We start from the raw sequence: 55366 nt of genomic DNA on the forward strand, positions 1-55366 counted from the left end.
CGTTCGTCCTGAGCCAGGATCAAACTCTCCATATAAGAGTTGATTAAGCTCATAAATTGTCTTTTCAAAAAAGACTAAAGAATTAACGTTGACGTTTTTGTTCGTTCAGTTTTCAAAGATCAATCCGCCGCTCAGAAGCGACTTTCTTAATATATCACGTGTCAGCATCGACGTCAACAACTTTTTTTAAGTTGTTTTTTATTGGTGCTTTCCGTCATCAGCGACGTTTATTAATATACCAAGATACCAATAACAAGTCAACAGCTTTTTATATTTTTTTAATAAGAAAAGAAATATCTATTATCCCTTATTTTCCCGATGCTGTCTTGAACGCATGTATTTAAGGCAGTCTGCTGGCGTTGCCATACGCTGAAATAAAGAAAATAAGATTTTATATCGTTCTTCCATAGCTCTTTTGACAATATGGTCGATCCTGTCATCTTTTAAATCGAATAATATTTCGTCCATTTCCCGCTTAATGAGGTACTCCATTTCTTTCAGCTCTTTTTGGTTTAAAAGCATTCCAATCATTTTGATTGCCTCCATTGTATTATTCAATTTGTTTTCTGTAGTATTTTTCCATTTAGGATTTATTATGAGTGAATTTTTTATACATGGTAGAGACAAGTTCAGCATAGGTATGGATTAGGAAGGTATCGGACGAGGTGAATTGTTATGAACTTTTTTTATGTATTGAATGGTAAGTCTTTAAAACAAGTTTCGCTGGTTGTCATTGCAGCATTTTTCACAGCTTGGTTCCTCTATATGCAGAGCATTGTCCATTTGCCTGCTTTTTCAGCCAAAGACGGGCCTAAAGCGATATACAAAGGGGAAAAGGATTTAGCCCTCACCTTTAATATTGGATGGGGGGATGTAAAAGCAGAACCCATACTGGATATTCTCAAAGAAGAGAATGTTAAAGCGGCGACCTTTTTTCTGGCTGGTTCCTGGGCCGAACGACATCCGGATTTAGTTTCAAGAATCGTCAAAGAAGGTTACGAAATTGGGATTCTGGGCTATGGCTATGAAGATTATACAGAGCTAGAAGAAGACAAGATCAGAAGAGACCTCGCAAAAGCACAGGAAGCATTTAGAAAGCTGAATATTAAAGACATTAAGCTTGTGCGCGCCCCAACTGGACATTTTGACCAGAAAACGTTAAAGGTCGCTGAAAGAATGGGCTACACTGTTGTCCATTGGAGTGTTGATTCAAAGGATTGGACCAATCCGGGTGCAGAGAGGATTGCAGAAAATGTATCAAAAGCTAAAAAAGGAGACATTGTACTTCTGCATGCGTCCGATTCTGCAAAACAAACAGCCAAAGCCCTTCCGCTCATTTTAAATGATGTAAAAGCCAAGGGACTCAAATTCGTTTCCGTTTCTGAAATGATTGCTAATGCTGAGACGAAGACAAGTGAAATAAAATAGATAAGCGAAGCGCCTTGCCCACCCCCGATAAGCACAAGACGAGAGGGCAGGATGCTTGCGCCAGACAGTTATCGACATTCAAAATTCTATACTTAAAACAAAAGCCATCCATTATTTGGATGGCTTTTGAGCTAGATTGCTTCTTTGTTTTTGAGAATCCTCATTTAATTTATGAAGGATAAGCAGCTGGTAGGTGTTGCAGACTAGTAATGGGAACAGCATTAAATATAGCCAGCTTTCCTCATTTACCCTTAAGACCGGCACCCACTCAATGGCTGTTACAACCACCATAAAAAATACTGCAGGAATAAATGCATGCTGATTGGTCTGCTTTGCTTTAATTGCAGCAACCACAAGTGCGACTATAAGAAGAAAAGCCGCTACGCCAATATACGGAAGCATGCTGTCTCCCCCTCCCGCAAAAGCCTTATAGCGGAAGTAAACCAAGTCAAACAAAGCAAATAAAATCAGGACAATCTGAATAGGATTCCACAATCCTTTAAAAATCCCCAACCCGAAGCGGTGTACCGTCAAATATGCAAAGAAGCCCATTTGGCTAATGATGCTGAAGATTAATCCTACACCTATAAGCCAGAAGAATACCGACAGAATCTCAAGGAAATCGAAGTCAGTAAAAATAGGCGCAAATTCATCCCAGCGCACAATAAATCCGACAACTCCAGTAGTTAATCCTCCAACTAAAAGAGTTGATATAAAAAGCTTTACCCAATTACGGCTAGTCAATTTATTTTTCCCCCATAATAAATAAATTCATTCTTTATGATTGTACCAACCAAAGTTTGAAAAATCTAGGCATTGTATTTCCAGCGCATAATATTTGCTGAATTTCTTCATTCTAAAGGTAAGGACACCTCTGAAAGGAGCTTCATCATGATAAAAAAATTCCGTTTGCTCCTTCCATTAGCGCTAGTGTTTTTCATATCAGGCTGCGGCCAAGGTGAAACGGGCAACGGCCAAATGGATTATGAGCAGACTAAAAAAATGGTTGTAGATATATTAAAGACCGATGAAGGAAAAAAGGCGCTCGAAGAATTGATGGCTGAAGAAAAAATGCAGCAAAAGATGGTCATGGACCAAAAGGTAGTAGCCGATACCATTGAAAAAACCTTAACCTCTGATAAAGGTACAGAGTTTTGGAAGAAGTCCTTTGATGATCCAAAGTTTGCCGAAAGCATGGCAAAAAGTATGCAGAAAGAAAATGAACAGCTATTAAAAGATCTAATGAAAGACCCTGAATATCGGGGAATGATGATAGAAGTACTTAAAGATCCCGAACTCGAAAAAGAAGTTACGGATGTCCTTAAAAGCAAGGAATATCGGGAGCATATACAGAAAGTAATGACCGAGACATTTGAAAGCCCGCTTTTTAAAGCAAAAATTCAGGACATCCTTCTGAAAGCAGCAGAGGAAACGAAAAGCGGTCAGCAAGGCGGTGAAGAAAGCGGCGGTGAAGGCGGCGGCCAGGGTGCAGACCAAGGCGGCGGCGGTGGCGGCCAGGGAGGCGGAGCATAACTCCACCTTTAAAAAGAAAACCTCTTCCAATTCGGAAGAGGTTTCTTTCATTACTTGCTTTCAATTGATTGGATAACTTTGCGGGCGATATCTGTATAAATCTGTCCGAGCTTATGTTCTTCATCATAAATGGACGGTGCGAAGTCTTCTTCATTCCAATCAGGCTGCTGAAGAGGCAGCTGGCCCAGCACTTCTGTCCGCAGTTCCTCAGCAAGCTTTTCACCGCCGCCTTGACCAAATACGTGCTCTCTTTCACCAGTCAATTGGCTCTCGAAATAGGCCATGTTCTCAATAACACCCAGGATTTCATGCTCAGTACGAAGTGCCATAGCACCCGCCCTCGCAGCGACAAACGCAGCTGTAGGATGCGGAGTTGTCACAACGATTTCCTTGCAGGAAGGGAGCATTGTGTGCACATCCAGGGCCACATCTCCTGTTCCCGGCGGCAAATCAAGAAGAAGGTAATCCAATTCGCCCCATTCTACTTCATTGAAGAAGCTGTTCAGCATTTTGCCAAGCATTGGGCCTCTCCAGATAATTGGTGCATTATCTTCTACAAAGAATCCCATTGAAATCACCTTTACTCCAAAGCGCTCAACCGGCAGAATCCTTTCTCCTCTAACTACGGGGCGCTTTGTAATGCCCATCATATCCGGTACGCTGAATCCATAAATATCGGCATCGATCAGACCGACCTTTTTTCCTAAACGGGCCAGGGATACTGCCAGGTTTACAGATACGGTGGATTTGCCGACTCCGCCTTTTCCGCTGGCAATCGCAATAAACTCAGTTTTATTTCCAGAAGAAAGCAGGCCTTTGTCTTCTTCAGCCGCTGCCTCTCTATATTGTGAAAGCACTTCATCCGGAAGCTCGCTGAAGCGTATGCCAACGGTTTCCGCTCCTGCCTCTTTTAGAAGATTGACGATTTGAGTCTGAAGCTGAAGCTGTTCAGCTGTACCTGTCTTGGCAATTTGAATCTTGACGCTGACATGGTTCTTTTCTTCCTTGATTTTAATTTCTTCAATGGCGTTAAGTTCGCCCAATGTTCTATGTATAAATGGTTCCTTTAAGCCGTTTAAAGCTTCTTTGACTTTCTGTTCAGTTAACATACATTGCACCCGCCTTCTGAATTCGTTTCCAATTTAGTATAACATATTGAATATTCTATACTGTTAATTCTATCACACCAGGGATACATTCACTATTTCCCTGCATTCTAAAAAGAAAAGGCACTTTTTAAGCGCCTTTTCATTCCCATGTTTCGGTCAGTTCTTTTTCATTGGTATAGTAGCGCATGATTCCATTGTAAATGGAGGCAGCAATTTTATCCTGATATTCATCAGTTTTCAGATTGGCCCGTTCCCCCGGATTTGATAAGAACCCAACTTCTACTAGGACACCTGGCTTTTTGGCGTATTTTAAAATAAAAACATTGTTTAAAGGCTTCGAATTCCGCTTGGTATTCTCCAGGTTGCGGCGGAGTTCGTCCTGTATGAACTTTGCCGCTTTGGCATTTTCCTTAATCGCCGGTGCATAGAAAGTCTGCGCTCCGCTCCATCTGGGGGAAGGAATTGAATTTAAATGAATGCTGACATAAAAATCAGAATTAGAAGTATTGATCATTTCAAGCCGTTTCTTCAGGTCTTCTACTTTCCTCCGGCTGTAACCCCTGGTTCCCTCTGGTGCAAGGTCTCTGTCTTCCTCCCTCGTCATCAGCACAAGCGCTCCCTGCTCCTGAAGGTAGTCCCTTACTTTTAATGATACATCCAATGCGATATCCTTCTCAAGTGCACCTTCATCGCCTGCCCCGCCATCCGGACCGCCATGGCCGGGATCAAGCAAGATAATCTTTCCTGTTAAAGGAAGATTCCACGATTCCCAGGAATCATCATCCGTAAAGTCATATTGCAAAATTAGAAAAAGGACGATAAGCCCGATCGCAAACCCGCCTATTTTTAATTTTTTCTTCATATGTCCCAATCAGTCCCCCCTGCTTATCCTCATTTCAATATATGGGACAAGATGGAGATCTAGAACTTTGATCAGGACACCCCTTTTTACATTGTACTTTTCAGTGGAGACGCAATTTATGCCTTCTCTCCCCTTTATTGAATCCTTCCGACCACCAGCTGCTTACATATTGCTCACACATATAATAAAGGGATTCGCTCATTACCGCTTCCGAACCATGACCCCAATAAAGGAAAAAGTTATATAGTGTGTCCACTAAATGCTTATACTCTTTTTCACATCTATGGCGGACCTGATCCAGCGATTCGCCATAGAGCCCAAAACGGCTGTAGTTGGCCCCCAGCAAATAGGCTTCAATCGCAACATCATAGCATGCCTCCTCAATTCCGGCATTCATCATCAGACCGGAGACAAATCTGGAAGAACCAAAAAATTGCTGTACTTTCTCTTTTAAAGCTTTTATCGAAATTTCCCGAAGGACGGATTTTTCATATTTGATCTGCTTTTCTCTTTTTTTCTCTTTAAACGTTGTTATGACAGTCACTGCTTTCTCACCCCTTGAGGATAGTCTTTATCTGCAGAGGGAGAGAAATGCAAAAAGCAGCCGCGAATCGGCTGCCAATTTTTTATCAGAAAAGCGAAAGGAGCCCGCTTAAAGGAACCCCGATTAAAATCGCCTCTTCCTATAGTCAGACAAGTATCTAATACAGGAATAAATTCTTATTTTTTACGCAAAGCACCAGCCGGAGCTGATGCTTTTAAATACGCTTTTTATCGGATCTGTCCATTTCCGGACATGAGATATTTTCGGGTTGTTAATGCCGGCAGTCCCATTGGGCCTCTCGCATGGAGCTTCTGTGTGGATATGCCGATTTCAGCACCGAAGCCAAGAGCCCCTCCATCTGTGAATCTGGTCGAGGCATTATGGTACAATGCTGCAGCATCTGTCAGCTGCATGAATCTTTTGGCTGTTTCACCATTTTCCGTAATGATCGCCTCAGAATGCTTTGTTCCATATCGGTCAATATGATCAATGGCCTGTTCAAGGCTATCAACGGTTTTTACCGCCAAATCCAGGCTTAAATATTCATTTGCCCAATCGCTCTCGCTCACTGGCACAACATTAGGCAAAGCTTTTGCCGCAGCCTTATCTCCATGTACTGTTATACCGTGCTTTTTCAGAGCTTCTGCAAGCAAATCTTTATGCTGGTTAAGCCATGCTTCATGTACAATCAGCGTTTCTGCTGCGTTGCAGACAGCCGGACGGTCTGTTTTGGCATTAACCAGGATATTGATCGCTTTTTCAGGATTCGCTTCCTTATCTACATAGATATGGCAGTTTCCCACCCCTGTTTCAAGAACAGGCACTGTTGCATTCTCAACCACTGCCTTAATAAGGGATGCGCCGCCTCTTGGAATTAAGACATCAATATGCTCCTTCATTGTAAACAGCTGCATTGCCGCTTCTCTGTCTGCTGTGGCAATAAATTGAACAGCCTCTTTAGGTATTTTCGTTTTTTCAAGAGCACCATGAATGATCTCCACTATAGCCTGATTCGAGCTCAGGGCTGATGATCCGCCTTTTAGGACAATGGCATTTCCTGACTTTAAAGCCAGACCTGCTGCATCTGCTGTTACATTGGGTCTTGCTTCATAAATCATGCCGATGACACCCAGCGGAACCCGGACCTCTTCAACCTTCAGCCCATTATCCAAAGTCCATCCAGACATGACGTCTCCAACCGGATCGGGAAGTTCAGCTACCTGGCGAAGTCCGGCTGCAAATTCAAAAACCCGCTCTTTAGTCAATGACAGCCGGTCCATATATGCCTCTTCAAATCCATTTTCCTTGCCGTTTTTTAAATCGGCCATATTGGCTGCAAGAATTGATTCATATCCAGTCTCCAAATCATCTGCAACTGTATGGAGTGCTTCGTTCTTTTCTTCCGTTGTTAAAATACTTAATGTTTTGGCAGCCTTCCTGGCTTTTTTCGCCTGTTCTTCTACATTATTTGTCTTTACTGCTGATGCAGTAGTCATTGAATCCCTCCTATTAGTTTAAACAAGTGCCGGCAGCTTAAAGTCGCGGGAACATACAAACGTTTCTTGAGCAATGGCCGGTTCCAGCTCTTCATCTGCTGTATGGTCATTTAACTGTTCGTTTGAATAATTAATGCGGCCGAGGCCGATTTCTTTTCCCTCTTCATCCAGAATGCGGACAACTGCGCCATTTTTAAATCGCCCTTTTACTTCCTGAATATCAGAGAGATAAAGGTTTTCCTGATGATCCACAATCGCCTCTATCCCATGAGAGCTGATGGTCACCTTGCCTTCAGGGCCTGAGTGAAATGCAATCCACTGTTTCTGGTTATCCAGATTGAATGCATCCGGTTCCGGCTTGAAGTAGGTTCCTTTCGCCCTGCCTTCCACAGCTTCCATTAAGATATTTTCCGTACCTGCTTTTCCTAAAAAAGAATCAATTCCCGCAGCCATGGCAATTTTCACTGCCTGGATTTTTGACTTCATGCCGCCTGTTCCTACAGCACTTCCAGATCCTCCTGCAGCAGCTTCAATTTCAGGTGTAATGCTGTGAACCCTCTCCAGAAGACTTGCACCAGGATTGTCATTGGGGTTGCAGTCATAGAGGCCGTCAACGTCTGATAAAATAATCAATAAATCAGCATCGATCAGACCTGCCACTTTTGCCGCCAGGGTATCATTGTCCCCGAATCGCAAACGGTCGACTGTAACCGTGTCATTTTCATTTATAATCGGGATGATTCCGCGCTCCAGCAGCACATTCATGGTGTTATGCATGTTGCCATAACGCTTTTCATCGGAGAAATCGCTTCTGGTAATTAAGATTTGTGAAGCGACATACCCGTGAGATAAAAAGAGTTCTGAGTAAGATTCCATTAATAAGCCCTGGCCAATTGAAGCAGCAGCCTGTTTTTCCGGAAGGGAAGAAGGACGGTTAAGGCAGCCGAGCTTCCGGTAGCCTGCAGCTACAGCACCTGATGACACGACAGCTGTTTCATAGCCAGCATCCTTCAGCTCGACAATTTGCTCTGCAAATTTTTCAAGCTTTCTGCGGCTGATCTCCCCATGCATGCTTGTTAGTGAGCTGCTTCCGATCTTAATAACAACTCTTTTTATCTGCTTTTCTTTACTCAACATCCAATACCTCCTGTGAACTTATAAATCCCATTTCCCTTAGGAAGTGACAAGGGCGCCTTCCAATTCTTCGCTGATCTCCTTTGAACGTTTGGCGGCATGCTCCACTGCCTGTGTGATAGCTTCTCCTCCATTGTATCTCCTTAAAGCTTCGAGCCCTGAAGCAGTTGTGCCATTTGGCGAGGTCACTTTCTCTCTAAGAGAAGTTGGAGCTTCATCCTTTTCAAGCACCATCTTAGCTGCTCCAAAAATCGTCTGGGCGACAATTTTTCGTACAGTCTCTTCATCCATGCCTTTTTGCACCCCTACCCGCTCCATATTTTCCATCAGATAATAGAAGTAAGCAGGACCGCTTCCGGCTAATCCCGTAAAAACATCCATCTGGTCTTCATCAATGATATACACTTCCCCCATGCATTCCAGCAATTCCTTAACCAATTCTACATTGGCCATGCTGGTATTCTTGCCTGCCACGACAGCCGTCGCAGATTCCTGAATCATGCTCGAAGTATTTGGCATCACACGCACAACCTGCTGTCCCGGATTTAAATGGTCTTCCATGAACTCAGTTGTAATGCCTGCCAAAACAGAAAGAATTACCTGGCCGGGATTTAATTTATCTTTAATCGAACGCAGAGCTTCCTCTGCACCTTTTGGTTTCATGGCTAAAATGAATAAATCAATCTCCTCAAATGGAAGCTCGCTTTGGGGCATCGCACTCACACCGTACTTATCATGAATCTCTTCCAGTCTGTCTGCATTGCTCCTATTCGTTACAAATACTCGATCGGGTGATATTTCCCCAGCTGTCATCACTCCCGAGATCATTGATTCAGCCATTGACCCTGCTCCTAAAAAAGCAATTGTTTTATTGGCTAACATGGACATCCTCCTTTAAATGAACAAACTGTTCGTATAACCGTTCGTATTTTATCAACGTTATCTATCGTAACATGCTTAAATACATATTCAAGGGTATTAGGGAAAGACGGGAGGATATGGGCGAGATAGTGAATGAAAACGCTAACATATGCTGCCTAAGATTCGCTGAGGCTCCCTCAGCGTGAATAATCCCCTCTCAGGCCCATATTTGCAAAAATATATTTTCCCATTTCTTAAAAGTGCACAAACACAAAGCCTGGCCAACTGGCTGAGCTGTGCCGAATAAAAAAGCTGCAAATAAATAAAATAAGAAATAAAAAAACTCCCAGCCAAAATGGCTGAGAGCTTTGATAAGCAAATATTAACGCTTTGAGAACTGAGGAGCACGACGAGCACCTTTAAGACCGTATTTCTTACGCTCTTTCATACGTGCGTCACGAGTTAATAGTCCTGCGCGCTTTAATGTTGGACGGAATTCTGGATCTGCTTGAAGCAATGCACGAGCGATGCCGTGGCGGATTGCGCCAGCTTGACCAGTGTATCCACCGCCGTTTACATTTACAAGAATGTCGTAGCTGTTAACAGTTTCAGTAGCTACAAGCGGCTGTTTTACAACTTCACGTAAAGCTGCAAAAGGAATGTAATCTGTGATTTCACGACCATTGATGATGATTTTACCGTCGCCTGGAACTAAACGAACACGTGCAACGGAGCTCTTACGACGACCAGTACCAATATATTGAACCTGTGCCAAGTTAATAACCTCCCTAAAAATTATCCACGAAGTTCGTAAACTTCAGGTTGTTGTGCTTGGTGCTTATGTTCGCTACCAGCATATACGTGTAATTTCTTGAACATTTGACGACCAAGAGAGTTCTTTGGAAGCATGCCTTTGATTGCAAGCTCAAGCATTCTCTCAGGGTAGTTTGTACGCATTTCAAGAGCAGTTCTTGTTTTTAGACCGCCTGGGTGCATGCTGTGACGATAGTAGATCTTGTCAGTAAGCTTTTTCCCAGTAAGTTCGATTTTTGAAGCATTGATAAGAATTACATGATCACCAGTATCAACATGTGGTGTATAAGTTGGTTTATGTTTACCACGTAGAATTGATGCAACTTCACTAGCAAGACGACCAAGAGTTTTGCCTTCAGCATCAATCACGTACCATTTACGTTCGATATTGTTTGAATTCGCCATAAACGTTGTACGCATCAGTTTCCCTCCTAATAATTCCATTCATAATCATTTTTTTGGTTTATCTATTCGACACAATAAGTTCCGGGGCTTATCGTGGTTTTAATAATAATACCATATGCTATAATATAACTTTGACAGTCCAATGTCAAGCGAATGTTACACCTGGTTTAGTTGTTTTAAACTCTTTTTTTATATGAGTTTGGCTTTACAACGCGCCCTCGCGGTTCTTCAATTGTTTTTTCCAAAATTTTAATAAAAAACTTTCCACAAATATAAACCTTGAGGAGGCGCTGTTTTCCCTGCAGCTGATCTGTTTTTTTCTTTAAGAACAGAAGGCATGGAATCGGGGTCTCTTTCCCCTGAGCCAACTTCAAGTAGTGTGCCGGCCAGGATGCGGACCATATTATATAAGAATCCGGTGCCTCTAAAGCGGAAGATGAGCGTATCCTCTTTTTCCTGCACCTCTATCTCCTGTAGTTCCCTGACCTTATCCTCCACTTCCGTCTTAGCGGAGCAGAAGCTTGTAAAATTATGTGTCCCTATTAAATCCGCAGCCGCTTGTTTGATTGCATCCGTATTTAAGGGATAGGGGTAATGATAGGCATAATGTCGTTTAAAAGGGTCTCTCCTGGATGAGCGATGCACGAAGTACCGATATTCCTTCCCTTTCGCATCAAAACGGACATGAAAGTCATCAGGCACTGTCTCAGCCCCTACTATGGCCACCTCATCCGGCAGCAGGGAATTAAGGGCGATTTCCCATTTTTCAATAGGAATATTCAAAGGGGAATCGAAATGGATCACCTGGCCCCGTGCATGGACACCTGCATCGGTTCTGCCTGAGGCTGTGACCTTGATGTCTTCTCCTTTATGAAGCTTCTTTAAGGCCCTCTCCAGCTCTCCTTGAACAGTCCGCTTGCCAGGCTGCACCTGATAGCCTGCAAAATGGGTGCCGTCATACGTTATATTACATTTAAATCTTTGCATAGGGTCACCTCATTACGTCCTCAGCAGGATTAACACCAGAGTCAGGGCTGCAAGCATTGCCAGCATAGCCGTATCCTTCAGACCCCAGTTAAGCTGCCTGTATTTCGTTCTGCCTCCCCCGCCTCTATAGCCGCGTGACTCCATCGCTACAGCAAGCTCCTCAGCCCGTTTGAACGAACTGACAAACAAAGGGATTAAGAGAGGAATAATGGCTTTGATACGTTCTTTAATCGGGCCGCTTGAAAAGTCGACTCCCCTGGCTGTCTGAGCTTTCATGATTTTATCCGTTTCCTGCATAAGTGTCGGGATAAAGCGAAGAGAAATCGACATCATTAATGCCAGTTCATGCACCGGAAACTTGATTTTATTCAATGGAGCCAGCAGGCTTTCCAGACCATCCGTTATTTCAATCGGAGTCGTTGTCAAAGTCAGAATGGAAGTCATCAGAATGAGCAGGAAGAAGCGCAATGATATGAAAATCCCCTGTCTCAAACCTTCTTCATAGATTGTAATCCATCCAAAACGGAAGAGGACTTCACCCTCTTTTGTCAAAAACAAGTGGAGGAATAATGTAAAAATAACAAGCAGAAGGACCGGCTTTAACCCTGTATAGATAAACCGGATCGGAACCTTCGATAAAGCAATCATCAAAAAGGTGTAAACCGTAAGTAAGCCGTATGTCAGCATATTATTTGCCAGGAAGACAATGCACACGAATAAGAAAATAAGGACTAGCTTAGAACGGGGATCCATCCTGTGCAGGACAGACTCTGCCGGAACATAGCGCCCAAAGATCATTTTATCCATCATTTTGGCGTCCCCCTTTTCATCGCAGCAGCAATCTCATCCGTCAGCTCATCCATGGTCAGACATGTCTTAGAGAAACGGATGTTAAGTGATTCTTCCATTTTCAGCTGAAAACGGACAACCTCCGGAACATCGAGGCCAAGCTTAAGCAAGCCTTCCGGAGAAGAAAAGATTTCTTTAGGCGTTCCCTTTCTGTACACTTCACCGTTGTGCATGATGACAATCTGATCAGCATAGCGGGAGGCGTCCTCCATGCTATGTGTCACTAGCACTGTCGATAGCCCTCTTGTACCATGCAGGCTGTAGAACATATCCATGATTTCTTTTCTGCCCCGCGGGTCAAGCCCTGCAGTAGGCTCATCCAGGACAATGACATCAGGCTCCATTGCCAGTACTCCGGCTATCGCCACCCGTCTCATTTGGCCGCCTGACAGGTCAAATGGGGACTTGTGTAAAATTTCCTCCGGCAGGCCAACCTGGCTTATGGCTGCTCTTGCTCTTTTTTTGGCTTCCTCTTCTGACACTCCGAAGTTCATCGGACCAAAGCATATATCTTTCTCGACCGTTTCCTCAAACAGCTGATGCTCAGGAAATTGAAACACGATGCCGACCCTTTGGCGGATTTCCTTCAGGTTTTTTTGTTTCTTATGCGAGGTGATCAGACGCTCTCCAATCACTACCTGGCCTTCTGTCGGTTTAAGCAGGCCATTTAAATGCTGGAGGACAGTCGATTTGCCTGATCCCGTATGACCGATAATTGCCAGAAACGTGCCTGATGGAATATCAATGGAAACATCCTTTATCGCGAGGCGTTCAAATGGCGTATTGACCTGATACCGGTATTCTACATTTTGGAGTGAGATGTCCATAATTCTTCCACCAACTCTTCTTCAGATAAATAATGCCTTGATAACGGCAAGCCTTTTTCTCTTAATATCTTGCTTAGCTTCACAGGAAAAGGAATATCCAGGCCCAGCTTTACAAGCTCTTCATCCATTTGAAAGATTTCCTCAGGTGTGCCTTCCCGATATAACTGTCCTCTGTTCATAACCACGATGCGATCAGCCTTTGCAGCTTCCTCCAAATCATGTGTGATGGAGATGACTGTCATATGATAGTCCTGCTTCAGCTCTCTGACGGTTTCAAGCACCTCTTCACGCCCTCTTGGATCAAGCATGGAGGTTGACTCGTCCAGAATTATAATGTCCGGCCTTAGGGCGATGACGCCGGCAATGGCCACCCTTTGTTTCTGGCCGCCAGAAAGATGGTGCGGCTCTTGATTAAGAAATTGTTCCATTTTGACTTTCTCCAGTGATTGCGCAACACGCTGAACCATGTCATTTCTTTCAATTCCATGGTTTTCTAAACCAAAAGCCACATCATCCTGTACGGTCGTTCCGACAAACTGGTTATCCGGATTCTGAAAAACCATGCCGATCTTCTTTCTGGTTTCCCAGACGGTCTCTTCGGTCAATGGAATTCCTCCTACTGTAATACTGCCTTCCAGAGGATAATGCAGGCCATTCAGCAGTTTGGCTAGTGTTGATTTCCCGGAACCATTATGGCCAACAATAGCAAGCCATTCCCCTTTCCATATATTGAAAGAGACATTGTGCAGCGCATATCCAGCCTCTGCATCGTATTTAAACGAAACATTTTTCAATTCTACCAGCGGCTCGTTCATGTGAAGTCCTCCTCTCAGCTCTGCTTCTCTATTTCAGCTCTGCTCTAATATTCTTATCCTAATGAAAAAACCCGCCATTTTTGGCGAGCTTTAAATAGTTCGATAATAGGTTATGTTACCGGATAGCAAGCGTTGAATGATACCATTCTCCCACACTTGTAATACACAAGAAAATCTGGATTTCTGCTATCTAAGCTTATTGGATGCCTATTATGCCTCCCTATTAAAAGCTCATACTGACGCAGTATGGTGGTTGGTTCTTGCTATAGTATGACTGTTCAGAGACCTCGATTTCCTTATGGTTTATGAACATACTAAATTTAAAAAAGCCTGCACCTCTTTCCGTCAGGCAGTAAACTGCCGGGCGCAAATCTTCTTTCCGGAAGAGGTGCATGAGCTAGACAAGACAGTGTACCAGGTAATGGGGAATCTATTGGTCATCCATCCCTGTATAATAGCTGTACATGCTCATCGTAACGCTCGTTTTTGGCCTGAAATAGGCGTTCCTAACATATTAAGGAAACAGCCGCTTTTATAGAAAAAGGGCAAAGAACAAGTTCAATGAAACTGTCCCGCGCCCTTTCCTTAAAAAATTATACTAACTCGATGATTACCATTGGCGCACCGTCTCCACGACGAGGTCCAAGTTTCATAATACGAGTGTATCCGCCTTGGCGCTCTTCATAACGAGTTGCGATGTCGCTGAATAATTTTTGAACTGCATCCTGGTCAGTTTCAGCGTTAGCTACCTCATTGCGAACAAAAGCAGCTGCTTGACGGCGTGCATGCAAGTCGCCGCGCTTTCCAAGAGTGATCATTTTCTCAACAACTGAACGAAGTTCTTTTGCACGAGCTTCAGTTGTTTCAATGCGCTCATTGATGATTAGATCTGTTGCTAAGTCACGCAGCATAGCTTTACGTTGTGAGCTAGTGCGTCCTAACTTTCTGTATCCCATGAAAGTTTCCCTCCTTTGTTGAAGTCATTCAATCTGCTGAAAGCCAAACATATAAAGATGATGAATCAATTTACATCAATCAATCGTCTTTGCGTAAGCCCAGTCCAAGATCTTCTAATTTATGTTTTACTTCCTCAAGTGACTTTCTGCCCAGGTTACGGACCTTCATCATATCCTCTTCAGTCTTATTGGCTAATTCCTGAACAGTATTGATGCCAGCACGCTTTAAGCAGTTGTAAGAACGTACAGATAAATCAAGTTCTTCAATTGTCATCTCAAGTACTTTCTCTTTTTGGTCTTCTTCTTTTTCAACCATGATTTCGGCATTTTGAGCTTCATCAGTTAAACCGACAAAGATATTCAAATGCTCAGTTAAGATCTTCGCTCCAAGTGCAACCGCATCTTGAGGACCTGTACTTCCGTCAGTCCAAACATCGAATGTTAACTTATCATAGTTAGTCATTTGACCCACACGTGTATTCTCTACCTGATAAGAAATGCGAGATACTGGAGTGTAGATGGAATCGATCGGAATCACACCGATTGGCTGATCTTCTCTCTTGTTTTGGTCAGCTGGTGTATACCCTCGTCCGCGTCTTGCAGTTAAACGCATGCGCAGGTGGGCATTTGAACCTAGAGTAGCAATATGAAGATCCGGATTAAGGATTTCAACATCGCTGTCATGAGTTACGTCAGCTGCCTTCACTACACCTTCACCCTGAACATCGATTTCCAATGTTTTTTCTTCATCAGAGTAGATTTTAAGTGCTAGTTTTTTAATGTTTAAAATGATAGATGTTACATCTTCTACGACGCCTTCAATTGTTGAGAACTCATGAAGTACCCCATCAATTTGGATCGATGTGACAGCGGCACCTGGGAGTGAGGATAAAAGGATACGACGTAAGGAGTTACCCAAAGTTGTACCATATCCACGCTCAAGTGGCTCGACGACGAACTTGCCGTACTTGGCATCATCGCTGATCTCAACCGTTTCGATTTTTGGTTTTTCTATTTCGATCATCAAAATATACCCTCCTTCAAAACGTCGAAACCCCGGCTAGCAATCTCTAACCGAAATTCCCCCATGTATACGTTCCCGTTTTGTGCACAACAACTGGAATAATTATTCTGTATAACTAAAAAATTAGTATCATATCCCATTATAGACAAGGATACAAAATCTATACAGAAAAATTATACACGGCGGCGTTTTGGTGGACGACATCCGTTATGAGGAACTGGAGTTACGTCTCTGATAGCAGTAACTTCTAGACCAGCAGCTTGAAGAGCACGGATAGCAGCTTCACGTCCTGCACCAGGTCCTTTAACAGTTACTTCAAGAGATTTCATACCGTGTTCCTGAGAAGTTTTAGCTGCAGTTTCAGCTGCCATTTGCGCTGCGAATGGAGTAGATTTACGAGAACCTTTGAATCCAAGAGCTCCAGCACTTGACCAGGAAACTGCATTTCCATGAACATCAGTGATAGTTACGATTGTGTTATTGAAAGTAGAACGGATATGTGCAATACCTTGTTCAATATTCTTTTTCACACGACGCTTACGTGTATTAGTTTTACGAGCCATTTAAAGTACCTCCTTTACCGATTATTTCTTCTTGTTCGCTACAGTCTTACGAGGACCTTTGCGAGTACGAGCGTTGTTTTTTGTGTTTTGTCCGCGAACCGGTAAACCACGGCGATGACGTAGACCGCGATAGCTTCCGATCTCCATTAGACGTTTGATGTTAAGTGATACTTCACGGCGAAGGTCACCTTCAACTTTCAATTTGTCAATGATGTCACGGATTTTGTTAAGTTCATCTTCTGTAAGATCACGAACACGAGTGTCTTCAGAAACACCAGCTTCAGCCAAAACTTTTTGAGCTGTAGATTTACCAATACCAAAGATATAAGTTAATGAGATTACTACACGTTTTTCACGTGGAACATCTACACCAGCAATACGTGCCATTGTATAAGCGCACCTCCTTCAATTTAACCTTGTTTTTGTTTATGTTTAGGGTTTTCACAGATAACCATTACTTTTCCACGTCTGCGGATAACTTTACACTTTTCGCAGATTGGTTTAACTGATGGTCTTACTTTCATTATCCTAACCTCCTTAATAGTACGGAGTGCAATGATTATTTAAAACGATATGTGATTCTACCGCGTGTTAAATCATATGGAGATAGCTCAACTGTTACTTTATCTCCAGGTAAAATGCGGATGAAGTGCATACGGATCTTACCGGATACATGAGCTAGCACTGTATGACCATTTTCTAATTCTACCTTAAACATTGCATTTGGCAAAGTATCAACAACTGTGCCTTCTATTTCAATTACATCGTCTTTCGCCATTGAACGATACTCCCTTCTTCATATCATATACGAATTCATTTACATACTTTGCAAGCGCAAAGCGCAACTTTCCGTTTGTTACACGGCCGGTCTCCTCGAGACTGGTCTGAACTTCTGGAGAGATATAATTAAGCAATTGCAGATGCTGAATGTTCTTTTTCTTCGGGCAATCAAATTTCTTCCTGCCGCCGTCAGCAAGCATAACAAACCTTTCATCCATCAACCTTATAATTATAGCATATTGACCAGCATCGCGCCCGCTTTTGATCAAAACAATTTGACCAGGCTGCGGATTCGTATCAGAACCAACCAATGGAATCACCTGCACCTTAGGCTTTTGTTAATATTTCATAACCGGTTTCAGTGATCGCTATTGTGTGCTCAAAATGTGCACACCTTTTACCGTCAACCGTAACAACTGTCCAGTTATCGGTTAAGGTTTTAACATAACGACTTCCTGCATTCACCATAGGTTCAATAGCAAGTACCATACCCGGCTTTAAGCGCGGCCCTCTGTTAGGCGGTCCATAATGAGGAATTTGGGGATCCTCATGTAAGTCTTGCCCTACACCATGGCCGACATACTCGCGTACAATGGAAAAGCCATTAGATTCCGCATACGTTTGGATAGCATGGGAGATGTTCGACAAGCGCTCACCCGGTTTTGCTTCTTCAAGACCCTTATATAACGATTCCTCTGTCACATCCATCAGACGCTCGGATTCCTCATCAATTTGGCCAATAGCATAAGTCCAGGCTGAGTCACCATGATAACCGTTATATTTAGCACCGATATCAATGCTGATTATATCACCGTTATTTAAAACTCGATCACCAGGGATCCCGTGAACAAGTTCATCGTTAACTGAAGCACAAATGCTGCCGCGGAAACCATTATACCCTTTAAAAGACGGGATTGCATCGTGTTTACGGATAAACTGGTCAGCAATATCATCTAATTCGCGGGTTGTGATTCCGGGTACAATATGTTTCTTCAGTTCCTGGTGTGTAAGTGCTACGATCCTGCCGGCCTCACGCATTATATCAAGTTCACGCGGGGTTTTGCAAATGATCATTGTAAGCCCCCGAGCAAAGCATCAAGATCAGAAAATACTTTATTAATATCTTGCTGACCATCAATATTGCGCAGATAACCTTTCGTTTCGTAGAAATCAAGCAACGGTTTTGTTTGTTTAATATTAACGTCAAGTCTATTCTGAACAGTAGCTTCATTATCATCAGCACGCTGATACAGCTCACCGCCACAGCGATCGCACACTCCGTCCTTCGCTGGCGGATTGAATACTAAGTGATAAGTAGCTCCGCAGTCTTTACAGATGCGGCGTCCGGTAAGACGTTCCATTAGAATGCTCTGATCAACATCAATATTTATGACATAATCAATTTTCTTGTTTAAATCAGAAAGGATGTTTTCAAGGGCATCTGCTTGGGCAACCGTTCTTGGGAAGCCATCCAGCAAAAAGCCTTTTTCGCAATCATCCTTGCTTAAACGTTCACGGACAATGCCGATTGTTACTTCATCAGGAACAAGCTCGCCTTTATCCATGAATGATTTTGCTTTAAGGCCTAGGTCCGTTTCGTCTTTAATAGCCGCACGGAACATATCTCCAGTAGAGATATGAGGGATGCCGTATTTTTGGACGATCTTCTCGGCTTGTGTACCTTTTCCGGCACCAGGGAGCCCCATTAAAACTAAATTCACGTCAATTTCCCCCTAGTCTCTAAATGGTATAAGGGAACGAGACGCTCCCTACACCCAAATTATTTAATGAAACCTTTATAATGACGCTTAACCAGCTGTGCTTCAAGCTGCTTCATCGTTTCAAGTGCAACACCGACAACGATTAGCAGGCTTGTGCCTCCAATTTGCGCAGATTCAGGTAATCCAGCGATATTAATGAAGAATACCGGCAGGATAGAAATGACCGTCAGGAAGAGCGCACCGACCAATGTTAAACGATATAAGACGCGAGTCAAATATTCCTGCGTGTTATTTCCTGGACGGATGCCCGGGATATAACCGCCCTGCTTCTTCAGGTTTTCCGCAACTTGCTCCGGATTCACCTGAATGAAAGCATAGAAATAAGTAAAAGCAATGATTAATGCACTATAAATGACCATCCCGATCGGAGACGTGTAGTCAAATATTCTTTGAATCCAAAGCGTCACATCATTCTGCTCAAAGAAACCTGCAATGGTTCTTGGCGTGATGATGAAAGAAATCGCAAAGATTACTGGAATTACACCAGCTGCATTAACTTTTAACGGAAGATGAGTTGATTGTCCGCCAGCAGAATTTTTCCCTGCTGTTACGCGCTTAGCGTATTGAATAGGAATTTTTCTTAATGCCTGTTGGATAAAGATCGTTCCCACAACAATAGCGATGACTGCAACCAGGATAAGCACGACTGTCACAATGCGAAGGAATAGCTGCTCTCCAGCATTTTCAAACTGCTGAGCATAAATCTGGTTAACCGTTGAAGGAATACCAGCTGCGATACCAGCAAAGATAATGATGGAAATACCATTGCCAACGCCTTTTGATGTAATCTGCTCGCCAAGCCACATTAGAAATGCAGTTCCGGCAGTCAATACTACAGCAATCAATAGATAAGAAGTAATTCCCGGATTTTCAATCAGCATTCCGCCTGCTAGGTTATTAAACCCATAAGACATACCGAGAGCCTGGATAAAACCAAGCACGATAGTAAAGTAACGGGTAAACTGAGCTAACTTACGGCGTCCAACCTCACCCTGCTTAGACCATTCCGTAAACTTAGGAACAACATCCATCTGCAGAAGCTGCACAATGATGGATGCCGTAATGTACGGCATGATGCCCATCGCAAGGATTGAGAAGTTCAGGAGCGCCCCGCCGCCGAATGTATTCAGAACACCGAATACATTAAGTTCATCCTGGGCTTTTAATAGATCTGCATTTACGCCCGGTACAGGTATAAATGTACCGATGCGAAATACGATCAGCATTAAAAGGGTGAAAATAATCTTTCGTCTTATATCACCCACACGCATAAAATTGGAGATTGTCTGAAACATTAAATCACCTCAGTTTGACCGCCGGCAGCTTCGATAGCTTCCTTTGCAGCAGAGGAGAATTTATGAGCTTTAACTGTAAGCTTTTTCTCAACTTTGCCTTTTGCAAGAATCTTGATTCCTGCTTTTTCGTTGCTTACTACACCAGTTTCGATAAGAAGCTCAGGAGTTACTTCTGCTCCATCTTCGAAACGGTTTAAAGCATCAAGGTTCACAACCGCGTATTCTTTACGGTTGATGTTAGTGAAACCGCGCTTAGGCAAGCGTTGGAATAAAGGTGTTTGACCACCCTCGAATCCAGGACGGACACCGCCGCCAGAACGAGCGTTTTGACCTTTATGACCCTTACCAGCAGTTTTACCATTACCGGAACCGATACCACGGCCTTTGCGTTTGCGTTCTTGACGAGAACCTTCTGCAGGCTTTAATTCATGAAGTTTCATGTTGGCACCTCCTTATTTGTAGAAGAATAGAATTATTTTTCTTTTACCACAACAAGGTGAGCAACTTTGTTGATCATTCCGCGGATAGCAGGATTATCTTGATGCTCAACTGTTTGGTGCATTTTGCGTAAGCCAAGAGCCTTAACTGTTTCGCGCTGGTCTTGCGGGCGACCAATCACGCTGCGAGTGAGGGTTACTTCTAGTTTATTCGCCATTTGATATCCCTCCTTATCCTAACAGTTCTTCTACTGATTTACCACGTAATTTCGCTACGTCCTCAGCACGTTTTAATTGAGTTAAACCGTTCAAAGTGGCGCGAACCATGTTGATTGGTGTGTTAGTACCTAAAGATTTAGATAAGATATCACCAACACCAGCTAATTCTAGAACCGCACGAACTGGACCTCCGGCGATTACTCCCGTACCTTCAGAAGCAGGCTTAAGAAGGATTTCTCCAGCACCGAAGTGACCGATTACCTGGTGAGGAATTGTAGTTCCAACCATAGGTACTTCGACTAAGTTTTTCTTAGCATCTTCAATAGCTTTGCGGATTGCTTCAGGAACTTCCTGTGCTTTACCTGTACCAAAGCCAACGTGACCGTTTTTGTCACCTACTACTACAAGAGCAGAGAAACGAAAACGACGTCCACCTTTAACAACCTTTGCTACACGATTAACCGTAACTACGCGCTCTTCAAGTTCAAGTTTGTTTGGATCAATACGACGCATCTTTTTGTGTCCCTCCTTTGTCTATTAAAATTCTAAACCATTTTCACGTGCTGCATCAGCTAATGCTTTAACACGTCCATGATATAGATAGCCACCACGATCGAAAACGACAGCTTTAACGCCTTTTTCGACTGCGCGCTTTGCAACTAATTCTCCGACCTTAACTGCTGCATCAACGTTGCCAGTTGCATCAAGGTTTACTTCTTTATCTTGTGTAGAAGCACTTGCTACAGTAACTCCGTTTACATCATCAATAAGTTGAGCATAAATGTGCTTGTTTGAACGATACACATTTAAACGAGGACGAGCCGCAGTTCCAGAAAGTTTCGCACGCACACGAGCATGTCTTTTCTTACGAACTGCATTTTTATCAGCCTTCGTAATCATTTCGGTCACTCCTTTCGTTTACCTAAGCGGCATTACTTACCAGTTTTACCTTCTTTACGACGAACATATTCGCCTTCATAGCGGATACCTTTACCTTTGTAAGGCTCTGGAGGACGAACATCACGGATGTTGGCAGCCAATGCACCAACACGCTCTTTGCTAGTACCTTTAACAATGATCTTTGTGTTAGATGGCACTTCAACTTCAATACCTTCTTCAGGCTCGATTTCAACAGGATGAGAGTAACCAACGTTTAAAACAAGCTTTTTGCCTTGTTTTTGAGCACGGTAACCGACACCGATAAGCTCTAGTCCTCTTTCGAATCCTTTTGACACACCTTCAACCATGTTAGCTAGAAGTGCGCGAGTTGTTCCGTGCAATGCGCGGTGTTCTTTCGCTTCAGATGGACGGGAAACGTTGATTACGTTCTCCTCCACCTTGATTTCGATATCCTGGTTGAATGAACGGGAAAGTTCACCTTTAGGACCCTTCACAGTAACAGTGTTATTGTCGATAGTAACAGTAACACCAGATGGAATTTCGATTGGTTTTTTACCTATACGAGACATTTAATTGCACCTCCATTCATGAAAAACTCTATTACCAAACGTATGCTAATACTTCTCCGCCGACTTGTTTAGCGCGAGCTTCTTTGTCTGTAAGAACTCCTTGAGAAGTAGAAACTAGTGCGATTCCAAGACCGTTAAGTACGCGAGGTACTTCATCAGCCTTTGCGTATACACGAAGACCAGGCTTACTGATACGCTTAAGACCAGTGATAACGCGTTCGTTGTTTGAACCGTATTTTAAGAAAATGCGGATGATGCCTTGCTTGTTATCCTCGATAAGCTCAACATCACGTACAAAACCTTCACGCTTTAAGATCTCAGCAATTTCCTTCTTGATGTTAGAAGCAGGAACTTCTAATTTTTCGTGACGAACCATGTTCGCATTACGGATGCGAGTTAGCAAGTCTGCAATTGGATCTGTCATGACCATTGTTTTTACCTCCTTCCCATACTTGGGGTTTACCAGCTAGCTTTTTTCACGCCAGGAATTTGTCCTTTATATGCTAATTCACGGAAACAAATACGACAAAGCTTAAATTTACGGTATACAGAATGTGGACGTCCGCAGCGTTCGCAGCGAGTGTACTCCTGTACCTTGTGTTTAGGCGTGCGTTTTTGCTTCGCAATCATTGACTTTTTAGCCACGTTTTCGCCTCCCTCTATTTAGCGATTACTTTTGGAATGGCATTCCAAATTGAGTTAAAAGTTCACGAGCTTCTTCATCAGTGTTAGCTGTAGTTACGATAACGATATCCATACCACGAACTTTGCTTACTTTATCGTAATCAATCTCAGGGAAGATCAACTGTTCTTTGACACCTAGAGTATAGTTACCACGGCCGTCAAATGACTTCTTAGAGATACCGCGGAAGTCACGTACACGTGGAAGAGATACAGATACTAACTTATCAAAGAACTCATACATGCGCTCTCCACGAAGAGTAACTTTCGCACCGATTGGCATACCTTCACGAAGACGGAAGCCAGCGATAGATTTCTTAGCGCGAGTGATAACCGGCTTTTGACCAGTAATCAATGTTAATTCCTCAACAGCTTTATCTAGTGCTTTAGCGTTTTGAACAGCGTCACCAACACCCATGTTGATAACGATTTTTTCAAGCTTAGGTGCTTGCATAACTGATTTATAGTTAAACTTGCTCATTAGAGCAGGAGTAATTTCTTTTGAATGCTTTTCTTTTAGGCGGTTCATCCATTGTACCTCCCTTCTTCTTTAAACTATTTATCTAGAACTTCACCGGATTTTTTTGCAACACGTACTTTTTTGCCATCAACCGTTTTATAGCCTACACGAGTTGGTTCACCAGATTTAGGATCGACAGGCATAACGTTTGATACATGAACAGGTGCCTCTTGGCTGATGATTCCGCCCTGCGGGTTCATCTGAGAAGGCTTAGAGTGTTTCTTTACAATGTTAACTCCTTCAACAAGCACTCGGCTTTGTTTAGGGAACGCTGCAAGAATAACGCCCGTTTTGCCTTTATCCTTACCAGAGATGACCATAACTTTGTCACCTTTTTTCACATGCATCTGTGCGCACCTCCTTAAAGGCAATTTAATTTGTTATTTATAATACTTCTGGAGCTAAAGATACAATTTTCATGAAGTTGTTTTCACGTAGTTCACGGGCAACTGGTCCGAAGATACGAGTTCCGCGTGGTCCTTTGTCATCACGAATAATTACACATGCGTTTTCATCGAAACGAATGTAAGTACCGTCATTACGGCGTACACCGCTCTTAGTACGAACAACTACCGCTTTAACAACATCACCTTTTTTAACAACGCCACCTGGTGTTGCTTGTTTCACTGTACAAACGATAACATCACCGATGTTAGCAGTCTTGCGGCCAGAGCCACCAAGAACTTTAATTGTAAGTACTTCACGAGCACCAGAGTTGTCAGCAACTTTTAAACGTGATTCTTGTTGAATCATGTGTGTAACCTCCCTTCGGGATAAACCTTATTCCGAACAATTAGATAATAACTGCTTTTTCAACTACTTCTACAAGACGGAAGCGTTTAGTCGCAGATAGTGGACGAGTTTCCATAATACGAACGATATCGCCAGTTTTTGCTTGGTTTTGCTCATCATGAGCTTTGAACTTTTTAGAGTACTTAACGCGTTTACCGTAAAGTGGATGCTTTTTGTAAGTTTCGACAAGAACCGTTACTGTCTTATCCATTTTGTCAGAAACGACGCGTCCAGTGTAAACTTTGCGTTGGTTGCGTTCACTCATTGTGCGAACCTCCTCTCAATATCACTTGCTAAAGCCGATTTCTCTTTCACGAATAACAGTTTTCATGCGGGCAATCGCTTTGCGTACTTCACGAATGCGAGCTGTGTTTTCAAGTTGTCCAGTCGCCAATTGAAAGCGAAGGTTGAAAAGCTCTTCTTTTAATGATTTTACTTTTTGTTCAATTTCGGCAGTGGTAAGGTCACGAATTTCATTAGCTTTCATTTGATTCACCACCAATTTCTTCTCGTTTTACAAACTTGCACTTAACTGGAAGTTTGTGTGATGCAAGACGTAATGCTTCACGAGCGATCTCTTCAGATACACCAGCGATTTCGAACATTACTTTACCAGGCTTAACAACTGCAACCCATCCTTCTGGAGCACCTTTACCGGAACCCATGCGGACTTCTAGAGGCTTTGCAGTGTAAGGCTTATGCGGGAAAATTTGAATCCAAACCTTACCGCCACGTTTCATGTAACGAGTCATTGCGATACGTGCAGATTCAATTTGACGGTTAGTGATCCAAGAAGCTTCAAGAGCTTGAAGACCATATTCACCGAAGTTTACTTCAGTTCCGCCTTTTGATTGACCACGCATTTTTCCGCGGTGTACACGACGATATTTAACGCGCTTTGGCAATAACATATTATTTGCCTCCTTCCCCAGTTTTCTTCTTAGTAGGAAGGACCTCTCCACGATAGATCCATACTTTTACGCCCAATTTACCGTAAGTTGTATCAGCTTCAGCTGTAGCATAATCGATATCAGCACGAAGAGTATGAAGTGGAACTGTTCCTTCGCTGTATGATTCTGAACGAGCGATATCAGCACCGCCTAAACGACCAGATACCATTGTTTTGATACCCTTAGCGCCAGCGCGCATTGCACGTTGAATAGTTTGTTTTTGAGCACGACGGAAAGATACGCGGTTTTCTAATTGACGAGCAATGTTTTCCGCAACCAATTTCGCATCAATGTCTGCTCTTTTAATTTCTAGAATGTTGATATGAACACGCTTGCCAGTTAATGAGTTAAGTGACTTGCGAAGTGCTTCAACCTCAGTACCACCTTTACCGATAACCATTCCTGGTTTCGCAGTGTGGATAGTGATGTTCAGGCGATTAGCAGCACGTTCGATTTCTACTTTAGAAACAGAAGCATCGCTTAAACGCTTTGTGATGTACTCACGAACCTTAAGGTCTTCGTGTAAAAGATCAGCATAGTCTTTGCCTGCGTACCATTTTGACTCCCAATCACGGATGACACCGACACGCAAACCGACTGGATTTACTTTTTGACCCACTGATTATCCCTCCTTCTTTTCTGATAAAACGATAGTAATATGACTAGTGCGCTTGTTGATTTGGCTTGCACGGCCCATAGCGCGAGGACGGAAACGTTTTAAAGTTGGTCCTTCGTCTACGAATGCTTGAGCAACTACCAGATTGTTAACGTCCATTTCGTAGTTGTGCTCAGCGTTAGCTAGTGCAGATTTTAAAACTTTCTCTACGATTGGAGAAGCAGCTTTAGGTGTAAGGTTCAAAATCGCTACTGCTTCGCCTACTTGCTTTCCTCGAATTAAATCTACGACTAAACGAGCTTTACGAGGAGCAATACGAACTGTTCTTGCAACAGCTTTAGCTTGCATTAGAATGCCCTCCTCTCATTAACGTCTTGTTTTCTTATCATCATTGCCATGTCCTTTGTACGCACGAGTTGGAGCGAATTCTCCAAGCTTGTGGCCTACCATGTCTTCAGTGATGTATACAGGCACATGTTTACGACCATCATAAACTGCGATTGTGTGTCCGATGAATTGTGGGAAGATCGTAGAACGGCGAGACCAAGTTTTAGTAACTTGCTTGCTTTCTGTTTCGTTAAGCTTTTCGATCTTTGTCATTAAATGTTCATCAACAAAAGGTCCTTTTTTTAAGCTGCGACCCATGATTGAACCTCCCTTCGTGATTGCTCTACGGTTCTTATTTGGAACCGTAGTACAATCCCGTTATTTTTTACGACGACGTACGATAAATTTGTCTGATTTGTTGTTTTTCTTGCGTGTCTTGTAACCAAGTGTTGGTTTGCCCCAAGGAGTCATTGGAGACTTACGTCCGATTGGCGCACGTCCTTCACCACCACCGTGCGGGTGATCGTTAGGGTTCATTACAGATCCACGTACAGTTGGGCGCTTGCCTAACCAGCGTGAACGACCTGCTTTACCAATGTTAATAAGCTCGTGCTGCTCGTTGCCAACCTGACCTACAGTTGCGCGGCACTCAGCAAGAATCATGCGAACTTCACCAGAGTTCAAACGAACTAATACATACTTTCCTTCTTTACCAAGAACTTGTGCAGAAGTACCAGCAGAACGTACTAATTGTCCGCCTTTACCAGGTTTTAATTCGATGTTGTGGATTACAGTACCCACTGGAATATTAGCTAGTGGAAGTGCATTACCCACTTTGATATCCGCTTCAGGACCTGACATTACTTCCATGCCCACTTGTAAATTCTTAGGAGCAAGGATGTAACGCTTTTCTCCATCCACATAGTTAATTAGTGCAATATTTGCAGAGCGGTTTGGATCATACTCGATTGTGGCAACGCGTCCTGGAATGCCATCTTTGTTACGTTTGAAATCGATGATACGATATTGACGTTTATGACCGCCGCCTTGATGACGAACTGTCAACTTACCTTGGTTGTTACGGCCGCCTTTTCTCTTAACAGGAGCAAGTAAAGACTTTTCTGGTTTGTTAGTCGTGATTTCTGCGAAATCAGATACCGTCATGCCGCGACGACCATTAGAGGTAGGTTTATACTTTTTAATCGCCATTTCGTTTCCCTCCTCTTCTAGTTATAGTAGTTTTAAGCTTCAAATAGCTCGATTTCTTGACTTTCAGCTGTTAATTTAACGATCGCTTTACGGCGTTTGTTAGTGTAACCGCCAAATTTGCCCATACGCTTGAACTTACCTTTGTAGTTCATGATGTTAACTTTCTCAACTTTAACGCCAAAGATTTGCTCTACAGCGTCCTTAACTTGAGTTTTGTTAGCTCGTACGTCAACTTCGAACGTATATTTTTTATCAGCCATAATATCAGTAGAACGTTCAGTGATTACGGGGCGCTTAATGATTTCGCGTGCATCCATTATGCAAGCACCTCCTCTACTTTTTCAACCGCTGCTTTCGTCATGATAAGCTTATCATGGTTTAAAACATCTAAAACAGTGATTCCAGAAGCAGACACAACTGTTACACCAGGGATGTTGCGAGCAGATAATGCTACGTTCTCATCTAGGTCAGCAGTTACGATAAGTGCTTTTGAATCAACAGAAAGACCAGTTAATACACCTTTGAAGTCTTTTGTTTTAGGAGTTTCGAAAGCAAGGCCTTCTAATACTAGGATGTTTTCTTCTAACACTTTAGAAGATAACGCAGATTTGATTGCCAGACGGCGAACCTTTTTAGGTAGTTTGTAGCTGTAGCTGCGTGGTACAGGACCAAATACAGTACCGCCTCCGCGCCATTGTGGTGAACGGATAGAACCTTGACGTGCACGGCCTGTGCCTTTTTGGCGCCATGGCTTGCGTCCTCCGCCCGCTACTTCAGAACGAATTTTAGTTTTATGAGTCCCTTGACGTAAAGAAGCTCTTTGCATAACAATAGCTTCGAATAATACGTGCTGGTTAGGCTCGATACCAAAGATCGCATCATTAAGTTCGATATCACCAACTTTAGATCCGCTTTGGTTAAACAATGCTACTTTCGGCATTCTGTTTTCCTCCTTTCCGGTTTAATTATTATGCTTTTACCGCACTTTTGATTTTTACTAATGCTTTTCTAGCACCAGGTACGTTACCTTTGATCAATAGCAAGTTGCGCTCAGCATCAACTTTAACGATTTCAAGGTTTTGTACAGTGATTTGCTCTCCGCCCATACGTCCAGGTAATAGTTTACCTTTAAATACACGGTTTGGAGCTACAGGACCCATTGAACCAGGGCGACGGTGGTAACGAGAACCGTGAGCCATAGGCCCGCGAGATTGTCCGTGGCGCTTGATGGCACCCTGGAAACCTTTACCCTTTGAGATTCCTGTTACATCAACAGTTTCGCCTTCTGCGAATATATCAACTTTGACTTCTTGACCAACTTCATATTGTCCTAAATCAGCTCCGCGGAATTCGCGTACGAAGCGCTTAGGAGCAGTGTTTGCTTTAGCAACATGGCCTTTTTCAGGTTTGTTGGATAGCTTTTCGCGCTTATCTTCAAATCCAAGCTGGATCGCTTCATATCCATCAGTTTCAACTGACTTCATTTGAAGAACAACGTTTGGAGCTGCCTCAACAACTGTTACCGGGATAAGATCACCGTTTTCAGCAAATACTTGAGTCATACCAATCTTTCTTCCTAAGATTCCTTTGGTCATTTCAGTCACACCTCCTAATTTTCTTATGATTATTTATTGATTAAAGTTTGATTTCGATATCTACACCAGACGGTAAGTCTAAACGCATTAGAGAATCAACCGTTTGTGGTGTTGGGTTAACGATGTCGATTAGACGTTTATGCGTACGCATTTCGAACTGCTCACGAGAATCTTTGTACTTGTGAACCGCACGAAGGATTGTGTAAATAGACTTTTCAGTTGGTAATGGAATCGGACCTGAAACAGCCGCACCAGAACGTTTTGCAGTCTCAACAATCTTTTCTGCTGATTGATCAAGAATTCTGTGATCATACGCTTTTAAACGAATACGAATTTTTTGTTTTGCCATTATTTTCCCTCCTTTTCGCCTATTTTAATATAGACATTCTCCGTGAAAATTTCCCACACACTCGCCATGGCAAAGCGGCCGGGTGTGTCAGCAACCTTTCACATCATCGCAGTCAAAGACCAACATTGTCTATTATACAGAAACAATAAATGAAATGCAACATGTATATGTTATTTCTTTATGTTTCGCACACTTTTACTATTATAACTGCAGATTACAAAGTTTTCAATAGGATAGGAAGAAGTCTAAATATTTGCTTTAGGTCCATGGGAACTGTCAAATGATGTAGTTAGAATAGGTGATTATATATAGAAGAAAGTAGTATATATAATAGGATACTTTCGATGAGCTTTGGTTGTTTAAGCTGCAGAATCTTGATGGTTAGCATTGAAGGGATTTAGTAAATTCGATCTCTATCTCAGCAGGAGTACAAAGTTTCATACTATCAAAGAAACTATGCTGATATTTTGCCCGACGCTAAAACACAAAAAAAAACAGATGGGTCGTCACCCATCTGTTTTTATCTATTGCAATTACTCTTGGATTGTAGCAACTACGCCAGCGCCTACAGTACGTCCACCCTCACGGATAGAGAACTTAGTACCTTCTTCGATAGCGATTGGAGCAATTAGTTCTACAGTCATTTCGATGTTATCTCCAGGCATAACCATTTCTACGCCTTCAGGAAGATTACAGATACCAGTTACATCAGTTGTACGGAAGTAGAACTGAGGACGGTAATTTGTGAAGAATGGAGTGTGACGTCCACCTTCTTCTTTTGAAAGAACGTATACTTCAGCTTTGAACTTAGTGTGTGGAGTGATAGAACCTGGCTTAGCAAGTACTTGTCCACGTTGGATATCTTCACGTGCTACACCACGAAGAAGGGCACCAATGTTGTCTCCAGCTTCAGCATAGTCAAGAAGCTTACGGAACATTTCTACACCAGTTACAGTAGTTGATTTTGGCTCTTCAGCAAGACCGATGATTTCAATAACGTCACCGACTTTAACCTGTCCACGCTCAACACGTCCTGTAGCAACAGTACCACGGCCAGTGATTGAGAATACATCCTCAACAGGCATCATGAATGGCTTGTCAGTGTCACGAGTTGGAGTTGGGATGTACTCATCAACAGCAGCCATAAGCTCTTCGATTTTAGCTTCCCACTCAGCTTCACCTTCAAGAGCTTTAAGAGCAGAACCTTTGATTACTGGGATATCATCACCAGGGAATTCGTACTCAGAAAGAAGGTCACGAACTTCCATTTCTACTAATTCAAGTAGTTCTTCATCGTCAACCATGTCACACTTGTTCATGAATACAACAAGGAAAGGTACACCAACCTGACGAGAAAGAAGGATGTGCTCACGAGTTTGTGGCATTGGGCCGTCAGCAGCAGATACTACTAGGATACCGCCGTCCATTTGAGCAGCACCAGTGATCATGTTTTTAACATAGTCAGCGTGACCTGGGCAGTCAACGTGTGCATAGTGACGGTTTTCAGTTTCGTACTCAACGTGTGCAGTTGAGATTGTGATTCCACGCTCGCGCTCTTCTGGAGCTGCGTCGATTTGATCGTATCCGCGTGCTTCACCGCCGCCTTTTTTAGAAAGAACAGTTGTGATAGCTGCAGTTAAAGTAGTTTTACCATGGTCAACGTGTCCGATTGTACCGATGTTAACATGGGGTTTTGAACGGTCGAATTTAGCTTTTGCCATTTGAAAAATCCTCCTTCAGATTATAAAAGTTAAGTAATTTTTGCTGTGGAGAGGTTTCCCTTCCCACAGCGCTTTTTGCCTACAATAGTAGTTATACTTTATTAAAAAGGTAAAATCAATTATTCACCTTTATTTTTTTTGATGATTTCTTCAGAAATTGATTTAGGTACTTCTTCATAGTGGTCGAAGTGCATTGAGAATGTACCACGGCCCTGCGTATTAGAACGCAATGCAGTTGCGTAACCAAACATTTCTGATAGTGGAACCATCGCACGAACTACTTGTGCATTACCGCGAGCTTCCATACCTTCAACGCGTCCACGGCGTGATGTAACATCACCCATGATATCACCCATGTATTCTTCAGGGATTACTACTTCAACTTTCATAACCGGCTCAAGAATTACAGGATTACATTTTGACGCTGCATTTTTAAGTGCCATAGAGGCAGCAATTTTAAATGCCATTTCAGAAGAGTCGACATCATGGTAAGAACCATCAAATAGTCTAGCTTTGATATCTACTAATGGGAATCCAGCAAGTACTCCTCTTTCAAGAGCATCTTCAAGACCAGCTTGAACTGCAGGGATGTATTCACGTGGAACAACACCACCGACAATGCCATTTTCGAATTCGAAGCCTTTACCTTCTTCATTTGGAGCAAATTCGATCCATACATGACCGAATTGTCCGCGTCCACCGGATTGACGGGCGAATTTACCTTCAACCTGAGCTGAAGAACGGAAAGTTTCGCGGTATGCAACCTGAGGTGCACCTACGTTTGCTTCCACTTTAAATTCACGCTTCATACGGTCAACTAGAATATCAAGGTGAAGCTCACCCATACCAGCGATAATAACCTGTCCAGTTTCCTGGTCAGTATGCGCTCGGAATGTAGGATCTTCTTCTTGAAGTTTTTGCAGAGCAGTAGTCATCTTATCTTGGTCAGCCTTGGATTTCGGCTCGATAGATAATGAGATAACTGGTTCTGGGAACTCCATAGACTCAAGAATAACAAGATTCTTTTCATCACATAGTGTATCTCCAGTGCTAGTATCTTTAAGACCAACAGCTGCTGCGATATCTCCAGCGTGAACTACCGAGATCTCTTCACGAGAGTTAGCGTGCATTTGCAGGATACGACCTACACGCTCGCGCTTCCCTTTAGTAGAGTTCTGTACATATGAACCTGAGTTCAATGTTCCAGAGTAAACACGGAAGAATGTAAGTTTACCGACATAAGGGTCAGTCATAACTTTAAATGCAAGAGCTGAGAAAGGTGCATCATCGCTAGAAGGACGAGTAACCTCTTCTTCCGAATCTGGAAGTGTACCTTTGATAGCTGGTACATCTAATGGAGAAGGAAGATAATCGATTACTGCATCTAGCATTTTTTGTACACCTTTATTTTTGAAAGCAGAACCACAGATTACAGGATAGAACTCAACGTTTACTGTACCTTGACGAATAGCTGCTTTTAGCTCTTCGTTAGTGATTTCCTCACCGCCAAGGTATTTCTCCATTAATTCTTCATCAAGTTCAGCTACCGCTTCAATTAGCTTTTCACGGTATTCTTCAGCTTGATCCATGTATTCTTCTGGGATATCACGCTCTTCGATATCAGTACCAAGGTCATTACCGTAGAACGTAGCTTTCATTGTGATAAGATCGATGATTCCTTCGAATTGGTCTTCAGCACCAATCGGTAATTGGATAGCTGCCGCATTAGCTTGCAGACGATCATGAAGTGTCTTCAATGAATATAAGAAGTCAGCACCGATTTTATCCATTTTGTTTACGAATACCACACGTGGTACTCCGTAAGTAGTTGCCTGGCGCCAAACTGTTTCAGTTTGAGGCTCAACTCCTGACTGTGCATCAAGTACCGCAACCGCACCATCAAGAACACGAAGTGAACGCTCAACTTCAACTGTGAAGTCTACGTGTCCAGGAGTGTCAATGATGTTTACGCGATGGCCTTTCCACTGTGCAGTTGTTGCAGCAGAAGTGATTGTGATTCCACGCTCTTGCTCCTGCTCCATCCAGTCCATCTGTGAGGCACCTTCGTGTGTTTCACCGATTTTGTGGATACGGCCAGTGTAGTAAAGTACACGCTCAGTTGTTGTTGTTTTACCGGCATCAATGTGAGCCATGATACCGATATTGCGAGTATTTTCTAAGGAGAACTCTCTAGCCATTGGGTCTTTCTCCTTCCTAGTATGAGTGTTATTTTAGTTAAGCTGTATATCTTACCAGCGGTAGTGAGCAAACGCTTTGTTCGCTTCTGCCATTTTGTGTGTATCTTCACGCTTCTTAACAGATGCACCAGTGTTGTTAGCTGCATCTAGGATTTCGTTAGCTAAACGCTCTTCCATAGTCTTTTCACCGCGAAGACGCGCATAGTTTACTAACCAGCGAAGACCAAGAGTAGTACGGCGGTCAGGACGCACCTCAACTGGTACTTGGTAGTTAGCTCCACCTACACGGCGTGCTCTTACTTCAAGTACAGGCATGATGTTTTTAAGTGCCTGATCGAAAACTTCCATTGGCTCTTTGCCAGTGCGCTCGCTGATGATATCGAACGCAGAGTAAAGAATAGCTTGAGATTTACCTCTCTTACCATCGATCATCATTTTGTTGATCAGACGGCTAACTAGCTTTGAGTTGTAAATCGGATCCGGCAATACGTCTCTTTTTGCTACAGGACCTTTACGTGGCATGGATTGTTCCTCCTTTCAAAGATGGTTGTCTATTATTCAGAATTATTTTTTAGCTGCTTTTGGACGCTTAGCACCGTATTTAGAACGGCCTTGCATACGGTTGTTAACACCAGCAGTATCTAAAGCGCCGCGCACGATGTGGTAACGTACACCCGGTAAGTCTTTTACACGTCCTCCACGGATAAGAACAACACTGTGCTCTTGAAGGTTGTGTCCGATACCAGGAATGTAAGCATTAACCTCGATACCGTTTGTTAAACGAACACGAGCATATTTACGTAATGCAGAGTTCGGTTTCTTTGGAGTCATTGTACCAACACGAGTACAAACACCACGCTTTTGAGGTGAAGCTACGTTTGTTTGAGCTTTCTTGAAGCTGTTGTAGCCTTTGTTAAGAGCTGGTGAATTTGACTTCTCTGACTTAGTTTGACGAGGCTTGCGCACTAATTGGTTAATAGTAGGCATTTGATTTTTCCTCCCTTCGAATTTGTTTAAGCCCACACATCCAGGTGGTTCATTTTGATGCAAAAACAAAGTTCTTGCAGATAGCAATCTACAAAAACAGTTTTTAAAAAGATATGGCAACAGCTGCTGCCCCAACTTCGATTCCGCATGCTTTACCGAGCTTTTTCATCGAATCAACATACACAATCGGAACGTTCATCTCATTCGCTGTACTAACCACTTTAGCTGTAACCCTAGGATCAGCATCACTGGCGACTACGACTTCATCAATTGTTCCCAGTTTGAGAGCTTTGACTGTTTGCTTTGTTCCTACAATAAAACTTTTAGCCTGCAATACTTTATCATAAGACATTTACGACATCCTCCAAAGTATCCGGTGAATAGGAGCACCTTTGCTATAGTACCATCTTCATTTTTCGATGTCAACAAGCAAAATGAATTTTATTTTATTTATTCACTTTAAAATGCGGTACTTGCTGGTAAATAAGCAAGCACCGCAATAATAAAGTTATTCTACAGTAACAGTATTTTCAGCAGTTTCCTCATTCGTATAAGGCTCTGCTCTTCTATAGCGCTGCATTCCTGTTCCGGCAGGGACAAGCTTACCAATAATTACATTCTCTTTCAGGCCAAGAAGCTCATCGCGCTTGCCTTTAATCGCTGCATCGGTAAGAACTCTTGTCGTCTCCTGGAAGGATGCTGCTGATAAGAATGAATCTGTTTCAAGAGATGCTTTTGTGATACCAAGCAGAACCGGACGTCCTGTTGCAGGCATTTTGCCAGCAAGAAGGGCTTTTTCGTTGGCATCTGTAAATTGATGGATATCAAGCAGAGTACCTGGCAGTACATCTGTTTCTGCTGCATCAATTACACGCACTTTGCGAAGCATCTGGCGTACCATTACCTCGATGTGCTTATCGCCAATTTCAACACCCTGCATGCGGTATACCTTCTGAACTTCACGCAGCAAGTATTCTTGAACAGCTGTTACATCTTTTACTTTAATTAACTCTTTAGGGTCAATAGAACCTTCAGTCAATTCCTGTCCACGTACTACTTCATCGTTTACAGCTACTTTTAAGCGGGCTGTATAAGGTGCTGTATACGTCTTGGACTCCACTTCACCCTGAACAACAATCTCATGCTGGCGGTCACGGCCTTCATTGATGCCAACTACCACACCATCAATTTCAGAAATGACTGCCTGACCTTTAGGGTTACGCGCTTCGAAGATTTCCTGGATACGCGGTAAACCTTGAGTGATATCGTCTCCTGCTACCCCACCGGTATGGAACGTACGCATTGTTAACTGTGTACCTGGTTCACCGATGGATTGGGCAGCGATGATACCTACTGCTTCACCAACTTCAACCTCTTGTCCGGTTGCCAGGTTGCGGCCGTAGCACTTTTTACAAACCCCATGACGTGTGTTGCATGTGAACGCGGAACGGATCCATACTTTTTCGATGCCGGCTGAAACAATTTCAACTGCAATATCTTCAGTGATCAATCCGTTTTCAGCTACAATCACTTCATTTGTCTCAGGATGTTTGATATTTCTTCTTGCATAACGGCCAATCAGACGCTCTTCAAGCGCTTCAATGACTTCAGTACCATCTTTAAGAGATGCGATCAGCAATCCGCGGTCAGTTCCACAATCATCATCACGAACGATGACATCCTGTGCTACGTCTACCAGACGGCGAGTCAGGTAACCTGAGTCAGCTGTTTTAAGGGCTGTATCGGCAAGTCCTTTACGGGCACCGTGTGTAGAAATAAAGTACTCGAGTACTGTTAAACCTTCACGGAAACTTGATTTTATCGGTAATTCAATGATACGTCCAGCCGGGTTGGCCATGAGTCCGCGCATACCAGCTAACTGAGTGAAGTTGGATGCGTTACCACGGGCACCGGAGTCACTCATCATGAAGATTGGGTTGGATTTATCCAATGACTTCATCAATTTTGCCTGGATATTATCCTTCGCTGCACTCCAGATTGAAATAACACGATCATAACGCTCATCTTCGGTAATAAGACCGCGTCTGAACTGTTTCATGACATTATCAACCTTGCTTTGTGCTTCGTGGATAATTTCCTGCTTCTCGCCCAATACCACGATGTCAGCTACACCAACCGTGATGCCGGCTTTTGTGGAGTATCTGAATCCAAGATTTTTCATGCGGTCAAGCATTTTAGACGTTTCAGTGATTTTAAAGCGTTTGAAGACTTCCGCAATGATGTTTCCAAGGATCTTTTTCTTAAACGGATCTACTAGAGGCATTTCCTTGATAACAGCAGCTACATCAGTAGCAGGCTCTACAAAGTATTTCTCAGGAGTTTCAATCTCAAGGTTTTCTTTTGTAGGCTCGTTGATGTATGGGAATGTCTCAGGCAGAATCTCGTTGAAAACAAGCTTACCAACCGTAGTTAATAAAAGCTTTTTATTTTGTTCTTCGGTGAATGTCTGGTTATTCAAGGATCCAGCATGGACAGCTACTCTTGTATGCAAATGAACATAGCCGTTCTGATAGGCAAGCAGTGCTTCGCTTGTATCATTGAAGATCATGCCTTCTCCGACAGCGCCGGCTCTTTCAAGTGTCAAGTAATAGTTACCTAATACCATATCCTGTGAAGGAGTAACAACTGGCTTACCGTCTTTCGGGTTCAGGATGTTCTGTGCTGCAAGCATCAGCAGGCGGGCTTCTGCCTGTGCTTCTGCTGAAAGCGGCACGTGAACAGCCATTTGGTCACCGTCAAAGTCTGCGTTGTATGCAGTACACACAAGCGGATGAAGACGAATAGCGCGTCCTTCCACCAATGTCGGTTCAAATGCCTGAATGCCCAGTCTGTGAAGAGTTGGGGCACGGTTAAGCAATACAGGGTGCTCTTTAATGACACTTTCAAGAACATCCCAAACTTCCGGCTGCACTCTTTCGATCTTGCGTTTTGCAGACTTGATGTTGTGGGCTAAGCCTTTTTCCACCAATTCCTTCATAACGAATGGCTTGAATAATTCCAATGCCATTTCTTTCGGAAGTCCGCACTGGTACATTTTTAAGTTTGGTCCTACGACGATAACCGATCGTCCAGAATAGTCAACACGCTTACCAAGCAAGTTTTGGCGGAAACGCCCCTGCTTCCCTTTAAGCATATGCGACAGGGATTTTAACGGACGGTTTCCTGGTCCTGTTACCGGTCTTCCGCGGCGGCCGTTATCGATTAGCGCATCTACTGCTTCCTGAAGCATGCGCTTTTCGTTTTGAACAATAATGCTTGGAGCACCAAGGTCCAATAGACGCTTTAGGCGGTTGTTGCGGTTGATTACACGGCGGTACAGATCATTTAAGTCGGAAGTGGCAAAACGTCCGCCATCCAGCTGTACCATCGGACGAAGTTCCGGAGGAATAACCGGAAGAACGTCAAGAATCATCCAGGATGGTTCATTTCCGGAGCCACGGAAAGCTTCAAGAACTTCCAGGCGCTTGATAGCACGAGTGCGTCGCTGGCCCTGGGCAGTTTTCAGTTCCTCTTTAAGGGTATCTACTTCTTTGTTGAGGTCTATGTCAGAAAGAAGTTTCTTAATGGATTCAGCACCCATGGATGCCTGGAACTTGTTTCCATACTTTTCACGGTATGCACGGTATTCTTTTTCGGAAAGCAGCTGCTTCTTTTCAAGAGCCGTATCGCCAGGATCCGTTACAACATAAGAAGCGAAGTAAATAACTTCCTCAAGTGCACGCGGAGACATGTCCAGCACAAGACCCATACGGCTTGGGATGCCTTTGAAGTACCAAATGTGGGATACAGGGGCTGCAAGTTCAATGTGGCCCATTCTTTCACGGCGCACTTTTGCACGTGTTACTTCAACGCCGCATCGATCACAGACAACGCCTTTGTATCGAACACGCTTATACTTTCCGCAGTGACATTCCCAGTCTTTTGTCGGTCCGAAAATGCGTTCGCAGAATAAACCGTCTTTTTCTGGTTTTAATGTACGATAGTTGATCGTTTCAGGCTTCTTAACCTCACCATGTGACCAAGAACGTATCTTATCCGGTGAAGCAAGACCTATTTTCATATACTCGAAATTATTTACATCTAGCAAGGGGCCTACCTCCCTTTTGATCTCCGGGTTTTACCCTTATTGCTCAAACAGCAGCAAAAGTGCCAATAATATCCCCAGCAGCCTCCGCCATTTAGGGCGGAGCGCCCAGGGATTAAGGATTTATATTAAATTATTCTTTCGTAACTACCTGTTCTTCATTTTGCGTTTCCGGAGCGATTGTCAATGATTCAGCCTGCTGAACATCATCTTCATCTTCCAGGTCGCGCATTTCAATTTCTTCTTCATCGCCAGAAAGGATCTTAACATCCATACCTAAACTTTGAAGTTCTTTGATTAGTACCTTGAATGATTCCGGTACGCCCGGTTCAGGAACATTCTCGCCTTTGACGATTGATTCGTAAGTCTTAACACGTCCAACGACGTCATCGGACTTAACCGTTAAGATTTCCTGAAGTGTATAGGCAGCACCATATGCTTCAAGTGCCCAAACCTCCATCTCACCGAAACGCTGTCCGCCAAACTGAGCTTTACCGCCCAATGGCTGCTGCGTAACAAGAGAGTAAGGTCCTGTTGAACGGGCATGGAGCTTATCGTCAACCATGTGCGCCAGTTTGATCATATACATGACACCTACTGATACGCGATTGTCAAACGGCTCGCCTGAACGTCCATCATAAAGGACAGTCTTAGCATCACGCGCCATGCCTGCTTCTTCGATCGTTGCCCATACATCTTCCTCGCGGGCACCATCAAATACAGGAGATGCTACGTGAATGCCCAATGCTCTGGCAGCCATACCAAGGTGAAGCTCAAGCACCTGTCCGATGTTCATACGCGATGGAACCCCGAGAGGGTTTAACATGATGTCTACTGGGGTGCCATCCGGCAGGTAAGGCATGTCTTCTTCCGGTAAAATACGGGAGATAACACCTTTGTTACCGTGGCGTCCGGCCATCTTGTCACCTTCAGAGATTTTACGCTTCTGAACGATATATACACGCACAAGCTGGTTAACACCTGGAGGAAGCTCATCTCCATCTTCTCTGTTAAATACTTTAACATCGAGTACGATACCGCCGCCGCCGTGTGGCACACGAAGGGAAGTATCGCGGACTTCACGAGCTTTTTCACCAAAGATTGCGTGCAATAGCCGTTCTTCAGCTGTTAGTTCCGTTACCCCTTTAGGAGTTACTTTACCAACAAGAAGGTCGCCATCTTTTACTTCCGCACCTGTGCGGATAATTCCGCGTTCGTCCAGATTGCGCAGTGCATCTTCCCCAACGTTAGGGATATCTCTTGTGATCTCTTCAGGTCCAAGCTTTGTATCGCGTGATTCTGATTCATATTCTTCAATATGGATAGATGTATAAACATCATCTTTTACGAGGCGCTCACTCATAATGATCGCATCCTCGTAGTTATATCCATCCCATGTCATAAACGCGACGAGAACGTTGCGTCCAAGCGCTAATTCACCAAGTTCCATGGAAGGTCCGTCAGCAAGGATTTCTCCTTTAGTTACACGGTTGCCTACAGCAACGATTGGGCGCTGGTTGTAGCAAGTTCCCTGGTTGGAACGGATGAATTTAAGCATTCTGTATTTATCAAGATCGCCTTTAACTTCCTGGCCATCCACGTTTTGAATGCGGCGAACCCAAACTTCGCGAGCTTCTACGTGCTCAACGATCCCCTCATGCTTACAGATGACTGCAGCACCTGAGTCTTTACCTGATACATATTCCATACCAGTACCAACTCTTGGCGCTTCCGGCTGCATCAAAGGCACAGCCTGACGCTGCATGTTCGCTCCCATCAGGGCACGGTTGGAGTCATCGTTTTCCAGGAATGGGATACATGCCGTCGCAGCAGAAACTACCTGTTTAGGCGATACATCCATGTAGTCAACACGGTCTCGCTTCACAACTGTGTTTTCACCTTTGAAACGGGCAACTACTTCTTCGTCAAGGAATGAGCCATCGTCACCAAGAAGTGCATTCGCCTGGGCCACTACATAGTTATCCTCTTCATCAGCTGTCAGATAGTCGATGCGGGATGTAACTTTTCCGGTCTCAGGGTCAATTCGGCGATACGGTGTTTCGATAAATCCGAAACGGTTTACCTTCGCAAATGAAGATAAGGAGTTAATCAAACCGATGTTTGGTCCCTCCGGCGTTTCAATCGGACACATACGGCCATAGTGAGAGTAGTGAACGTCACGTACTTCGAAGCCGGCACGTTCACGTGTCAGACCACCAGGTCCTAACGCAGAAAGACGGCGTTTATGTGTCAGTTCAGCGAGCGGATTTGTCTGGTCCATGAACTGGGACAACTGCGAGCTTCCAAAGAACTCTTTAATTGACGCAATAACAGGACGGATATTAATCAGCTGCTGAGGCGTAATGGTATTTGTATCCTGGATGGACATTCTCTCGCGGACCACACGCTCCATACGGGAAAGACCGATGCGGAACTGGTTCTGCAATAGTTCTCCGACTGAACGAAGACGTCTGTTTCCAAGATGGTCGATATCATCTGTATCTCCTACAGAGTGCAGAAGGTTAAAGAAATAACTGATTGAAGCAATGATGTCAGAAGGTGAAATGTTTTTCACTGCTTCTTCAACATAAGCATTGCCAATTACATTGATGACTTTTTCGCCATCTTCATTAGGCGCGTAAATCTTAATAGACTGAAGCAGCACTTCATCATCTACAACTCCGCCTAAAAGGCTTACGGTTTTAAAGCCGATATCCTTCTCCAGGTTAGGAAGGATCCGGTCTAAAGTGCGGCGGTCAAGCGTAACGCCTTTTTCCGCAATGATTTCGCCAGTTTCTGGATCCACAAGCGTTTCAGCCAGTTTTTGACCGAACAGGCGATTTTTGATATGAAGCTTCTTATTGATCTTATAGCGTCCAACATTCGCCAGGTCATAGCGCTTTGGATCGAAAAATCTTGAGACAAGCAAGCTTTTCGCATTTTCAACCGTTGGCGGTTCGCCCGGACGAAGGCGCTCATAAATTTCAAGCAGCGCTTTCTCTGTACTTTCAGTATTATCTTTTTCAAGAGTGTTGCGAATGTACTCGTTGTCTCCAATCAAATCGATGATCTCTTGATCAGAGCCGAACCCAAGTGCACGCAAAAGAACCGTAACGGGCAGTTTCCGAGTACGATCTATTCTGACGTATACGACGTCTTTGGCATCTGTTTCATACTCAAGCCAAGCGCCGCGGTTCGGGATTACGGTTGCTGTAAAGCCTTTTTTCCCGTTTTTATCAAGCTTTCCACTGAAATATACGCTCGGTGAACGTACTAACTGGGATACAATGACACGTTCCGCTCCGTTAATAACGAACGTACCTGTCTCTGTCATAAGCGGGAAGTCGCCCATAAAGACATCCTGGTCTTTAACTTCGCCTGTTTCTTTGTTTACAAGACGCACTTTCACACGTAAAGGTGCAGAATATGTAACATCTCGTTCTTTCGATTCCTCAACGGAATATTTTGGTTCGCCAAGGCTGTAATCAATAAATTCAAGCGACAAATTACCAGTAAAGTCTTCAATCGGAGAAATATCATGGAACATTTCTCGTAAACCCTCATCAAGAAACCATTGATAAGAAGAGGTTTGGATTTCGATTAGATTCGGTAATTCTAAAACTTCACTGATTCGTGCGTAACTTCTACGTTGGCGGTGTCGTCCATACTGAACTAGTTGACCTGTCAACTGATTCACCCCTCAAATCAAGCGTTATTGTTGCTAATAGCAATTTATATCATCTTATAAGAAAAGCTATAGAGCGCCTGCCTATCGGCAACAAGCAAAAGAGCCGGAACCGATGGCGCAAAGTGCCGCCAGCGAACTGGCTTAGAAGCTGGACTTTTCCCGAAAAAGTACAGGGACATAAGCCAAACCTCCATTCTTATAAGACAAAAAGAAAAAGGGTTTTCACTTCAAAAACCACATTTTCACAATACGACTATTATTTTGTTAGCTTTCCCATTAAAACCAAATTTATACAACTATTAGATAAATTTAGTTATAAATAGAAATATAATATGTTGGCATTTTACAATACTATCATAGCAAAAAAGTCAAGTCAATCTTTTTTTGCTCTTAAAATAAAATAGCCTTTTTTCTTTTCTGCTGTCTCTACTTCACCGAATAACTCTGTCAGTTTATCTATGGCAGATGGTGCACCCTGCTTTTTCTGGATGACAACCCATAGCTCACCTCCAGAAATCAGCGAATGAAAACTTTGTTCAAATATATCATGAACAACCTTTTTCCCGGCGCGGATCGGCGGGTTTGTCAGAATGGCCGCAAACTTATTTCCTTTTGTATTTTCAAGGCGGTCACTTTCATAGATTTGCACATTTTTAATGCCGTTCAATTCAGCATTTTCTTTCGCAAGTCCAAGCGCCCTCTCATTTACATCAACCATATGAACTGTCCGTTCAGGCATCAGCTTTGCTGCAGTCAGCCCAATGGGCCCGTATCCGCAGCCTACATCGAGAATGTTACCTTCAGCTTCCGGCTCTTCAAAAGTCTCAATTAATAACCTTGAACCAAAATCCACTTCACCCTTTGAAAAAACACCATTATCTGTTTTAAATCGGAATGGATACTCCTTTAGAGTATAACTCCAGGTTTTAGGGCTGCTTTCAACTTTTTGCGTTTGGGAATAGTAGTGTTCAGACATGAAATCACCTCCAGGGAGAATATATAAGAAGAAAATAGGAGAATCACAATTAAGTGGTTTCGAAGGAATTATATAGGATTGCCCATCAAAAAGCAAAAAGTAAACAGAAAAGCAGAAGCGCCCTTCCCTTCCCCGACACCTCGAGGGAACAGGCTCCTCCGTAACACGATGCTTTTAGTCGTACGATGATAAAGCTGACGAAGCGTTCCTTGTTTAGCTGGACAGTACCTTCAGATTAAAGTTATAGATTTTACAGCAAAACAAAAAGCCCGCTTAAGCAGCGGACTTTTCATAAATGTTATTACTTAACTTCAACGCCAGCTCCAACTTCTTCAAGCTTAGCTTTAACTTCTTCAGCTTCTTCTTTAGAAACGCCTTCTTTAAGAGCTTTTGGAGTGTTGTCAACAAGTTCTTTTGCTTCTTTAAGTCCAAGACCTGTGATTTCACGTACCACTTTGATAACTTTGATTTTTTGGTCGCCTGCAGAAGCAAGAACAACGTCAAATTCAGTTTTCTCAGCAGCAGCGTCTCCACCAGCAGCTCCGCCCATTACAGCTACAGGAGCAGCAGCAGTTACACCAAATTCTTCTTCGATAGCTTTTACTAAGTCGTTAAGTTCTAAAACAGTCATATTTTTAACTGCTTCAATGATTTGTTCTTTAGTCATGATTATGTTTCCTCCTTATTTTTGGTTTGAATCTATTAGTTTAACGCTAAAATCAACTTACGCGCCTTGTTCTTCTTTTTGATCTGCAACAGCTTTTGCAGCAAGAGCAAGATTGCGGATAGGTGCTTGAAGTACGCTGAGTAGCATAGAAAGCAAGCCTTCGCGTGATGGTAGTTCAGCAAGAGCTTTGATATCTTCTACTGAAGCGACATTTCCTTCGATTACACCTGCTTTAATTTCAAGTGCTTCATGCTTTTTCGCGAAATCATTAAGGATTTTCGCTGGAGCAACTACATCTTCTGTGCTGAACGCGATTGCGTTAGGTCCAGTTAAAGCTTCGTTTAAACCCGAAAGTTCAGCAGCTTCAGCAGCACGGCGAGTCATTGAATTCTTGTATACTTTGAATTCCACGCCAGCTTCACGAAGCTGTTTACGAAGTTCAGTAACTTCAGCAACAGTAAGACCACGGTAGTCAACAACAACTGTTGATAAACTTGATTTAAGCTTATCAGCAATTTCTTCTACGATTTGTTTCTTTTGTTCGATAACGCTGCTCATCCTTACACCTCCTGTAGAATTTCTACATTCATACCGTCCAATAAAAAACCTCCACGACTTTGCAGACATGGAGGAAGTATACAATAGCAAGAAAAAGCAATTCTATCGTAATACCTCGGCAGGAAATTAAGCAATTAAGCACCTGCTGTCTACGGCACAAATGTTATTATATTTTAACAACAAAATACATATTACAGCATGTATTTTAGAATGTCAATTGTTATTATTTTACTGCAACAGATGAAGGATCTACTTTTACGCCAGGTCCCATAGTAGAAGTAACAGAAACGTTCTTCATGTAAGTTCCTTTAGCAGCAGCAGGCTTCACTTTCATCATTGTATCGAAAATAGTGTTGAAGTTTTCAACAAGCTTTTCGTCTTCGAAAGATACTTTACCGATTGGCACGTGGATGTTACCAGCTTTGTCAACACGGTATTCAACTTTACCTGCTTTGATTTCGTTAACTGCTTTTTGAACGTCAAAAGTAACTGTGCCAGTCTTAGGGTTTGGCATTAAGCCTTTAGGTCCTAATACGCGGCCAAGTTTACCAACTTCACCCATCATGTCAGGTGTAGCAACGATTACATCAAAGTCGAACCAGCCTTGGCTGATTTTGTTGATGTATTCAGAATCACCTACGAAATCTGCTCCAGCAGCTTCTGCTTCTTTCGCTTTTTCACCCTTAGCGAAAACAAGAACGCGCTGAGTTTTACCAGTTCCGTTTGGAAGAACAACTGCTCCACGGATTTGCTGGTCAGCTTTCTTAGGGTCAACTCCTAGACGGAATGCTACCTCAACAGTTGCATCAAATTTTGCAAAATTAGTTTTCTTCGCAAGTTCAATCGCCTCAGCAATTGGGTAAGCTTTTGAAGAATCAACAAGCTTCACAGCTTCTGCGTATTTCTTACCTTTTTTAGCCATTTTTATTTCCTCCTTGATTGTGGTTTTAGCGGAATAACCTCCCACGAGTAAAAGCGGAGGCGCATCGGTCAGCCCCGACAAGCATAAGACGAGCCTCACTGAAAGGTGATCTTTACCTTTCCGGGAGGATTAGCTTATGACTCGAGGGGCTAGGCGCCGCAGCTAGACACTAAAAGCGGAGGCGCCTCGGTCAAAGGCGCCTGCTCTAGACAGAACAAAGGTTGCGAGTGAAACAAAATTCAGCGTCGCAACCTCATCCCTAAATCTGCTTCGTGCATGGATTAGTCCTCGATAACGATACCCATGCTGCGTGCAGTACCTTCAACCATACGCATTGCAGCTTCTACACTAGCAGCGTTTAGATCAGGCATCTTTGTTTCAGCAATCTCGCGTACCTTGTCACGCTTGACTGTTGCTACTTTACTACGGTTTGGTTCACCAGAACCAGACTCGATTCCAGCCGCTTTCTTAAGAAGAACTGCAGCAGGAGGAGTTTTCGTAATAAATGTAAATGAACGGTCTTCAAAAACCGTGATTTCAACAGGAATGATTAAGCCAGCTTGTTCAGCTGTGCGAGCGTTAAATTCCTTACAGAATCCCATGATGTTAACACCTGCTTGACCTAGTGCCGGTCCTACTGGTGGTGCAGGGTTTGCTTTACCTGCAGGGATTTGCAGCTTTACAAGTTTGATTACTTTTTTAGCCACGAGACACACCTCCTTAAAGTCCGTGATGTGGTAATAGGGAAAATTCCCTCCCACTCAACTTATAGTCTTTATATTAAGATAAAGAACTTTTAACAATTGTCCAGTCTCTTTGTCCGAGACATACTGACCTTTGAAATATTATCACTTTTCAAAGGCAATTTCAAGTTTTTTTACAAAGATATATAAAAGTACTTTCAGCAGACTGCTTCTTACAGTTTTTCAATCTGTGAAAAATCTAGTTCAACCGGAGTGTCACGGCCAAACATGTTGACAAGCACTTTAATCTTCGCCTTATCTTTATCAATATCTTCAATGGTGCCTGTGAAGTTCGCAAACGGACCTTCTTTCACCTGAACTGTTTCACCGATCTCAAAGTTGATATCAAAGCGTGCTTCTTCAACACCCATATGCTTAAGGATGTTCGTAACTTCTTCCGGCAATAGTGGAGTCGGCTTTGATCCAGAACCTGCTGAACCTACGAATCCAGTTACACCCGGAGTATTTCTTACTACATACCAGGAATCATCCGTCATCACGATTTCTACTAGTACATAACCAGGGAAGACTTTGCGCTTCACTACTTTTTTCTTGCCGTTTTTCAATTCTGTTTCTTCTTCTTCCGGAACTACCACGCGGAAGATCTTATCTTGCATACCCATTGATTCAACACGTTTCTCCAGATTGGCTTTGACTTTATTTTCATAGCCGGAGTACGTATGAACAACATACCAATTCTTTTCCATTTACGAGGACTTGTTCGTCCTTCCCTCCCTGTATTCAACAATTTATTATTTTTGACCAAATTAAAAAACCCGTTTCCGGGCTTTGCAAATGTTTCCTGTGTTATTCTCCATTATACCATGGAAACTCAGGGGTTATTCAAGAATTAAACGAATCAATTCAGAAATTCCCAGGTCAATCACCGCAAAAAACAGAGCGAAGAACGTAACCGTAGCAAGAACGGTAACAGTATAGTTTGTCAGCTCTTTGCGTTTAGGCCAGCTGACCTTTTTCATTTCCCGGCCAACTTCACGGAAAAAATTCACGATGCGCTGCATTTCGTAACCCCCAACTTTCAAGAGATGTACCCTTTAACAAGAAGCGAAAGCGGCTTCAAAATCAGACCAATCTTCCAGTCTGCATAAAACGCTCAGGCTTCTGCTATTAAAAGAGCAAACTTCTTATCTATATAATCACTTTGTTTCTTTATGGATCGTATGAGCGCTGCATGTGCTGCAGAACTTCTTCAGTTCCAGCCTTGCAGAATCATTTTTGCCCGCAGTGGAATAATTTCTGGAACCACATACAGAGCAAGCCAAAATTACCTTTTTAGTCATATTTCCACCTACTAAGTCACATTACGCCCTTAAAACTTTAACACGCACCCCAAAACATGTCAATAACTGCAAAAAAAGCAAGGTGTTGGGAAATTCTGTCTATAGGGAAAATTCACGCACTTCCAAATATCTTTCCAGCTTTCTTTTCACCCGCTGCAGGGCGTTGTCAATCGATTTAACATGGCGGTTCAGTTCTTCGGAAATTTCCTGATAGGACTGCCCATCCAAATAAAGGGCAAGCACCTTTCGTTCAAGGTCACTCAGAAGCTCTGACATTTTCACTTCAATGTGATCAAATTCTTCCTGGTTGATAATAAGCTCTTCAGGGTCCATAACCTTCGCCCCAGAGATTACATCCATAAGCGTCCTGTCCGATTCCTCATCATAAATGGGCTTGTCCAAAGACACATAAGAGTTCAGCGGAATATGCTTTTGGCGGGTCGCTGTCTTGATGGCGGTTATGATTTGCCTGGTGATGCACAGTTCGGCAAACGCTTTAAATGAAGACAGCTTGTCCTCTTTAAAATCGCGGATCGCCTTGTATAAGCCGATCATTCCCTCTTGTACAATATCTTCTTTATCTGCGCCAATCAAAAAATAGGATCTTGCTTTTGCCCGGACAAAATTGCGGTACTTATGAATCAGATAATCAAGGGCCTCACTCTCGCCCTTATGCACGAGCTCAACTATTTCTTCGTCCTCAAGCTGGATAAAGTCTATAAGATTTTCGTCGATTGTCTTGAAGTCAGCACTCACTAGGATCCCCCCGACCGTACAAGCATGGTTAGAAATATTATACAGCACGGATTTTTCAAGCGTCAACCGCTCATTGTCCTCCTCTGCGCCATTTTTCAAAAATTTCTGCCACTTCATCACTGAGAGGTATCTTGGATACAGGCTTTTTCTGCTGAATTTTTTTTACTTTTTTTTCGATGCTGCTTTCAATCAAATTCATTTCATTGAGCAGCTCCCTTGCTGATTTTCTTAGAGCTCCCTGGCCAAATATGACCCATTGCTCTGTGAAATCGGAGGTTGCCACATGAATTTGGGTTTTAATATTACTGAGATCAATAGCCAATTTTTCAATGCGTTCATCGGCCGTCTCATTATTTCTTGTAAAAATAACTTCGACCTTTGAATCCTTAAACTTTTTTTCCGTGCCCTTTACATAATGGGCATCAAACACGATAATCACTCTGTACCCGGAATATCCCTGGTACTCGGCCATTTTTTCAATCAGGCGGTCTCTTGCTGACGATAAATCCTTGTTTTTGAGCTCCCTGAGTTCTGGCCAAGCACCAATTATGTTGTATCCATCAACAAGAAGGATGTCCATTTCTATCCCTCAAGCGGGTGCCGTTTCCGATAAACCTCATACATGAGCAGCGCAGCAGCAACTGATGCGTTAAGGGAAGTAACATGTCCAGCCATCGGCAGGTTAATAAGAAAATCACATTTATCGCGAATCAGGCGGCCCATCCCTTTACCTTCGCTTCCAATTACAAGACCTAAAGGCATCGTTCCATCCATCTGACGGAAGTCTTGTTTCCCTTTTGCATCGGTACCGGCAATCCAGACGCCTCTTTCTTTTAATTCATCAATTGTTCTGGCCATATTCGTAACCCGGACAACCGGGATATACTCGATCGCTCCTGTTGAGGCTTTGGCTACTGTTGCCGTGAGCCCGACCGCTCTTCTCTTCGGAATAATGATCCCGTGCGCCCCGACTGCATCTGCGGTTCTCATGATGGAGCCAAGATTATGGGGATCTTCTATCTCATCCAGCAGCAAGAAGAAAGCTGCTTCATTTTTCTTTTCTGCAGCAGCAAACAAATCGTCGATTTCTGCATATTGATAAGCAGCAACCTGTGCGATAACACCCTGATGATTCCCCTCTGCCATCCCATCTATTTTTTTCTTGGGAACGAACTGGACCAGTACCCCGGCGGACTTCGCCAAACCGATTACCTGCTGCATCTGCCCGCTTTGCGAACCTTCTGCAATGAATATCTTATTAATATCCCTCTCTGACTTTAATGCTTCAATAACGGGATTTTTCCCGATGATAAAATCCTGGCTCACTTTGCCGCTCCTCCTTTCCTTTTCTCAACTAAATGTATGGATTCCAGAATCAGCTCTTCCATCCGCTCCTGTCTTTTCGACAAAAACAGATATCCGATAAGAGATTCAAAAGCTGTGCTGTATCTGTATGTTTGGACATCTGTATTTTTCGGCACCGATCCGGACTTTGCATTTCGCCCCCTGCGGACTACTGCCAGTTCTTCCTCCGTCAGCCGTTCAGAGTCAATTAATTCATGAATGATTATGGACTGGGCTTTTGCAGAAACATATCGGGTTGCCTCCTTATGGAGAAAATGGGGCCGAACCCGTCCATTCTGAAGGAGATGGTGGCGTATATAGGTTTCAAATACCGCATCCCCCATATACGCCAAGGCAAGACTATTCAATTGTTTTTCATCTATTTTGTTTTCATAGTGAAGCATTGCTTAGCCTCTTTTCCATCTGATTCCCTGCGGTGTATCTTCAAGGATAATATTCATCTCTTTCAGCTGATCGCGGATTTTGTCTGCCAGTTCGAAATTACGCTCTTTTCTGGCCTGCTGCCTCTGCTCAATCAGCTGTTCGATTTCCTCATCCAGAAGGTCAGCATTTGTTTCTTCAAGAGAAAGGCCCAATACGTCAAACAGCGTTTCGAATTCTTTCGTGAAAGCATCAATCACTTCAACAGCTGTGTTTTTCTCCATCAGATAATAATTCGCAAGCTTAGACAGTTCGAACAAAATAGATACGGCATTGGCTGTATTGAAATCATCATCCATATCTTGAATGAACTGTTCATGTAGAGAGGTTATTTTATCCAGCCACTCCTGATTATTATCAGTCAGGTTCACACTTGCTTCTTTGCGATGCTGCAAATTGTGATAAGACGTTTTAATGCGCTCGAGCCCTGTACGGGTATTTTCAAGAAGCTCATCACTGTAGTTAATCGGATGTCTGTAATGTACGGACAGCATGAAAAATCTTAGAACCTGCGGGTCATGCTTTTGGATAATGTCATGAACCAGGACGAAATTCCCCAGTGATTTAGACATTTTTTCGTTGTCGATATTAATATAGCCATTGTGCATCCAATAGCGGGCAAACGTTTTGCCTGTCAATGCTTCCGATTGGGCGATCTCATTTTCATGATGCGGGAAAGACAGATCCTGTCCGCCGGCATGAATATCAATTGTGTCCCCGAGGTATTTCCTTGCCATAGCCGAGCACTCAATATGCCACCCCGGCCTTCCCTGTCCCCAAGGGCTCTCCCACGCGATTTCCCCTTCCTTCGCTGCTTTCCAAAGAACAAAGTCGAGAGAATCCTGTTTCTTTTCGCCGACCGCAATGCGGGCACCGACCCGCAACTCATCAATGGACTGATGGGACAGTTTTCCGTACTCATCGAACTTACGGGTATGGTAATAAACATCCCCTTCTGATTCATACGCGAAGCCTTTATCAATCAATGTCTGGATAAACTCAATAATGATATCGATGCTTTCTGTCACTCTCGGGTGGACATCAGCCTTTCTGCAGCCCAGTGCAGAAACGTCTTCGAAGTAGGCATTAATGAATCGTTCCGCGATGCTTGGAACATCCGTTCCCAGTTCATTGGCTACGCGGATCAGCTTATCATCCACATCAGTAAAATTGGATACATACTGAACATCGAAGCCGCGGAATTCAAGATATCTGCGCACAGTATCAAATACAATTGGCGGGCGCGCATTCCCTATATGGATATAGTTATAAACGGTAGGACCGCACACATACATTTTCACTTTTCCCTCTTCTATGGGAATAAAATCTTCTTTTTGACGAGTAAGTGTATTATAGATTTGAATGGCCATGAATCTGGCTCCTTTCTTTCCTCAACGTTTCGACTTCGCCTTTTAATTCCTGCAGCTCCTTCTCCAATTCCTTAAACCGGTCTGCAATTGGATCGGGAAGATCACAATGATTTAAATCCTTGCTAATTTTTACTCCATCCCGGACTTTCACTCTTCCAGGAATGCCGACTACGGTTGAATTGGGCGGAACCTCATGAAGGACAACAGAGCCTGCCCCTATCTTAGAATTCTCTCCAATAGTAATGGAACCCAAAACCTTCGCACCAGTCGCGATCAGCGCGTTGTCCTTAATTGTAGGATGCCGCTTGCCTTTTTCCTTTCCGGTTCCCCCAAGTGTCACACCCTGGAAAACAGTTACATTATCACCGATTTCACAAGTTTCCCCGATGACAACCCCCATGCCATGGTCGATAAAAAAGCGTCTGCCAATCTTAGCTCCAGGGTGAATTTCAATTCCTGTGAAAAAGCGGCTGACCTGGGAAACAACTCTTGCAAGAAAATAAAACTTCCTTTTAAAAAGTGCGTGGGCTATGCGATGCGACCAGACAGCATGCAATCCTGAGTATGTTAATACTACTTCCAAATAACTTCTTGCTGCCGGATCCTGTTCAAATACCACTTCGATATCTTCCTTCATTCTTGCAAACATTGTTCATTTCCCCTCCCGACATAGATCTCGATCTCTTTTTTTATTTTTCTAAAGCTTTTCCCCTATAATATTTCTCCGCCCATAAAAGTAGGTTTTAAAATATAAAAAAGCGCCTCTGCCACAATCGGACAGAGACGCTTTATGCGCGGTTCCACTCTGTTTAGGCTTCAGAAGCCTCAACTTTAACTTGTTAACGGATAAGTTCCGCTCAAATCTACTAGGAAACATGGGCATCCGTTCAAATTGAGGCTCTGAGGCGCACTTCGGAAAAAGGAGAGGCTTAAACCACTTTCAGCCGGTGATGGTTCTCTCTAAAAAGCATCTTTTTTCTTACTTTTCCTCTTCAACACTTTTCGATATAGAATTTACTTAATACTATATTACATTTTCTCCAAGATGTTAACCAATAATGCTCATTAATCGAGTTTTTACTTTTTCTTTTCCTAAAAGCTCGATGGCCTGCGGCAGATCAGGCCCATGGGTTTGGCCAGTAGTAGCTGAACGGATTGGCATGAACAGTTTCTTGCCCTTGTGGCCTGTTGATTTTTGCACAGCCTTCATGGCCGCTTTAATTTCATCCGCTTTGAACTCTGACATATTATCAATTTCCTGCAGGAAAGCAGACAGCACTTCAGGAACCTGCTCTTCAGCCAGAACTTCCTTCGCTTCTTCATCAACTGTCATTTCTTCTGTAAAGAACAGTTCTGAAAGCTCAGCAATTTGAGCGCCATAGCTCATTTTTTCCTGATAAAGAGTGATCAGGCTTCTAACCCAATCTTCATTTTCCTGCTTCCAGTTTTCACTGATCTTACCTGCCTTTACCAGGTGAGGGGCTGAAATGGCCACCAGACGGTCTTGATCAAGCTTCTTCATGTACTGGTTATTCATCCACTCAAGCTTCTGCTTATCGAAAAGGGCAGGAGATTTTGATAATCTGCTTTCATCAAAAATATCAATGAATTCTTCTTTGGAGAAGATTTCTTCCTCGCCTGCAGGAGACCAGCCAAGCAGAGCAATAAAGTTAAAGAGCGCTTCCGGCAGATAGCCGAGCTCTTCATACTGCTCAATGAACTGGATAATTGTCTCGTCCCGCTTGCTCAGTTTTTTGCGGCTTTCATTGACAATCAGCGTCATATGGCCAAACGTCGGAATGTCCCAGCCTAATGCTTCGTATATCATCTGCTGCTTAGGCGTATTGGAGATATGGTCATCTCCGCGCAGGACATGAGAAATTTTCATAAGGTGGTCATCCACTGCTACGGCAAAGTTATAAGTAGGAGTGCCATCCTTTTTGACAATGACAAAATCGCCAAAGCCTTCAGATTCGAATGACACTTCGCCTTTTACCATGTCATTGAATGTCAATTCCCTGCCTTTTGGCACTAAGAAGCGGATGCTTGGCTTTCTGCCTTCTGCTTCCAGTGCAGCTCTTTCATCCTCTGTCAGATGACGGCATTTTCCTGAGTAAGCAGGAGTATCGCCTTTTGCAGATTGAGCTTCTCGCTCTGCTTCCAGTTCCTCTTCCGTACAATAGCATTTATAGGCATGCCCTTTGTCGAGCAATTCCTTGTAGTATGTTTCATAGATATGATTTCTTTCAGATTGGCGGTATGGGCCAAATTCGCCTTCCAGGTCGATGCTCTCGTCCCAATCCATGCCAAGCCATTTTAAATAGTGAAGCTGGCTTTCTTCGCCGCCTTCAATATTCCTTTTCTTATCTGTATCCTCAATGCGGATGATGAATTTCCCGCCTTTGCTTCTTGCAAACAAATAGTTGAAAAGCGCCGTTCTTGCATTTCCGATATGCAAATGTCCAGTCGGACTCGGAGCATAGCGGACGCGGATTTCATTTGACATACTAACTGCCTCCTTAAAATCTTAACGATAAAGTGAAACTCAATCAGTGGTACAACTATGGGGATTTGTTGCTGATACAAACGATAGAACACTTATTTGCTCATTTAGCCAGCTTTCCCGCTACTAATTGCTGATTGAACCAATCGGGCCTATACGGGCAGTTTGACTCCCGCGTATCTCCCTTGGAATCCTTTGAGTCCAAAATCGGGAGTCTTACTGCCCATTAGACTGCAATAAGCTATATTTTAACACTCAGGTTTTTCTTCTGAAAGGTAATTTTACTGGCTCTCTTTCTTTTTCAGCAAAACAGCGGCCTGGGAGGCGATTCCCTCCCCCCGTCCTGTAAATCCAAGCTTTTCTGTAGTTGTTGCTTTCACATTAATATTTTCTTTCCCGGTTTCCAGAAGCTCTGCAATCCGCTCCTGCATTTTCCCGATATGAGGAGCCATTTTCGGCTTCTGGGCAATGATGGTGCAGTCTGCATTAACCAGCTCATACCCTTTTTCTTTTACGATTCCCCACACATGCGCGAGCAGCTTCGCAGAATCGGCATCCTTGAATTCAGGATCAGTATCAGGAAAATGCCGACCAATGTCTCCTTCTCCAATTGCTCCAAGGCAGGCATCGGCCACTGTATGCAGCAGGACATCTGCATCTGAATGCCCCAGCAGCCCTTTCTCATATGGTATTTCAATACCCCCGATAATCAGCGGGCGTCCTTCTGCAAACTGATGAACATCAAAACCTTGTCCAATCCGAAACATTATACAATCTCCTTTATATATGACTTCTTTTCTTTATAATTGCTTCCGCAAAATAAATATCTTCTGGTGTAGTCAGCTTAATATTATCGTAACTTCCTTGAACAATCACCACTTCATTGCCTAAACGCTCCACAAGGCTGGCATCATCTGTTCCCAGGAAGCCGTCTTCCTCGGCCTTGCGGTGTGCCTCAAGCAGGGAAGAAACACGAAAGGCCTGTGGAGTTTGAACAGCCCACAGGCAGGAACGTTCAAGTGTTTCTGTAATTAAATTTCCGTCAGCTTTTTTAACTGTATCCTTCAGCGGTACTGCAAGAACAGCAGCTCCTTTTTCCCATGCTGCTTTCACCAGCGGCTGCAGTAAATCCCGGGTAATAAAAGGGCGGGCAGCGTCATGAACCAGCACCACTTGCTCACCCGAAACCGCCTTGGCCGCATTATAGACGCTATGCTGCCTTTCCTGCCCGCCTTCTGCCATAGCGGCCACTTTCGTAATCTGATGCTCTTTTAACAGAATGCGTATTTCTTCCTCATCCTGAGGATTGATTGCCAGATAAATGCCCGTGCATTCCGCGTCACTTTCAAAAACTCTTAACGTATGTATAAACACAGGGACATTCCCGATTTCCAGGAGAAGCTTATTCTTTCCGGCTCCCATTCTTTTCCCCTGCCCGGCCGCCGGGAGAATCACTTGATAATTCATATTATGGCTCCTATCTTTTAAAAAAGCAGGAAAAAGGCAGGGAAAGCAATCTCCCTGCACATTCTGTCCTACTTTCTATCATACATTATAAAGCTTTTTCCAGAAGCTTAGGTTTTGCAAAGATCATTCGTCCGGCTGATGTCTGCAGAACACTTGTGACAAGAACATCGATATGTTTGCCAATATAATTTCTGCCTTCTTCCACTACAATCATCGTGCCGTCGTCCAGATAAGCAATTCCCTGATTCTGTTCCTTGCCGTCCTTAATAACCTGTACCTTCATTTCTTCGCCTGGAAGCACAACCGGTTTGACGGCATTTGCCAGGTCATTAATATTGAGGACTGCCACTTTTTGCAGTTCACATACCTTGTTTAAGTTAAAGTCATTGGTCA

The 55366-nt window shown here is 43.3% G+C and carries 72 protein-coding genes and 2 other annotated features (1 of these 74 cut by a window edge); of the genes, 2 read left to right on the top strand and 70 right to left on the bottom strand.

Going from position 1 to position 55366, the window contains the following annotated elements:
- Positions 1-300 precede the first annotated feature (300 nt).
- Complete coding sequence (locus tag NR125_RS22600) at positions 301-531, bottom strand: hypothetical protein (protein ID WP_009336624.1); 231 nt, start codon at positions 529-531, stop codon at positions 301-303.
- Positions 532-675: 144 nt separating this feature from the next.
- Between NR125_RS22600 and pdaB the strand changes: the two genes are divergently transcribed.
- The gene (gene pdaB, locus NR125_RS22605) at positions 676-1428 is read left to right on the top strand and encodes a polysaccharide deacetylase family sporulation protein PdaB (RefSeq protein WP_009336623.1); all 753 of its coding nucleotides are present in this window, start codon (positions 676-678) and stop codon (positions 1426-1428) included.
- 111 nt (positions 1429-1539) lie between these two features.
- On the opposite strand, the gene NR125_RS22610 is transcribed toward pdaB, so the two are convergent.
- Entirely contained in the window at positions 1540-2172 is a 633-nt protein-coding gene (locus NR125_RS22610; RefSeq protein ID WP_019382795.1) for a KinB-signaling pathway activation protein, read from the bottom strand.
- Between the two features lie 147 nt (positions 2173-2319).
- Between NR125_RS22610 and gerD the strand changes: the two genes are divergently transcribed.
- Positions 2320-2961: a spore germination lipoprotein GerD gene (gene gerD, locus NR125_RS22615; RefSeq protein WP_256816167.1), complete on the top strand. Its 642-nt coding sequence runs from the start codon at positions 2320-2322 to the stop codon at positions 2959-2961.
- 50 nt (positions 2962-3011) lie between these two features.
- Here gerD and NR125_RS22620 read toward each other — a convergent pair whose 3' ends face one another.
- From NR125_RS22620 to NR125_RS22955, 68 genes are all read right to left on the bottom strand, one after another.
- Complete coding sequence (locus tag NR125_RS22620; RefSeq protein ID WP_071157941.1) at positions 3012-4070, bottom strand: Mrp/NBP35 family ATP-binding protein; 1059 nt, start codon at positions 4068-4070, stop codon at positions 3012-3014.
- A gap of 139 nt (positions 4071-4209) precedes the next feature.
- On the bottom strand, positions 4210-4932 hold the full coding sequence (gene cwlD / locus NR125_RS22625) for an N-acetylmuramoyl-L-alanine amidase CwlD (RefSeq protein ID WP_071157975.1): 723 nt from the start codon (positions 4930-4932) through the stop codon (positions 4210-4212).
- A 100-nt stretch (positions 4933-5032) separates the two neighbouring features.
- Entirely contained in the window at positions 5033-5476 is a 444-nt protein-coding gene (locus NR125_RS22630) for a YbaK family protein (RefSeq protein ID WP_009336618.1), read from the bottom strand.
- Positions 5477-5703: 227 nt separating this feature from the next.
- On the bottom strand, positions 5704-6972 hold the full coding sequence (locus tag NR125_RS22635; RefSeq protein ID WP_256816169.1) for a glutamate-5-semialdehyde dehydrogenase: 1269 nt from the start codon (positions 6970-6972) through the stop codon (positions 5704-5706).
- An 18-nt stretch (positions 6973-6990) separates the two neighbouring features.
- Positions 6991-8109 (bottom strand): glutamate 5-kinase, encoded by a 1119-nt coding sequence (gene proB, locus NR125_RS22640; RefSeq protein WP_009336616.1) that lies wholly within the window; start codon positions 8107-8109, stop codon positions 6991-6993.
- Between the two features lie 36 nt (positions 8110-8145).
- Positions 8146-8988 carry a pyrroline-5-carboxylate reductase gene (gene proC / locus NR125_RS22645; RefSeq protein WP_019382788.1) on the bottom strand — a complete coding sequence of 281 codons (843 nt, stop codon included), beginning with the start codon at positions 8986-8988 and terminating at the stop codon, positions 8146-8148.
- A gap of 361 nt (positions 8989-9349) precedes the next feature.
- On the bottom strand, positions 9350-9742 hold the full coding sequence (gene rpsI / locus NR125_RS22650) for a 30S ribosomal protein S9 (RefSeq protein WP_009336614.1): 393 nt from the start codon (positions 9740-9742) through the stop codon (positions 9350-9352).
- 20 nt (positions 9743-9762) lie between these two features.
- Positions 9763-10200 carry a 50S ribosomal protein L13 gene (gene rplM, locus NR125_RS22655; RefSeq protein ID WP_009336613.1) on the bottom strand — a complete coding sequence of 146 codons (438 nt, stop codon included), beginning with the start codon at positions 10198-10200 and terminating at the stop codon, positions 9763-9765.
- A 234-nt stretch (positions 10201-10434) separates the two neighbouring features.
- Positions 10435-11172 (bottom strand): tRNA pseudouridine(38-40) synthase TruA, encoded by a 738-nt coding sequence (gene truA / locus NR125_RS22660; protein WP_256816172.1) that lies wholly within the window; start codon positions 11170-11172, stop codon positions 10435-10437.
- 12 nt (positions 11173-11184) lie between these two features.
- Positions 11185-11982 carry an energy-coupling factor transporter transmembrane component T family protein gene (locus NR125_RS22665; protein WP_256816174.1) on the bottom strand — a complete coding sequence of 266 codons (798 nt, stop codon included), beginning with the start codon at positions 11980-11982 and terminating at the stop codon, positions 11185-11187.
- Positions 11979-12848 (bottom strand): energy-coupling factor ABC transporter ATP-binding protein, encoded by an 870-nt coding sequence (locus NR125_RS22670; RefSeq protein WP_256816175.1) that lies wholly within the window; start codon positions 12846-12848, stop codon positions 11979-11981. The genes NR125_RS22665 and NR125_RS22670 overlap by 4 nt, the downstream gene beginning before the upstream one ends.
- Positions 12824-13663 carry an energy-coupling factor ABC transporter ATP-binding protein gene (locus tag NR125_RS22675; RefSeq protein WP_256816177.1) on the bottom strand — a complete coding sequence of 280 codons (840 nt, stop codon included), beginning with the start codon at positions 13661-13663 and terminating at the stop codon, positions 12824-12826. The genes NR125_RS22670 and NR125_RS22675 overlap by 25 nt, the downstream gene beginning before the upstream one ends.
- Positions 13664-14256: 593 nt before the next feature.
- The gene (gene rplQ / locus NR125_RS22680; RefSeq protein ID WP_009336608.1) at positions 14257-14619 is read right to left on the bottom strand and encodes a 50S ribosomal protein L17; all 363 of its coding nucleotides are present in this window, start codon (positions 14617-14619) and stop codon (positions 14257-14259) included.
- 79 nt (positions 14620-14698) lie between these two features.
- Positions 14699-15643, bottom strand: coding sequence for a DNA-directed RNA polymerase subunit alpha (locus NR125_RS22685; protein WP_009336607.1), 945 nt, complete (start codon positions 15641-15643; stop codon positions 14699-14701).
- A gap of 173 nt (positions 15644-15816) precedes the next feature.
- Entirely contained in the window at positions 15817-16206 is a 390-nt protein-coding gene (gene rpsK / locus NR125_RS22690; protein ID WP_009336606.1) for a 30S ribosomal protein S11, read from the bottom strand.
- A 21-nt stretch (positions 16207-16227) separates the two neighbouring features.
- Positions 16228-16593, bottom strand: a complete 366-nt coding sequence (gene rpsM, locus NR125_RS22695) for a 30S ribosomal protein S13 (RefSeq protein ID WP_009336605.1) — start codon at positions 16591-16593, stop codon at positions 16228-16230.
- 23 nt (positions 16594-16616) lie between these two features.
- A complete protein-coding gene (rpmJ, locus tag NR125_RS22700) occupies positions 16617-16730 on the bottom strand; it encodes a 50S ribosomal protein L36 (RefSeq protein WP_000868344.1) in 114 nt (37 codons plus the stop codon).
- A gap of 35 nt (positions 16731-16765) precedes the next feature.
- On the bottom strand, positions 16766-16984 hold the full coding sequence (gene infA, locus NR125_RS22705) for a translation initiation factor IF-1 (RefSeq protein ID WP_009336604.1): 219 nt from the start codon (positions 16982-16984) through the stop codon (positions 16766-16768).
- The gene (locus NR125_RS22710; protein ID WP_009336603.1) at positions 16962-17297 is read right to left on the bottom strand and encodes a KOW domain-containing RNA-binding protein; all 336 of its coding nucleotides are present in this window, start codon (positions 17295-17297) and stop codon (positions 16962-16964) included. Before NR125_RS22710 ends, infA begins: the two co-directional genes overlap by 23 nt.
- Before the next feature lie 16 nt (positions 17298-17313).
- Positions 17314-18060, bottom strand: coding sequence for a type I methionyl aminopeptidase (map, locus tag NR125_RS22715; protein WP_009336602.1), 747 nt, complete (start codon positions 18058-18060; stop codon positions 17314-17316).
- Positions 18057-18707 (bottom strand): adenylate kinase, encoded by a 651-nt coding sequence (locus NR125_RS22720; RefSeq protein ID WP_009336601.1) that lies wholly within the window; start codon positions 18705-18707, stop codon positions 18057-18059. Before NR125_RS22720 ends, map begins: the two co-directional genes overlap by 4 nt.
- 59 nt (positions 18708-18766) lie before the next feature.
- Positions 18767-20062 (bottom strand): preprotein translocase subunit SecY, encoded by a 1296-nt coding sequence (secY, locus tag NR125_RS22725; RefSeq protein WP_009336600.1) that lies wholly within the window; start codon positions 20060-20062, stop codon positions 18767-18769.
- Entirely contained in the window at positions 20062-20502 is a 441-nt protein-coding gene (gene rplO, locus NR125_RS22730; protein ID WP_009336599.1) for a 50S ribosomal protein L15, read from the bottom strand. The genes secY and rplO overlap by 1 nt, the downstream gene beginning before the upstream one ends.
- A 32-nt stretch (positions 20503-20534) precedes the next feature.
- Positions 20535-20717 (bottom strand): 50S ribosomal protein L30, encoded by a 183-nt coding sequence (gene rpmD, locus NR125_RS22735; protein WP_009336598.1) that lies wholly within the window; start codon positions 20715-20717, stop codon positions 20535-20537.
- Between the two features lie 13 nt (positions 20718-20730).
- On the bottom strand, positions 20731-21231 hold the full coding sequence (rpsE, locus tag NR125_RS22740; protein ID WP_009336597.1) for a 30S ribosomal protein S5: 501 nt from the start codon (positions 21229-21231) through the stop codon (positions 20731-20733).
- A 24-nt stretch (positions 21232-21255) separates the two neighbouring features.
- On the bottom strand, positions 21256-21618 hold the full coding sequence (gene rplR / locus NR125_RS22745; RefSeq protein ID WP_009336596.1) for a 50S ribosomal protein L18: 363 nt from the start codon (positions 21616-21618) through the stop codon (positions 21256-21258).
- Between the two features lie 32 nt (positions 21619-21650).
- Positions 21651-22187, bottom strand: a complete 537-nt coding sequence (rplF, locus tag NR125_RS22750) for a 50S ribosomal protein L6 (RefSeq protein WP_009336595.1) — start codon at positions 22185-22187, stop codon at positions 21651-21653.
- A 31-nt stretch (positions 22188-22218) separates the two neighbouring features.
- Positions 22219-22617: a 30S ribosomal protein S8 gene (gene rpsH, locus NR125_RS22755; protein WP_009336594.1), complete on the bottom strand. Its 399-nt coding sequence runs from the start codon at positions 22615-22617 to the stop codon at positions 22219-22221.
- 29 nt (positions 22618-22646) lie between these two features.
- Positions 22647-22832 (bottom strand): 30S ribosomal protein S14, encoded by a 186-nt coding sequence (rpsN, locus tag NR125_RS22760; RefSeq protein WP_009336593.1) that lies wholly within the window; start codon positions 22830-22832, stop codon positions 22647-22649.
- A 25-nt stretch (positions 22833-22857) separates the two neighbouring features.
- Complete coding sequence (rplE, locus tag NR125_RS22765) at positions 22858-23397, bottom strand: 50S ribosomal protein L5 (RefSeq protein WP_009336592.1); 540 nt, start codon at positions 23395-23397, stop codon at positions 22858-22860.
- A gap of 26 nt (positions 23398-23423) precedes the next feature.
- Positions 23424-23735, bottom strand: coding sequence for a 50S ribosomal protein L24 (rplX, locus tag NR125_RS22770; RefSeq protein ID WP_009336591.1), 312 nt, complete (start codon positions 23733-23735; stop codon positions 23424-23426).
- 37 nt (positions 23736-23772) lie between these two features.
- Positions 23773-24141 (bottom strand): 50S ribosomal protein L14, encoded by a 369-nt coding sequence (gene rplN / locus NR125_RS22775; protein ID WP_009336590.1) that lies wholly within the window; start codon positions 24139-24141, stop codon positions 23773-23775.
- A gap of 40 nt (positions 24142-24181) precedes the next feature.
- On the bottom strand, positions 24182-24445 hold the full coding sequence (rpsQ, locus tag NR125_RS22780; protein WP_009336589.1) for a 30S ribosomal protein S17: 264 nt from the start codon (positions 24443-24445) through the stop codon (positions 24182-24184).
- Between the two features lie 21 nt (positions 24446-24466).
- Positions 24467-24667, bottom strand: a complete 201-nt coding sequence (rpmC, locus tag NR125_RS22785; protein WP_009336588.1) for a 50S ribosomal protein L29 — start codon at positions 24665-24667, stop codon at positions 24467-24469.
- Positions 24657-25091, bottom strand: a complete 435-nt coding sequence (rplP, locus tag NR125_RS22790; protein WP_009336587.1) for a 50S ribosomal protein L16 — start codon at positions 25089-25091, stop codon at positions 24657-24659. The genes rpmC and rplP overlap by 11 nt, the downstream gene beginning before the upstream one ends.
- A gap of 1 nt (position 25092) precedes the next feature.
- Positions 25093-25749 carry a 30S ribosomal protein S3 gene (rpsC, locus tag NR125_RS22795; RefSeq protein ID WP_009336585.1) on the bottom strand — a complete coding sequence of 219 codons (657 nt, stop codon included), beginning with the start codon at positions 25747-25749 and terminating at the stop codon, positions 25093-25095.
- Positions 25750-25752: 3 nt separating this feature from the next.
- On the bottom strand, positions 25753-26094 hold the full coding sequence (gene rplV / locus NR125_RS22800; RefSeq protein WP_009336582.1) for a 50S ribosomal protein L22: 342 nt from the start codon (positions 26092-26094) through the stop codon (positions 25753-25755).
- Positions 26095-26112: 18 nt separating this feature from the next.
- Entirely contained in the window at positions 26113-26391 is a 279-nt protein-coding gene (gene rpsS, locus NR125_RS22805; protein ID WP_009336580.1) for a 30S ribosomal protein S19, read from the bottom strand.
- Between the two features lie 60 nt (positions 26392-26451).
- On the bottom strand, positions 26452-27282 hold the full coding sequence (gene rplB, locus NR125_RS22810; protein ID WP_009336578.1) for a 50S ribosomal protein L2: 831 nt from the start codon (positions 27280-27282) through the stop codon (positions 26452-26454).
- A gap of 32 nt (positions 27283-27314) precedes the next feature.
- Positions 27315-27599, bottom strand: a complete 285-nt coding sequence (gene rplW / locus NR125_RS22815) for a 50S ribosomal protein L23 (protein ID WP_009336576.1) — start codon at positions 27597-27599, stop codon at positions 27315-27317.
- The gene (rplD, locus tag NR125_RS22820; RefSeq protein ID WP_009336574.1) at positions 27599-28222 is read right to left on the bottom strand and encodes a 50S ribosomal protein L4; all 624 of its coding nucleotides are present in this window, start codon (positions 28220-28222) and stop codon (positions 27599-27601) included. Before rplD ends, rplW begins: the two co-directional genes overlap by 1 nt.
- Positions 28223-28250: 28 nt before the next feature.
- Positions 28251-28877 (bottom strand): 50S ribosomal protein L3, encoded by a 627-nt coding sequence (gene rplC / locus NR125_RS22825; protein WP_009336573.1) that lies wholly within the window; start codon positions 28875-28877, stop codon positions 28251-28253.
- A 40-nt stretch (positions 28878-28917) separates the two neighbouring features.
- The gene (gene rpsJ, locus NR125_RS22830) at positions 28918-29226 is read right to left on the bottom strand and encodes a 30S ribosomal protein S10 (RefSeq protein ID WP_009336571.1); all 309 of its coding nucleotides are present in this window, start codon (positions 29224-29226) and stop codon (positions 28918-28920) included.
- Between the two features lie 533 nt (positions 29227-29759).
- A complete protein-coding gene (tuf, locus tag NR125_RS22835; RefSeq protein WP_009336569.1) occupies positions 29760-30947 on the bottom strand; it encodes an elongation factor Tu in 1188 nt (395 codons plus the stop codon).
- 119 nt (positions 30948-31066) lie between these two features.
- Complete coding sequence (gene fusA, locus NR125_RS22840) at positions 31067-33145, bottom strand: elongation factor G (protein ID WP_009336567.1); 2079 nt, start codon at positions 33143-33145, stop codon at positions 31067-31069.
- A 51-nt stretch (positions 33146-33196) separates the two neighbouring features.
- Positions 33197-33667: a 30S ribosomal protein S7 gene (rpsG, locus tag NR125_RS22845; RefSeq protein ID WP_009336565.1), complete on the bottom strand. Its 471-nt coding sequence runs from the start codon at positions 33665-33667 to the stop codon at positions 33197-33199.
- Between the two features lie 42 nt (positions 33668-33709).
- On the bottom strand, positions 33710-34132 hold the full coding sequence (gene rpsL, locus NR125_RS22850; RefSeq protein ID WP_009336562.1) for a 30S ribosomal protein S12: 423 nt from the start codon (positions 34130-34132) through the stop codon (positions 33710-33712).
- A 103-nt stretch (positions 34133-34235) separates the two neighbouring features.
- A complete protein-coding gene (locus tag NR125_RS22855) occupies positions 34236-34484 on the bottom strand; it encodes a 50S ribosomal protein L7ae-like protein (protein WP_009336559.1) in 249 nt (82 codons plus the stop codon).
- Positions 34485-34640: 156 nt separating this feature from the next.
- Positions 34641-38240, bottom strand: coding sequence for a DNA-directed RNA polymerase subunit beta' (gene rpoC, locus NR125_RS22860; RefSeq protein WP_019382782.1), 3600 nt, complete (start codon positions 38238-38240; stop codon positions 34641-34643).
- 130 nt (positions 38241-38370) lie between these two features.
- Positions 38371-41925: a DNA-directed RNA polymerase subunit beta gene (gene rpoB / locus NR125_RS22865; protein ID WP_026041789.1), complete on the bottom strand. Its 3555-nt coding sequence runs from the start codon at positions 41923-41925 to the stop codon at positions 38371-38373.
- 373 nt (positions 41926-42298) lie between these two features.
- Positions 42299-42901, bottom strand: a complete 603-nt coding sequence (locus tag NR125_RS22870; protein WP_009336553.1) for a class I SAM-dependent methyltransferase — start codon at positions 42899-42901, stop codon at positions 42299-42301.
- Positions 42902-43202: 301 nt separating this feature from the next.
- Complete coding sequence (gene rplL, locus NR125_RS22875) at positions 43203-43568, bottom strand: 50S ribosomal protein L7/L12 (protein ID WP_009336551.1); 366 nt, start codon at positions 43566-43568, stop codon at positions 43203-43205.
- Positions 43569-43625: 57 nt separating this feature from the next.
- The gene (rplJ, locus tag NR125_RS22880; RefSeq protein WP_009336549.1) at positions 43626-44126 is read right to left on the bottom strand and encodes a 50S ribosomal protein L10; all 501 of its coding nucleotides are present in this window, start codon (positions 44124-44126) and stop codon (positions 43626-43628) included.
- 33 nt (positions 44127-44159) lie between these two features.
- Positions 44160-44299 (bottom strand) — a sequence feature (ribosomal protein L10 leader region).
- Positions 44300-44349: 50 nt separating this feature from the next.
- Positions 44350-45093, bottom strand: coding sequence for a 50S ribosomal protein L1 (gene rplA / locus NR125_RS22885; protein WP_026041788.1), 744 nt, complete (start codon positions 45091-45093; stop codon positions 44350-44352).
- Positions 45094-45329: 236 nt separating this feature from the next.
- Positions 45330-45755 carry a 50S ribosomal protein L11 gene (gene rplK / locus NR125_RS22890; protein WP_192908016.1) on the bottom strand — a complete coding sequence of 142 codons (426 nt, stop codon included), beginning with the start codon at positions 45753-45755 and terminating at the stop codon, positions 45330-45332.
- A 209-nt stretch (positions 45756-45964) separates the two neighbouring features.
- Positions 45965-46498 (bottom strand): transcription termination/antitermination protein NusG, encoded by a 534-nt coding sequence (gene nusG / locus NR125_RS22895; RefSeq protein ID WP_009336543.1) that lies wholly within the window; start codon positions 46496-46498, stop codon positions 45965-45967.
- Between the two features lie 132 nt (positions 46499-46630).
- Positions 46631-46813, bottom strand: a complete 183-nt coding sequence (gene secE / locus NR125_RS22900) for a preprotein translocase subunit SecE (RefSeq protein WP_009336541.1) — start codon at positions 46811-46813, stop codon at positions 46631-46633.
- A 135-nt stretch (positions 46814-46948) separates the two neighbouring features.
- On the bottom strand, positions 46949-47092 hold the full coding sequence (gene rpmG / locus NR125_RS22905; protein WP_009336538.1) for a 50S ribosomal protein L33: 144 nt from the start codon (positions 47090-47092) through the stop codon (positions 46949-46951).
- Positions 47093-47191: 99 nt separating this feature from the next.
- Positions 47192-47848 carry an RNA polymerase sporulation sigma factor SigH gene (sigH, locus tag NR125_RS22910; RefSeq protein ID WP_009336536.1) on the bottom strand — a complete coding sequence of 219 codons (657 nt, stop codon included), beginning with the start codon at positions 47846-47848 and terminating at the stop codon, positions 47192-47194.
- 70 nt (positions 47849-47918) lie between these two features.
- Positions 47919-48428, bottom strand: a complete 510-nt coding sequence (locus tag NR125_RS22915) for an NYN domain-containing protein (protein WP_009336534.1) — start codon at positions 48426-48428, stop codon at positions 47919-47921.
- A 2-nt stretch (positions 48429-48430) separates the two neighbouring features.
- Complete coding sequence (gene rlmB, locus NR125_RS22920) at positions 48431-49174, bottom strand: 23S rRNA (guanosine(2251)-2'-O)-methyltransferase RlmB (protein WP_009336532.1); 744 nt, start codon at positions 49172-49174, stop codon at positions 48431-48433.
- Positions 49171-49596, bottom strand: a complete 426-nt coding sequence (locus NR125_RS22925) for a Mini-ribonuclease 3 (protein ID WP_019382778.1) — start codon at positions 49594-49596, stop codon at positions 49171-49173. Before NR125_RS22925 ends, rlmB begins: the two co-directional genes overlap by 4 nt.
- 3 nt (positions 49597-49599) lie before the next feature.
- Positions 49600-51003 (bottom strand): cysteine--tRNA ligase, encoded by a 1404-nt coding sequence (gene cysS / locus NR125_RS22930; RefSeq protein ID WP_009336528.1) that lies wholly within the window; start codon positions 51001-51003, stop codon positions 49600-49602.
- Positions 50984-51652: a serine O-acetyltransferase gene (gene cysE, locus NR125_RS22935; RefSeq protein WP_009336526.1), complete on the bottom strand. Its 669-nt coding sequence runs from the start codon at positions 51650-51652 to the stop codon at positions 50984-50986. The genes cysS and cysE overlap by 20 nt, the downstream gene beginning before the upstream one ends.
- A 127-nt stretch (positions 51653-51779) precedes the next feature.
- Positions 51780-52008: a binding site (T-box leader), on the bottom strand.
- A gap of 43 nt (positions 52009-52051) precedes the next feature.
- The gene (gene gltX, locus NR125_RS22940) at positions 52052-53509 is read right to left on the bottom strand and encodes a glutamate--tRNA ligase (protein WP_009336525.1); all 1458 of its coding nucleotides are present in this window, start codon (positions 53507-53509) and stop codon (positions 52052-52054) included.
- 278 nt (positions 53510-53787) lie between these two features.
- Positions 53788-54273, bottom strand: a complete 486-nt coding sequence (ispF, locus tag NR125_RS22945; RefSeq protein ID WP_009336523.1) for a 2-C-methyl-D-erythritol 2,4-cyclodiphosphate synthase — start codon at positions 54271-54273, stop codon at positions 53788-53790.
- 13 nt (positions 54274-54286) lie between these two features.
- Positions 54287-54973 (bottom strand): 2-C-methyl-D-erythritol 4-phosphate cytidylyltransferase, encoded by a 687-nt coding sequence (ispD, locus tag NR125_RS22950; protein WP_192908015.1) that lies wholly within the window; start codon positions 54971-54973, stop codon positions 54287-54289.
- Between the two features lie 85 nt (positions 54974-55058).
- A protein-coding gene (locus NR125_RS22955; RefSeq protein WP_019382775.1) for a PIN/TRAM domain-containing protein crosses the window boundary here: on the bottom strand, positions 55059-55366 show its 3' portion. Its footprint extends 781 nt past the window's final position; 308 of the gene's 1089 nt are visible here — the last part of the coding sequence; its start codon lies off the right edge, out of view — the gene reads right to left on this strand; it ends in the stop codon at positions 55059-55061.

The organism is Cytobacillus sp. Bac17 (assembly GCF_024519925.1).
In the GTDB taxonomy this organism is placed as follows: Bacteria; Bacillota; Bacilli; order Bacillales; family Cytobacillaceae; genus Cytobacillus; species Cytobacillus pseudoceanisediminis.

What these genes read in the sequence shown, in the direction of transcription:
- NR125_RS22600 (WP_009336624.1), bottom strand. Translation starts at nt 531, where the DNA reads ATGATTGGAATGCTTTTAAACCAAAAAGAGCTGAAAGAAATGGAGTAC.
- pdaB (WP_009336623.1), top strand. Translation starts at nt 676, where the DNA reads ATGAACTTTTTTTATGTATTGAATGGTAAGTCTTTAAAACAAGTTTCG.
- gerD (WP_256816167.1), top strand. Translation starts at nt 2,320, where the DNA reads ATGATAAAAAAATTCCGTTTGCTCCTTCCATTAGCGCTAGTGTTTTTC.
- NR125_RS22620 (WP_071157941.1), bottom strand. Translation starts at nt 4,070, where the DNA reads ATGTTAACTGAACAGAAAGTCAAAGAAGCTTTAAACGGCTTAAAGGAA.
- cwlD (WP_071157975.1), bottom strand. Translation starts at nt 4,932, where the DNA reads ATGAAGAAAAAATTAAAAATAGGCGGGTTTGCGATCGGGCTTATCGTC.
- NR125_RS22635 (WP_256816169.1), bottom strand. Translation starts at nt 6,972, where the DNA reads ATGACTACTGCATCAGCAGTAAAGACAAATAATGTAGAAGAACAGGCG.
- proB (WP_009336616.1), bottom strand. Translation starts at nt 8,109, where the DNA reads ATGTTGAGTAAAGAAAAGCAGATAAAAAGAGTTGTTATTAAGATCGGA.
- proC (WP_019382788.1), bottom strand. Translation starts at nt 8,988, where the DNA reads ATGTTAGCCAATAAAACAATTGCTTTTTTAGGAGCAGGGTCAATGGCT.
- rplM (WP_009336613.1), bottom strand. Translation starts at nt 10,200, where the DNA reads ATGCGTACAACGTTTATGGCGAATTCAAACAATATCGAACGTAAATGG.
- truA (WP_256816172.1), bottom strand. Translation starts at nt 11,172, where the DNA reads ATGCAAAGATTTAAATGTAATATAACGTATGACGGCACCCATTTTGCA.
- NR125_RS22665 (WP_256816174.1), bottom strand. Translation starts at nt 11,982, where the DNA reads ATGATGGATAAAATGATCTTTGGGCGCTATGTTCCGGCAGAGTCTGTC.
- NR125_RS22670 (WP_256816175.1), bottom strand. Translation starts at nt 12,848, where the DNA reads ATGGACATCTCACTCCAAAATGTAGAATACCGGTATCAGGTCAATACG.
- NR125_RS22675 (WP_256816177.1), bottom strand. Translation starts at nt 13,663, where the DNA reads ATGAACGAGCCGCTGGTAGAATTGAAAAATGTTTCGTTTAAATACGAT.
- rplQ (WP_009336608.1), bottom strand. Translation starts at nt 14,619, where the DNA reads ATGGGATACAGAAAGTTAGGACGCACTAGCTCACAACGTAAAGCTATG.
- NR125_RS22685 (WP_009336607.1), bottom strand. Translation starts at nt 15,643, where the DNA reads ATGATCGAAATAGAAAAACCAAAAATCGAAACGGTTGAGATCAGCGAT.
- rpsK (WP_009336606.1), bottom strand. Translation starts at nt 16,206, where the DNA reads ATGGCTCGTAAAACTAATACACGTAAGCGTCGTGTGAAAAAGAATATT.
- rpsM (WP_009336605.1), bottom strand. Translation starts at nt 16,593, where the DNA reads ATGGCACGTATTGCTGGTGTAGATGTTCCACGTGAAAAACGTGTAGTA.
- rpmJ (WP_000868344.1), bottom strand. Translation starts at nt 16,730, where the DNA reads ATGAAAGTAAGACCATCAGTTAAACCAATCTGCGAAAAGTGTAAAGTT.
- infA (WP_009336604.1), bottom strand. Translation starts at nt 16,984, where the DNA reads ATGGCGAAAGACGATGTAATTGAAATAGAAGGCACAGTTGTTGATACT.
- map (WP_009336602.1), bottom strand. Translation starts at nt 18,060, where the DNA reads ATGATCATTTGCAAAACCCCGCGTGAACTTGATATAATGCGTGAGGCC.
- secY (WP_009336600.1), bottom strand. Translation starts at nt 20,062, where the DNA reads ATGTTTCAGACAATCTCCAATTTTATGCGTGTGGGTGATATAAGACGA.
- rplO (WP_009336599.1), bottom strand. Translation starts at nt 20,502, where the DNA reads ATGAAACTTCATGAATTAAAGCCTGCAGAAGGTTCTCGTCAAGAACGC.
- rpmD (WP_009336598.1), bottom strand. Translation starts at nt 20,717, where the DNA reads ATGGCGAATAAACTAGAAGTAACCCTCACTCGCAGCGTGATTGGTCGC.
- rpsE (WP_009336597.1), bottom strand. Translation starts at nt 21,231, where the DNA reads ATGCGTCGTATTGATCCAAACAAACTTGAACTTGAAGAGCGCGTAGTT.
- rplR (WP_009336596.1), bottom strand. Translation starts at nt 21,618, where the DNA reads ATGATTACGAAGGCTGATAAAAATGCAGTTCGTAAGAAAAGACATGCT.
- rplF (WP_009336595.1), bottom strand. Translation starts at nt 22,187, where the DNA reads ATGTCTCGTATAGGTAAAAAACCAATCGAAATTCCATCTGGTGTTACT.
- rpsH (WP_009336594.1), bottom strand. Translation starts at nt 22,617, where the DNA reads ATGGTCATGACAGATCCAATTGCAGACTTGCTAACTCGCATCCGTAAT.
- rplE (WP_009336592.1), bottom strand. Translation starts at nt 23,397, where the DNA reads ATGAACCGCCTAAAAGAAAAGCATTCAAAAGAAATTACTCCTGCTCTA.
- rplX (WP_009336591.1), bottom strand. Translation starts at nt 23,735, where the DNA reads ATGCATGTGAAAAAAGGTGACAAAGTTATGGTCATCTCTGGTAAGGAT.
- rplN (WP_009336590.1), bottom strand. Translation starts at nt 24,141, where the DNA reads ATGATTCAACAAGAATCACGTTTAAAAGTTGCTGACAACTCTGGTGCT.
- rpsQ (WP_009336589.1), bottom strand. Translation starts at nt 24,445, where the DNA reads ATGAGTGAACGCAACCAACGCAAAGTTTACACTGGACGCGTCGTTTCT.
- rpmC (WP_009336588.1), bottom strand. Translation starts at nt 24,667, where the DNA reads ATGAAAGCTAATGAAATTCGTGACCTTACCACTGCCGAAATTGAACAA.
- rplP (WP_009336587.1), bottom strand. Translation starts at nt 25,091, where the DNA reads ATGTTATTGCCAAAGCGCGTTAAATATCGTCGTGTACACCGCGGAAAA.
- rplV (WP_009336582.1), bottom strand. Translation starts at nt 26,094, where the DNA reads ATGCAAGCTAAAGCTGTTGCAAGAACAGTTCGTATTGCTCCTCGTAAA.
- rpsS (WP_009336580.1), bottom strand. Translation starts at nt 26,391, where the DNA reads ATGGGTCGCAGCTTAAAAAAAGGACCTTTTGTTGATGAACATTTAATG.
- rplB (WP_009336578.1), bottom strand. Translation starts at nt 27,282, where the DNA reads ATGGCGATTAAAAAGTATAAACCTACCTCTAATGGTCGTCGCGGCATG.
- rplW (WP_009336576.1), bottom strand. Translation starts at nt 27,599, where the DNA reads ATGGATGCACGCGAAATCATTAAGCGCCCCGTAATCACTGAACGTTCT.
- rplD (WP_009336574.1), bottom strand. Translation starts at nt 28,222, where the DNA reads ATGCCGAAAGTAGCATTGTTTAACCAAAGCGGATCTAAAGTTGGTGAT.
- rplC (WP_009336573.1), bottom strand. Translation starts at nt 28,877, where the DNA reads ATGACCAAAGGAATCTTAGGAAGAAAGATTGGTATGACTCAAGTATTT.
- rpsJ (WP_009336571.1), bottom strand. Translation starts at nt 29,226, where the DNA reads ATGGCAAAACAAAAAATTCGTATTCGTTTAAAAGCGTATGATCACAGA.
- tuf (WP_009336569.1), bottom strand. Translation starts at nt 30,947, where the DNA reads ATGGCAAAAGCTAAATTCGACCGTTCAAAACCCCATGTTAACATCGGT.
- fusA (WP_009336567.1), bottom strand. Translation starts at nt 33,145, where the DNA reads ATGGCTAGAGAGTTCTCCTTAGAAAATACTCGCAATATCGGTATCATG.
- rpsG (WP_009336565.1), bottom strand. Translation starts at nt 33,667, where the DNA reads ATGCCACGTAAAGGTCCTGTAGCAAAAAGAGACGTATTGCCGGATCCG.
- rpsL (WP_009336562.1), bottom strand. Translation starts at nt 34,132, where the DNA reads ATGCCTACTATTAACCAATTAGTGCGCAAGCCTCGTCAAACTAAGTCA.
- NR125_RS22855 (WP_009336559.1), bottom strand. Translation starts at nt 34,484, where the DNA reads ATGTCTTATGATAAAGTATTGCAGGCTAAAAGTTTTATTGTAGGAACA.
- NR125_RS22870 (WP_009336553.1), bottom strand. Translation starts at nt 42,901, where the DNA reads ATGTCTGAACACTACTATTCCCAAACGCAAAAAGTTGAAAGCAGCCCT.
- rplL (WP_009336551.1), bottom strand. Translation starts at nt 43,568, where the DNA reads ATGACTAAAGAACAAATCATTGAAGCAGTTAAAAATATGACTGTTTTA.
- rplJ (WP_009336549.1), bottom strand. Translation starts at nt 44,126, where the DNA reads ATGAGCAGCGTTATCGAACAAAAGAAACAAATCGTAGAAGAAATTGCT.
- nusG (WP_009336543.1), bottom strand. Translation starts at nt 46,498, where the DNA reads ATGGAAAAGAATTGGTATGTTGTTCATACGTACTCCGGCTATGAAAAT.
- secE (WP_009336541.1), bottom strand. Translation starts at nt 46,813, where the DNA reads ATGCAGCGCATCGTGAATTTTTTCCGTGAAGTTGGCCGGGAAATGAAA.
- rpmG (WP_009336538.1), bottom strand. Translation starts at nt 47,092, where the DNA reads ATGACTAAAAAGGTAATTTTGGCTTGCTCTGTATGTGGTTCCAGAAAT.
- NR125_RS22915 (WP_009336534.1), bottom strand. Translation starts at nt 48,428, where the DNA reads ATGGACATCCTTCTTGTTGATGGATACAACATAATTGGTGCTTGGCCA.
- NR125_RS22925 (WP_019382778.1), bottom strand. Translation starts at nt 49,596, where the DNA reads ATGCTTCACTATGAAAACAAAATAGATGAAAAACAATTGAATAGTCTT.
- cysS (WP_009336528.1), bottom strand. Translation starts at nt 51,003, where the DNA reads ATGGCCATTCAAATCTATAATACACTTACTCGTCAAAAAGAAGATTTT.
- cysE (WP_009336526.1), bottom strand. Translation starts at nt 51,652, where the DNA reads ATGTTTGCAAGAATGAAGGAAGATATCGAAGTGGTATTTGAACAGGAT.
- gltX (WP_009336525.1), bottom strand. Translation starts at nt 53,509, where the DNA reads ATGTCAAATGAAATCCGCGTCCGCTATGCTCCGAGTCCGACTGGACAT.
- ispF (WP_009336523.1), bottom strand. Translation starts at nt 54,273, where the DNA reads ATGTTTCGGATTGGACAAGGTTTTGATGTTCATCAGTTTGCAGAAGGA.
- ispD (WP_192908015.1), bottom strand. Translation starts at nt 54,973, where the DNA reads ATGAATTATCAAGTGATTCTCCCGGCGGCCGGGCAGGGGAAAAGAATG.